Source organism: Bradyrhizobium sp. BR2003 (genome assembly GCF_009720285.1).
GTDB lineage: Bacteria > Pseudomonadota > Alphaproteobacteria > Rhizobiales > Xanthobacteraceae > Bradyrhizobium > Bradyrhizobium elkanii.
Genome location: NZ_SMYJ01000011.1, coordinates 55933 through 112039, shown reverse-complemented (window position 1 = coordinate 112039; position 56107 = coordinate 55933). Strand labels below are relative to the sequence as shown.

54 protein-coding genes, 1 tRNA gene and 1 pseudogene (1 of these 56 cut by a window edge) are annotated in these 56107 nt (G+C 64.3%); 31 read left to right on the top strand and 25 right to left on the bottom strand.

What is annotated here, in order from left to right:
- Positions 1-67 precede the first annotated feature (67 nt).
- Positions 68-2035 carry an oleate hydratase gene (locus E2I15_RS06850; protein WP_137480750.1) on the top strand — a complete coding sequence of 656 codons (1968 nt, stop codon included), beginning with the start codon at positions 68-70 and terminating at the stop codon, positions 2033-2035.
- A gap of 174 nt (positions 2036-2209) precedes the next feature.
- Here the strand turns inward: E2I15_RS06850 and E2I15_RS06845 are convergent, their stop codons facing one another.
- Positions 2210-3004, bottom strand: a complete 795-nt coding sequence (locus tag E2I15_RS06845; protein ID WP_137480958.1) for an adenylate/guanylate cyclase domain-containing protein — start codon at positions 3002-3004, stop codon at positions 2210-2212.
- A 175-nt stretch (positions 3005-3179) separates the two neighbouring features.
- Positions 3180-4250: a carbon-nitrogen hydrolase family protein gene (locus tag E2I15_RS06840; protein WP_137480752.1), complete on the bottom strand. Its 1071-nt coding sequence runs from the start codon at positions 4248-4250 to the stop codon at positions 3180-3182.
- Between the two features lie 175 nt (positions 4251-4425).
- Here E2I15_RS06840 and E2I15_RS06835 point away from each other — a divergent pair, with 175 nt between their 5' ends.
- The 3 genes from E2I15_RS06835 (at position 4426) to E2I15_RS06825 (ending at position 7376) form a co-directional block, all read left to right on the top strand.
- Entirely contained in the window at positions 4426-5376 is a 951-nt protein-coding gene (locus E2I15_RS06835; RefSeq protein WP_137480754.1) for a LysR family transcriptional regulator, read from the top strand.
- 77 nt (positions 5377-5453) lie between these two features.
- Entirely contained in the window at positions 5454-5780 is a 327-nt protein-coding gene (locus E2I15_RS06830; protein ID WP_137480757.1) for a DUF485 domain-containing protein, read from the top strand.
- A 12-nt stretch (positions 5781-5792) separates the two neighbouring features.
- The gene (locus E2I15_RS06825) at positions 5793-7376 is read left to right on the top strand and encodes a solute symporter family protein (RefSeq protein WP_137480759.1); all 1584 of its coding nucleotides are present in this window, start codon (positions 5793-5795) and stop codon (positions 7374-7376) included.
- 231 nt (positions 7377-7607) lie between these two features.
- Here the strand turns inward: E2I15_RS06825 and glmU are convergent, their stop codons facing one another.
- On the bottom strand, positions 7608-8966 hold the full coding sequence (glmU, locus tag E2I15_RS06820; RefSeq protein WP_137480761.1) for a bifunctional UDP-N-acetylglucosamine diphosphorylase/glucosamine-1-phosphate N-acetyltransferase GlmU: 1359 nt from the start codon (positions 8964-8966) through the stop codon (positions 7608-7610).
- Positions 8967-9149: 183 nt separating this feature from the next.
- Here glmU and E2I15_RS06815 point away from each other — a divergent pair, with 183 nt between their 5' ends.
- A complete protein-coding gene (locus E2I15_RS06815) occupies positions 9150-10487 on the top strand; it encodes a hypothetical protein (protein ID WP_137480763.1) in 1338 nt (445 codons plus the stop codon).
- Between the two features lie 94 nt (positions 10488-10581).
- On the top strand, positions 10582-10962 hold the full coding sequence (locus E2I15_RS06810; protein WP_018271584.1) for a hypothetical protein: 381 nt from the start codon (positions 10582-10584) through the stop codon (positions 10960-10962).
- Here E2I15_RS06810 and E2I15_RS06805 read toward each other — a convergent pair.
- Positions 10922-12550: a glycoside hydrolase family 17 protein gene (locus E2I15_RS06805; protein ID WP_137480765.1), complete on the bottom strand. Its 1629-nt coding sequence runs from the start codon at positions 12548-12550 to the stop codon at positions 10922-10924. The two genes, E2I15_RS06810 and E2I15_RS06805, sit on opposite strands and share 41 nt — an antisense overlap.
- A 245-nt stretch (positions 12551-12795) precedes the next feature.
- Here E2I15_RS06805 and E2I15_RS06800 point away from each other — a divergent pair, with 245 nt between their 5' ends.
- From E2I15_RS06800 to E2I15_RS06790, 3 genes are all read left to right on the top strand, one after another.
- A complete protein-coding gene (locus E2I15_RS06800; protein WP_137480767.1) occupies positions 12796-13407 on the top strand; it encodes a beta-1-3, beta-1-6-glucan biosynthesis protein in 612 nt (203 codons plus the stop codon).
- A 194-nt stretch (positions 13408-13601) separates the two neighbouring features.
- Positions 13602-16451: a glycosyltransferase gene (locus tag E2I15_RS06795; RefSeq protein WP_137480769.1), complete on the top strand. Its 2850-nt coding sequence runs from the start codon at positions 13602-13604 to the stop codon at positions 16449-16451.
- Positions 16452-16645: 194 nt separating this feature from the next.
- A tRNA-Lys gene (locus E2I15_RS06790) sits at positions 16646-16721 on the top strand.
- 24 nt (positions 16722-16745) lie between these two features.
- Here E2I15_RS06790 and E2I15_RS39805 read toward each other — a convergent pair.
- Positions 16746-16934: pseudogene (locus E2I15_RS39805) on the bottom strand (hypothetical protein); the annotation flags it as partial.
- A 474-nt stretch (positions 16935-17408) separates the two neighbouring features.
- Between E2I15_RS39805 and E2I15_RS06785 the strand changes: the two are divergent.
- A complete protein-coding gene (locus E2I15_RS06785; protein ID WP_137480770.1) occupies positions 17409-18782 on the top strand; it encodes a TubC N-terminal docking domain-related protein in 1374 nt (457 codons plus the stop codon).
- A 1250-nt stretch (positions 18783-20032) separates the two neighbouring features.
- Here the strand turns inward: E2I15_RS06785 and E2I15_RS06775 are convergent.
- The 3 genes from E2I15_RS06775 to E2I15_RS06765 all read right to left on the bottom strand — a co-directional run bounded on the left by E2I15_RS06775 (position 20033) and on the right by E2I15_RS06765 (position 21727).
- On the bottom strand, positions 20033-20269 hold the full coding sequence (locus E2I15_RS06775) for a hypothetical protein (protein WP_137480774.1): 237 nt from the start codon (positions 20267-20269) through the stop codon (positions 20033-20035).
- Positions 20270-20413: 144 nt separating this feature from the next.
- Positions 20414-21319 carry a ribonuclease Z gene (locus E2I15_RS06770; RefSeq protein WP_137480776.1) on the bottom strand — a complete coding sequence of 302 codons (906 nt, stop codon included), beginning with the start codon at positions 21317-21319 and terminating at the stop codon, positions 20414-20416.
- Positions 21320-21532: 213 nt separating this feature from the next.
- Complete coding sequence (locus E2I15_RS06765; protein WP_016846119.1) at positions 21533-21727, bottom strand: hypothetical protein; 195 nt, start codon at positions 21725-21727, stop codon at positions 21533-21535.
- 303 nt (positions 21728-22030) lie between these two features.
- Here E2I15_RS06765 and E2I15_RS06760 point away from each other — a divergent pair, with 303 nt between their 5' ends.
- Positions 22031-22213 carry a hypothetical protein gene (locus tag E2I15_RS06760; protein WP_137480778.1) on the top strand — a complete coding sequence of 61 codons (183 nt, stop codon included), beginning with the start codon at positions 22031-22033 and terminating at the stop codon, positions 22211-22213.
- 39 nt (positions 22214-22252) lie between these two features.
- On the opposite strand, the gene E2I15_RS06755 is transcribed toward E2I15_RS06760, so the two are convergent.
- The 3 genes from E2I15_RS06755 to E2I15_RS06750 form a co-directional block, all read right to left on the bottom strand.
- Positions 22253-22711, bottom strand: a complete 459-nt coding sequence (locus E2I15_RS06755; RefSeq protein ID WP_137480780.1) for a hypothetical protein — start codon at positions 22709-22711, stop codon at positions 22253-22255.
- Positions 22712-22748: 37 nt separating this feature from the next.
- Complete coding sequence (locus E2I15_RS38655) at positions 22749-22913, bottom strand: hypothetical protein (protein WP_170991638.1); 165 nt, start codon at positions 22911-22913, stop codon at positions 22749-22751.
- A gap of 88 nt (positions 22914-23001) precedes the next feature.
- Entirely contained in the window at positions 23002-23262 is a 261-nt protein-coding gene (locus tag E2I15_RS06750) for a DUF3551 domain-containing protein (protein ID WP_028340725.1), read from the bottom strand.
- A 339-nt stretch (positions 23263-23601) separates the two neighbouring features.
- On the opposite strand from E2I15_RS06750, the gene E2I15_RS06745 reads away from it, so the two are divergent.
- Positions 23602-24393 (top strand): anthrax toxin lethal factor-related metalloendopeptidase, encoded by a 792-nt coding sequence (locus tag E2I15_RS06745; RefSeq protein ID WP_170991639.1) that lies wholly within the window; start codon positions 23602-23604, stop codon positions 24391-24393.
- 156 nt (positions 24394-24549) lie between these two features.
- Here the strand turns inward: E2I15_RS06745 and E2I15_RS06740 are convergent, their stop codons facing one another.
- Positions 24550-25401, bottom strand: coding sequence for a 3-hydroxybutyryl-CoA dehydrogenase (locus E2I15_RS06740; RefSeq protein WP_137480782.1), 852 nt, complete (start codon positions 25399-25401; stop codon positions 24550-24552).
- A gap of 137 nt (positions 25402-25538) precedes the next feature.
- Complete coding sequence (locus tag E2I15_RS06735) at positions 25539-25730, bottom strand: hypothetical protein (protein ID WP_137480784.1); 192 nt, start codon at positions 25728-25730, stop codon at positions 25539-25541.
- Between the two features lie 604 nt (positions 25731-26334).
- Between E2I15_RS06735 and E2I15_RS06730 the strand changes: the two genes are divergently transcribed.
- The 6 genes from E2I15_RS06730 (at position 26335) to E2I15_RS06705 (ending at position 30302) form a co-directional block, all read left to right on the top strand.
- Positions 26335-26550, top strand: a complete 216-nt coding sequence (locus E2I15_RS06730; protein WP_137480786.1) for a hypothetical protein — start codon at positions 26335-26337, stop codon at positions 26548-26550.
- Positions 26551-26678: 128 nt separating this feature from the next.
- Positions 26679-26936, top strand: coding sequence for a hypothetical protein (locus E2I15_RS06725; RefSeq protein ID WP_137480788.1), 258 nt, complete (start codon positions 26679-26681; stop codon positions 26934-26936).
- 304 nt (positions 26937-27240) lie between these two features.
- Positions 27241-28530: a hemolysin family protein gene (locus tag E2I15_RS06720; protein WP_137480790.1), complete on the top strand. Its 1290-nt coding sequence runs from the start codon at positions 27241-27243 to the stop codon at positions 28528-28530.
- A 120-nt stretch (positions 28531-28650) separates the two neighbouring features.
- Positions 28651-29250 carry a formyltransferase family protein gene (locus E2I15_RS06715; protein WP_018271570.1) on the top strand — a complete coding sequence of 200 codons (600 nt, stop codon included), beginning with the start codon at positions 28651-28653 and terminating at the stop codon, positions 29248-29250.
- A gap of 193 nt (positions 29251-29443) precedes the next feature.
- Positions 29444-29803 (top strand): hypothetical protein, encoded by a 360-nt coding sequence (locus E2I15_RS06710; RefSeq protein WP_246668210.1) that lies wholly within the window; start codon positions 29444-29446, stop codon positions 29801-29803.
- The gene (locus tag E2I15_RS06705; protein ID WP_170991640.1) at positions 29748-30302 is read left to right on the top strand and encodes a hypothetical protein; all 555 of its coding nucleotides are present in this window, start codon (positions 29748-29750) and stop codon (positions 30300-30302) included. Before E2I15_RS06710 ends, E2I15_RS06705 begins: the two co-directional genes overlap by 56 nt.
- 91 nt (positions 30303-30393) lie before the next feature.
- On the opposite strand, the gene E2I15_RS06700 is transcribed toward E2I15_RS06705, so the two are convergent.
- Positions 30394-30792 carry a RidA family protein gene (locus tag E2I15_RS06700; RefSeq protein ID WP_137480792.1) on the bottom strand — a complete coding sequence of 133 codons (399 nt, stop codon included), beginning with the start codon at positions 30790-30792 and terminating at the stop codon, positions 30394-30396.
- A gap of 235 nt (positions 30793-31027) precedes the next feature.
- Here E2I15_RS06700 and E2I15_RS06695 point away from each other — a divergent pair, with 235 nt between their 5' ends.
- Positions 31028-31903 carry a DMT family transporter gene (locus tag E2I15_RS06695; protein ID WP_137480795.1) on the top strand — a complete coding sequence of 292 codons (876 nt, stop codon included), beginning with the start codon at positions 31028-31030 and terminating at the stop codon, positions 31901-31903.
- Positions 31904-31962: 59 nt separating this feature from the next.
- Here the strand turns inward: E2I15_RS06695 and E2I15_RS06690 are convergent, their stop codons facing one another.
- Both E2I15_RS06690 and cysK read right to left on the bottom strand, forming a co-directional pair.
- Complete coding sequence (locus tag E2I15_RS06690) at positions 31963-32202, bottom strand: BrnA antitoxin family protein (RefSeq protein ID WP_050400483.1); 240 nt, start codon at positions 32200-32202, stop codon at positions 31963-31965.
- 18 nt (positions 32203-32220) lie between these two features.
- Positions 32221-33195, bottom strand: a complete 975-nt coding sequence (gene cysK, locus E2I15_RS06685; RefSeq protein ID WP_137480797.1) for a cysteine synthase A — start codon at positions 33193-33195, stop codon at positions 32221-32223.
- A 224-nt stretch (positions 33196-33419) separates the two neighbouring features.
- Here cysK and E2I15_RS06680 point away from each other — a divergent pair, with 224 nt between their 5' ends.
- Positions 33420-33635, top strand: a complete 216-nt coding sequence (locus tag E2I15_RS06680; RefSeq protein WP_026192745.1) for a hypothetical protein — start codon at positions 33420-33422, stop codon at positions 33633-33635.
- Between the two features lie 9 nt (positions 33636-33644).
- Here the strand turns inward: E2I15_RS06680 and tgt are convergent, their stop codons facing one another.
- Complete coding sequence (gene tgt, locus E2I15_RS06675; protein WP_137480798.1) at positions 33645-34778, bottom strand: tRNA guanosine(34) transglycosylase Tgt; 1134 nt, start codon at positions 34776-34778, stop codon at positions 33645-33647.
- Positions 34779-35110: 332 nt separating this feature from the next.
- On the opposite strand from tgt, the gene E2I15_RS06670 reads away from it, so the two are divergent.
- From E2I15_RS06670 to E2I15_RS06655, 4 genes are all read left to right on the top strand, one after another.
- Complete coding sequence (locus E2I15_RS06670) at positions 35111-36160, top strand: patatin-like phospholipase family protein (RefSeq protein ID WP_246668214.1); 1050 nt, start codon at positions 35111-35113, stop codon at positions 36158-36160.
- 95 nt (positions 36161-36255) lie between these two features.
- Positions 36256-37005 (top strand): TetR/AcrR family transcriptional regulator, encoded by a 750-nt coding sequence (locus E2I15_RS06665; RefSeq protein WP_137480800.1) that lies wholly within the window; start codon positions 36256-36258, stop codon positions 37003-37005.
- A 262-nt stretch (positions 37006-37267) separates the two neighbouring features.
- Positions 37268-37885, top strand: a complete 618-nt coding sequence (locus E2I15_RS06660) for a PepSY domain-containing protein (protein ID WP_137480802.1) — start codon at positions 37268-37270, stop codon at positions 37883-37885.
- A 286-nt stretch (positions 37886-38171) separates the two neighbouring features.
- The gene (locus tag E2I15_RS06655) at positions 38172-39209 is read left to right on the top strand and encodes an aspartate-semialdehyde dehydrogenase (RefSeq protein ID WP_028340740.1); all 1038 of its coding nucleotides are present in this window, start codon (positions 38172-38174) and stop codon (positions 39207-39209) included.
- Between the two features lie 167 nt (positions 39210-39376).
- On the opposite strand, the gene queA is transcribed toward E2I15_RS06655, so the two are convergent.
- From queA to coaD, 5 genes are all read right to left on the bottom strand, one after another.
- On the bottom strand, positions 39377-40453 hold the full coding sequence (gene queA, locus E2I15_RS06650; protein ID WP_137480804.1) for a tRNA preQ1(34) S-adenosylmethionine ribosyltransferase-isomerase QueA: 1077 nt from the start codon (positions 40451-40453) through the stop codon (positions 39377-39379).
- A gap of 113 nt (positions 40454-40566) precedes the next feature.
- Positions 40567-41031 (bottom strand): peptidylprolyl isomerase, encoded by a 465-nt coding sequence (locus tag E2I15_RS06645; protein ID WP_028332094.1) that lies wholly within the window; start codon positions 41029-41031, stop codon positions 40567-40569.
- Entirely contained in the window at positions 41007-41447 is a 441-nt protein-coding gene (locus E2I15_RS06640) for a UCP034077 family protein (protein ID WP_137480806.1), read from the bottom strand. Before E2I15_RS06640 ends, E2I15_RS06645 begins: the two co-directional genes overlap by 25 nt.
- A gap of 6 nt (positions 41448-41453) precedes the next feature.
- Complete coding sequence (locus E2I15_RS06635; protein ID WP_028332096.1) at positions 41454-42017, bottom strand: peptidylprolyl isomerase; 564 nt, start codon at positions 42015-42017, stop codon at positions 41454-41456.
- 45 nt (positions 42018-42062) lie between these two features.
- Positions 42063-42560 carry a pantetheine-phosphate adenylyltransferase gene (gene coaD / locus E2I15_RS06630; RefSeq protein ID WP_137480809.1) on the bottom strand — a complete coding sequence of 166 codons (498 nt, stop codon included), beginning with the start codon at positions 42558-42560 and terminating at the stop codon, positions 42063-42065.
- 266 nt (positions 42561-42826) lie between these two features.
- Between coaD and E2I15_RS06625 the strand changes: the two genes are divergently transcribed.
- From E2I15_RS06625 to E2I15_RS06610, 4 genes are all read left to right on the top strand, one after another.
- On the top strand, positions 42827-43084 hold the full coding sequence (locus tag E2I15_RS06625; protein WP_137480811.1) for a hypothetical protein: 258 nt from the start codon (positions 42827-42829) through the stop codon (positions 43082-43084).
- 167 nt (positions 43085-43251) lie between these two features.
- A complete protein-coding gene (locus E2I15_RS06620; protein ID WP_170991650.1) occupies positions 43252-45150 on the top strand; it encodes a potassium transporter Kup in 1899 nt (632 codons plus the stop codon).
- Positions 45151-45269: 119 nt separating this feature from the next.
- A complete protein-coding gene (locus tag E2I15_RS06615) occupies positions 45270-46241 on the top strand; it encodes a phosphotransferase family protein (RefSeq protein ID WP_137480813.1) in 972 nt (323 codons plus the stop codon).
- Positions 46242-46385: 144 nt separating this feature from the next.
- Entirely contained in the window at positions 46386-46772 is a 387-nt protein-coding gene (locus E2I15_RS06610) for a hypothetical protein (protein WP_137480814.1), read from the top strand.
- 80 nt (positions 46773-46852) lie between these two features.
- Here the strand turns inward: E2I15_RS06610 and gyrA are convergent, their stop codons facing one another.
- From gyrA to E2I15_RS06595, 3 genes are all read right to left on the bottom strand, one after another.
- Positions 46853-49579: a DNA gyrase subunit A gene (gyrA, locus tag E2I15_RS06605; RefSeq protein WP_137480816.1), complete on the bottom strand. Its 2727-nt coding sequence runs from the start codon at positions 49577-49579 to the stop codon at positions 46853-46855.
- 225 nt (positions 49580-49804) lie between these two features.
- The gene (locus tag E2I15_RS06600; RefSeq protein ID WP_137480968.1) at positions 49805-50203 is read right to left on the bottom strand and encodes a DUF2306 domain-containing protein; all 399 of its coding nucleotides are present in this window, start codon (positions 50201-50203) and stop codon (positions 49805-49807) included.
- Positions 50204-50462: 259 nt separating this feature from the next.
- Positions 50463-50957 carry a single-stranded DNA-binding protein gene (locus E2I15_RS06595; protein WP_057018508.1) on the bottom strand — a complete coding sequence of 165 codons (495 nt, stop codon included), beginning with the start codon at positions 50955-50957 and terminating at the stop codon, positions 50463-50465.
- A gap of 448 nt (positions 50958-51405) precedes the next feature.
- Here E2I15_RS06595 and E2I15_RS06590 point away from each other — a divergent pair, with 448 nt between their 5' ends.
- The 3 genes from E2I15_RS06590 to uvrA form a co-directional block, all read left to right on the top strand.
- Positions 51406-52152: an outer membrane protein gene (locus E2I15_RS06590; protein ID WP_137480818.1), complete on the top strand. Its 747-nt coding sequence runs from the start codon at positions 51406-51408 to the stop codon at positions 52150-52152.
- A 245-nt stretch (positions 52153-52397) separates the two neighbouring features.
- Positions 52398-53057, top strand: coding sequence for an outer membrane protein (locus E2I15_RS06585; protein ID WP_137480820.1), 660 nt, complete (start codon positions 52398-52400; stop codon positions 53055-53057).
- Between the two features lie 350 nt (positions 53058-53407).
- On the top strand, positions 53408-56107 hold the 5' portion of the coding sequence (gene uvrA, locus E2I15_RS06580) for an excinuclease ABC subunit UvrA (RefSeq protein ID WP_137480822.1). Its footprint extends 288 nt past the window's final position; 2700 of the gene's 2988 nt are visible here — the first part of the coding sequence; its start codon is at positions 53408-53410; its stop codon lies beyond the right edge, outside the window.

The following is a 56107-nucleotide window of genomic DNA, read 5'->3' as shown; positions in this document are numbered from 1 at the left end:
GACATGGCGAACTGCCAACATCGGCCCCACGGAGATCGCGAAAGCCAATCACGCAGAAAGGTCGCCAATGACTGATGTTGCAGCTTCCGGCACGCCCACCTTCGAGGTCGAAACCGACGCGTCCAGGCGCTACTGGCACAACGGAAGCCACAACACGCTGCCGCCGCCGGACATGATGGGCGCCTACATGCGCAACCGTCCCGTATCGAATCAGCCGGTCGAAGCCAGTAAGGCCTGGATCATCGGCAGCGGCATCGCGGGACTGGCCGCGGCCTTCTACATGATCCGCGACGGCGGCATGAAGGGCGACGACATCACCATTCTCGACACCATGCACATCGAGGGCGGCTCGCTCGACGGCGCCGGTGATCCCGAGAACGGCTACATCATTCGCGGCGGTCGCGAGATGAACTGGAACTACGACAATCTCTGGGACATGTTCCAGGACGTCCAGGCGCTGGAATTGCCCGAGGGTTACAGCGTTCTCGACGAATACCGGCTCGTCAACGACAACGATCCGAACTTCTCCAAGGCGCGGCTGATGCACAAGCGCGGCCAGATCCGCGACTTCTCGACGCTCGGCCTGTCGAAGCCGCAGCAATGGGAATTGATCCGCCTGCTGCTGAAGCGCAAGGAAGATCTCGACGACATCACCATCGAGCAGTACTTCAGCCCGGGCTTCCTCGATACCAACTTCTGGTTCCTCTGGCGCTCGATGTTCGCCTTCGAGAACTGGCAGAGCCTGCTCGAAATGAAGCTCTATATGCATCGCTTCCTCGATGCGATCGACGGGCTGACCGACATGTCGGCGCTGGTATTTCCGAAATACAACCAGTTCGACAGCTTCGTCCGTCCGCTGGTGACGCATCTGCGCGAGCGTGGCGTCAAGGTGCAGTTCGATACCCGCGTCCACGATCTCGACATCAAGGTCGACGGCGATGCCCGCACGGTCACCGCGATCCACGCCAAGGTGGGCGGCGCCGACACCACCATTCCGGTCGGTCGGAAAGATCTGGTCTTCGCGCTCACGGGATCGATGACCGAGGGCACCGCTTATGGCGACATGGACCACGCTCCGGTTCTTCAGCGCGGCAAGCATGATCCGGGTCAAGCCAGCGACTGGACGCTGTGGACGAATCTGGCGAAGAAATCGCCGATCTTCGGCAAGCCCGAGAAGTTCTACGGCAATGTCGACAAGTCGATGTGGGAGTCGGTCACGCTCACCTGCAAGCCGTCACCCTTCGTCGACCGGCTGAAGGAGCTTTCGGTCAACGATCCCTATTCCGGCAAGACGGTCACCGGCGGGATCATCACCTTCACCGACTCCAATTGGGTGCTCAGCTTCACCTGCAACCGGCAGCCGCACTTTCCGACCCAGCCGAAGGACGTCCTGGTGGTCTGGGTCTATGCATTGCTGATGGACAAGGAGGGCAACTACATCAAGAAGCCGATGCCGGCCTGCACCGGCCGCGAGATTCTGGCGGAGCTCTGCTACCACCTCGGCATCGAGGACAAGCTGGATGCGGTAGTGGCGAACACCAAGGCCCGCCTCGCCTTGATGCCCTACATCACCGCGATGTTCATGCCCCGCGCGGCGGGCGACCGGCCGCATCCCGTCCCCGCGGGCTGCACCAATCTGGGCCTGATGGGCCAGTTCGTGGAAACATCGAATGACATCATCTTCACGATGGACAGCTCGGTCCGCACCGCGCGGGTCGCGGTGTACACGCTGCTCAAACTCGCCAAGCAGGTGCCGGACATCAGCCCCACGCAATATGATATCCGGACCATCCTGAAGGGCGCCCGTGCCTTGAACAACAACGAACCGTTCCCGGGCGAACGCCTGCTGCACCGGCTGCTCGACAAGACCTACTACGCCCACATTCTCCCGCCACTGCCCGAGCCCGACTCCACGCGGCGCGGCAGTGCCGAGCGCGAGCTGGCGGGACTTCTCGGCAAGGGCGATCAGGCGCTCGGTGCCATCATCGGCTGGCTTGAACGGATTCGAGAGAACATCTCGACCCGCAAGGGCTAGGCTAGGGTGCGATCCGGGAAAGTGCGATGCGGATTTCCGAAAAGATCATGCTTTGACGATGGTCCGAACGGCGACGACGGCTCAACCAGATCTCATCGCGCTGTAACGCGTCGAGCCATAAGCGTGTCGCGTCGGCGTTGATCGCAACGCCGACGTCGATCCTTGCCGGACGCCCTAATGCTCAACCCGGTAGAGCCGCCATCGCTCCGGCACGCCCTTCAGCTGGTGCGCGCCGCGGTCCTTGAAGCGGATTTCGGACTTTGACATCAGGTCCTTGACGGCGCTCGAGACCAGCACTTCGCCGGCCCGCGCTTTCGCGGCGACGCGCGCGCCGATGTGAAACGCAAGACCGATCACCTCCGCGCCACTCACCTGGTATTCGCCCGCGTGCAGTCCGACCCTGATCTCCAGCCCCAGCGTTCGCACGGACTCGCGTATTGCGGTCGCGCAACGGATCCCGGCTGCCGGCGCGCGGAACGTCGCCAGCACCCCGTCCCCCGTCGTCACGACTTCCTTCCCCCGCAAGGCCTTCAGCTCCCGGCGCACAGCGACATAGTAGTGATTCATCACCGTCGCCCAGCGCGTGTCGCCGAGCCGCGCGGCCTTTTCGGTGGATCGGACGATATCGACGTAGAGGATAGTGGCGAGCGCCTGCTTGAGCTGCGAGTCCCGATCCGCGGTTCGGCGCCGGTTCGCGATATTTCCAGCCAGCGGTTCATAGCGATGGCTGCGTCGCCGCGCGATGGCCGCCTTGGTGTAGTCCTGGGCGCGCTGCACCGTGCGGCAGCGAATGGTTTTTGCCTGCGGTGGAAACGTCCAGTAGACCTTTCGCCCGTCGCCCGCGCCATCAACCTGCACGGCGCCCCACTTCAGGAAAACCGTCGAGCCGGCCCGTCGAATGCACCATGCCTTCGACGTGTATCCGGAAACGTTCGACTGATGGACTCCGATGCGAAGGAATTTTGGCATGAGCGTCCGGCCGATCGAAGAAGCGTTTGGCAGCCTACCCAGGGTAAAGCGTAGCCATACATTCCCGCGTTGGCAACGGTGCAGGTTTGCGAACCATCCAGAACGCCGGACTGCGATGTCCGCATCGGGTCCCGCAAGCGGACGAAGGATTGTATGAGGCAGCACCAGCTCTTCGTCAGCTCCGATAGTCGCGGCCCTGACCGTTCGAACCGGCGTCGGCATCGGCATCGACAGCCAGAATTGCCGCGTCCTGCACTTGCGCTATCGGCTGATCTGCATCGCGGAATCGCGCGGGGGTCAACCGGCTGCGGTCGACCGTCACGCCAAAGATGTCGAAGCGGTTGTAGTAGCCGACCACGTCGTGAAACTGTTTCGGCTCGACGCAGCGATTGAGATCGATCTCCGCGTAGGCGATCCCCTCCTCGTCCTGCAATCCATCGCCGAAGACGCTGCCCGTCGGATCGACGAAGAAGCTCGCCGCACGTGGTGTCTGGTCGATCACGTCGGCGATCGTTCTGTCGCGTTCGATGAGGAAGGCACGCATCGCCTGGTCCATGTAGCCGGCGGTGACGATCCCGAATACCTTGGCTTCGAAGCAGTGGGCGCTGGCCCGGATGCGGTTGGCCGCCACGTTATCGAAATTGCCGCCGCCTGCCGGGCGCCGCGTGGGCCACATCGGCGGCCAGCTCGAAATGTGCACCTGCTCGCCCTGCGCCATCAGCGCGAAGCGGGCTAATGGATTGGTATTCTCGCCGCAAATCAACCCACCGATCCGGCCCTGCCGCGTCTCCGCGACCTTAAGGCCGGCACCATCCCCTGACGACCACACCAGCTTCTCATAGAAGGTCGGAACCAGCTTGCGGTGATGGATCAGAATTTCTCCGGTCTCGCCGATCAGCAGGTTCGAGTTCCACAGCCCCCCGACGCTGACGGCCGATCGCTCGCTGATGCCGATCGAGACCGTGACGCTGAGGGCGCGCGCCTCGGCGCAAAGCCGCGCCACTTCCGGTCCGTCCGCCAGCACGGATTGCTCGGCCATGCGCACGAACAGATCGTGGTTGTCGATCGGAGGCCACAGCGCGGCCCAGACCGGAAACGCGGGAATATAGGTCTCGGGAAACGCGATCAGCTCGGCGCCGGCCCTGGCCGCCTCGCGAATGATGGCGATCGCCTTCTCGGTGGTCGCCCAGCCGTCGAGGAAGACGGGCGCGGCGTGGACGGCAGCAGCCTTGAAACGAGCGAGCATGTCGAAAATCCCGGCTAGGACTAGGGGAGCGAAGCGGTATCATCCCTGCCTTGCCGGCGTGCATGGGAATTGTCGCAAGGTCGGTTGCGAAGGATCGGAGCCGCCACGCGCTGGAACGGGAATTGCTTTGCTGACAAGGGCCGCAATCTCAACGGCCGCAACCTGGAGGCAGGTCATGTTCGACACGATCAACTGGGACGATCTGCGGGTGTTTCTCTGTGCCGCCCGCGCCGGCAATCTCAGCCAGACCGCGAAACGGCTGCGGCTCGACCATTCCACCGTCAGCCGGCGCATCGCCCAGATGGAAGCTTCCCTCGGGGTGGCGGTGTTCGAACGCCACCGCACCGGGCTCAAGCTCAACGAAGTCGGCGAGCGGCTGTTGCGTCACGCCGAGCGGGTCGAGAGCGCGGTGATCGCCATCCGCGAGGAGGCCAGCGCCAGCGACACCCAGGAGCTCGTCGGGACCGTGCGGCTCGCCACCATGGAGGGGATCGCCTCGCTCTATTTGGCGCAACGCTTTGCCAAGCTGCGTCGCACCGCGCCACAGCTCACCGTCGAACTCGTCACGTCCGCCCAGACGGTCTACGTCCATAAGCGCGAGGCCGATCTGTTCGTGTCCTTCTTCCGGCCACCCGGTCCGGGCCTGATCTCGGAGCGCATCGGCAAGTTTCGGCTCGGGCTATTCGCGAGCCAGGACTATCTCGACAACCACGGGATGCCCGCAAGTCTGCGCGACCTGCAGGATCATTGGTTCGTGTCCTATATCGAGGACCTGATCCAGGTCGATTCGGTGCGCTGGCTCGCCGACGTCATCGAAGAGCCGAAAATCGCCTTCCACTCCAACAGCATGATCGCGCAGATGAACGCCGCGGCGGGCGGCCTCGGCATCGTGATGCTGCCGAGCTTTGCCACACGGGACCGGCCCGACCTGATACCCGTGCTGCCCGCTCTCGCCGGCACCGTTCGCGAGGTCTGGCTCAACGTCCATAGCGACCTGCAATTCGCCCCGCGCATCCGCGCCGTTCGCGCCTTCCTGAAAAACACCCTGAAGCAGGACCCCGACATGCAGGTCACGCTGGCCGATGCCGTGCCGCAGCCGCGCACAGCAGATTGCAAAAATCCATAATTCCCTTCCGTCAGACCCCGGCTGAAGCTCGTCCGATTGGCGCAAGCAGAGCGCGCTGAAGTTTTGAGGGGGCCGATATGAACGTGGTTATTCCCGGCAATGCCGATCGGGCACCGAGCGGCGGCGCAATGGCCAAGAAACCGGCCAAGAAACCGGCCGAGAAACTGGCCAGGAAGCGGCTGACAGTCGCGCTCGTTTTGAGCGTCGCGATGATCGCGATCTATTTCGGCTTCATGGGGCTTTTCGCGTTCGACAAGCCGCTGCTCGGCACCATCCTGATGCCCGGCCTGTCGCTTTGCATCGTGCTCGGCCCGCTCGTCATCATTTCCTCCTTCGTGCTCTGCCTGGTCTACGTGCTGTGGGCGAACCGGGTGTTCGACGCAGGCGTTCGCGAGCTTCGCTAAGGGGACAGGCAAATGGGCAGCAGCACGCTTTCGATCGGGTTCTTCTTCGCCTTCATGGCGTTGACGCTGGCGATCACCTATTGGGCTGCGCGGCGCACGCGCACCACCGAGCACTTCTTTGCCGCCGGCGGCCAGGTCACGCCGTGGCAGAACGGTTGGGCGCTCGCGGGAGACTTCCTGAGCGCGGCGGCCCTGCTCGGAATTGCCGGCATCGTCACCTCGAACGGCTTCGACGGCATGATCTATTCGATCGGATGGCTGGTCGGCTGGCCGATCATTCTGTTCCTGATCGTCGAACCATTGCGCAATGTCGGCCGCTTCACCTTCGCCGACGTCGTGGCCTATCGTCTGCGCCAGCGCCCGGTGCGCCTCGCCGGCGCCATCGGTACACTTGCCGTGATCCTGTTCTACCTGATCGCCCAGATGGTCGCGACAGGATCGCTGATCAAGCTGCTGTTCGGCCTGCCCTACACCTGGTCGGTCATCGTCGTCGGCAGCGTGATGCTGGTCTATGTGCTGTTCGGCGGCATGTTGGCGACGACCTGGGTGCAGGTGGTCAAGGCTGTGCTGCTGATGGGCGGCGGCATCCTGCTCGCCTTCCTCGTGTTGACCCATTTCGACATGAACCCGCTGAAGCTGTTCGCCGCGGCGTCCGAGAAATACGGCACCAAGGTGCTGCAGCCGGGATCGAAGGTGGTCTCGGGTCAATGGGATGCCATCTCGCTCGGGCTCGGCCTGATGTTCGGAACCGCTGCGATGCCGCATGTGCTGATGCGGGCCTATACGGTGAAGGATTCCAAAGCCGCACGGCTGTCGATCCTCTATGCCACTGGCCTGATCGGCGTGTTTCATCTCATGGTCTTCATCATCGGCTTCGGCGCCATGGTGCTGGTCGGCCCCGAGGCGGTGGCCAAGGCCGGAGGCGGCGGCAACATGGCAGCGCCCCTGCTCGCACTCGTCGTCGGCGGCAACGCGTTCTTCGGCTTCATCTGTGCGGTCGCGTTCGCGACCATGCTCGCCGTCGTCGCGGGGCTGACGCTGTCAGGCGTCGCCACGCTCTGTCACGACGTCTGGACCAATGTGATCCGGAACGGCACCGCTTCCGAGACCGAGCAGCTCAAGGTCGCGCGGGTCGCGACTGTTCTGATTTCCATCCTCGCCATCGGCCTGGGCATCGCGTTCGAGGGCCAGAATGTCGCCTTCATGGCGGGACTTGCGTTCTCGATCGCCTGCGCCGCCAACTTCCCGTCGCTCGTGCTCGCCATCACCTGGCGCCACTTCACGACGCCTGCTGCCGTGGCGAGCATCCTCGTCGGCACGCTGAGCTCGCTGGTGCTGATCTATCTGTCCCCGACCATCCAGGTCGACATTCTCGGCAAGCCGCTCGCCGCGGTCGAGCATCAATGGTGGTTCGTGTCGCTGCGCAATCCCGCGATCATCAGCATGCCGCTATCCTTTGCGGTCGCGATCCTGCTGTCGCTGGTCACACGCGAGAAGAACGCAAACCTCGCCTTTGACGAGATGCAGCGGCGCATCCTGCTCGGACCGATCCAGCCGAACACCAACGAGCAGGCGCAGGCAAAGAATGCGGCATGAACCGGGTCAACCGACCCGGTCACTTGATGCGGATGTGTGACTCACAGATCGCGCAACAGACGCAGTGTCGTCCCGGCGAAAAGCCGGGACCCATAACCACCGATGGTCATTGCTTCGCGACGCTGGAACGACGAGTGCTGTCCCCAACTTGCGCTGCGGAGTATGGGTCCCGGCTTTCGCCGAAACGACACCTTATCGTTGAGACAGGCGCGCGAATATGTCGAGAGAAGATCACTTCCCCTTCGCGGCCTTCTCCTTCAGCTTCGCCGTGCGGTAGCGCGCGGCGCCGCCTTCGCGGATGGACTGCTCGCTGCGCTCGAGCGCCATCGCATCGTCGGGAACATCCTTCGTAATCACCGAGCCCGAGCCGATATAGGCGCCCTTGCCGATCGTGACCGGCGCGACCAGCGAGGTATTGGTGCCGATGAAGGCGCCCTCGCCGATCAGCGTCTTGTGCTTGAGGAAGCCGTCATAGTTGCAGGTGATGGTGCCGGCACCGAGGTTGGAATTGGCACCGACATGGGCATCGCCGACATAGGAGAGATGGTTGACCTTGACGCCGGCCTCCAGCCTCGAACCCTTCGTCTCGACGAAATTGCCGATCTTCACGCCGTCGCCGAGCGAAGTGCCGGGCCGCAGCCGCGCGTAGGGTCCGAGCTCCACCTTCTTGCCGAGCGTAGCCTGGGTGATGTGCGAGAAGGAATGGATGACGGCACCGTCGTCGATCGACACGCCGGGACCGATCACCACGAATGGCTCGATCGTGACGTCCTTGCCGAATTTGGTGTCGGCGGCGAGATAGACGGTCTCCGGCGCGATCAGGGTCACGCCGGCCTCGAGCGCCTGCTTGCGCAGCCGCGCCTGCATCACGGCCTCCGCCTCGGCGAGCTGCGCCTTGGTGTTGATGCCGCGCACTTCGTCTTCGCTGGTCTCGATCACGACGGCCTCCAGTCCGAGTTCCCTGACAATGCCGACGGCATCGGTCAGATAATATTCGCCCTTGGCGTTGGCGTTGCCGATCTTCTCGACGATCGCGAGCGCCTTCTTGCCGTCGAACGCCATCACGCCGGCATTGCACAGCGTGATCTTGCGCTCTTCGGCGCTGGCATCGGCCTGCTCGCGGATCGCAACCAGCTTGCCGTTCTCGACCACCAGGCGGCCGTAGCCGGCCGGGTCGGCGGCATGGAAGCCGAGCACCGCAAGCGCCGCGCCGTCGCGCAGCGGCGCGCGCATACGGGCAAAGGTCTCGGCCGAGATCAGCGGCGTGTCGCCGAATGCGATCAAGAGGTCGTCGCCGCCGCGGGCGATCGCCTCACGCGCCGCCAGCACCGCATGCGCGGTGCCGAGCCGTTCGCGCTGCACGAAGGTCTGCGCGTCGGGCCGCACCCGGCGTGCCTCGGCGGCGACCGCCTCATGGTCCGGGCCGATCACGACCGCCAGCTGCGATCCCTCGCCGGTGGCCGCGGCGTTGAGCACATGCGCCAGCAGCGACTGCCCGGCCACGGGGTGCAGCACCTTCGGCAGCGACGAGCGCATCCGCGTGCCCTCACCGGCCGCAAGCACCACTGTCAGGCTCGTTCGCGCAGTCATTCGCAATCCTCGATGTCGCGCGCAGTTCGCTGCGCAAAGCTCTCTTCGAGGCCGTCTTTAATTGTTTTCCCCGGCAGAAGAAACCGATTCGCCTCCGTGGCGCTCCGGATTCAAGTTCCCGGTCCATTTCCTGTTAATCTTTGCCTCGTGATTCGGCGGGCCTTGAGGAGGGCCAAGCGGGCTTTGGCCAAAGATCGCGACAATCTGGCGGCGGAATTCGACACCGAGAGCACCACCGGCTTTTTGGCCGAGGAGGATGCTCTGGATCGCCGCATGCTGTGGCGACTCGGGTCGTGGGGCGTTGCCGCGGTCGGCGCCGTTACCGTCGCGGTGATGGCCAACCAGTCGGCGTTGACGCTGTGGCGCGACCAGGTCGCTGCAGCGGACCTCGCGCGACAGGCCCAGCAATTGCAGACGCTGGCGAAGGAGAGCCACAACGAGACGCGCCGGCTGGCGTCCGCGATCGATACGCTCAACGGCGACCGCGACCGGCTGTATTCGCGCGTCACCACGCTGGAGCAGGGTCTCGATTCCGTGACCGGCGCGATCGCCAAGCAACCGCCGGCACCATCGCCCTTGGCGTCGGCGCCTGGTACCTCCGCGCCAACCGTTGCCGCCGTCGCAACGACGCCGCCGGTCGCATTGGACAAGCCGGCGGCGATCGACAAGCTGCCCGTAGCCGGCGACAGCAGGGCGACTGGGCCGATCGAGAAGCCGGTTGCAGCGGCCGAAAAGCCGGTAACGGCCGACAAAAAACCGGCGCCCGCGGCCGCCAAGCCGCAGGCCGCCGCGGAGAAGCCGCCAGCCTCCGACAATTCGCCGCCAAATTCCGCCTCGGCCGCATCGATCGCCAGTCCGATGAGCGCCGCGGCGGCCAGCGCCGAGGATGCACCCGCTGCGCCGGCGCCGATCGCGGACAAGCCGCCCGCCGACAAGCCGGTGCTCGCATCGCTCGACCCTGCGGCGAACAAGGCAGCCGAAACGGTCAAGCCGCCGACCGCCAACGATGTCTCCGCCGCACCGATGCCGCCGCTGGTGATCACAGCGGATCCGGACGCCGAGGACGATGCGCCGCAGGCACAGATCCACCGCACCGAGTTCGGCGTCGATCTCGGCACGGCCAATTCGGTCAACGGATTGCGCGCGCTGTGGCGCGGCCTGTTGAAGTCGAAGGCCAACGCGCCGCTGGCGGCGCTGCGGCCGATCATCGTGATCAAGGAGAACAGCAACGGGCTCGGCATGCAGTTGCGCCTGGTGGCCGGACCGCTGAATGACGCCGGCACCGCCGCCAGGATCTGCGCGGGCCTCAGCCTGGTGCAGCGGATTTGCGAGACGGCGATCTATGACGGCCAGCGGCTGGCCCTCAACGAGCCGCCCGCCGGAGCCAAGCCGGCGGCATCGCATCGGCGGGCCGTGCCGAAACGCGCCGTCGCACCGCCGCCGCCGCAGCCGCCGGTCGCGGAGGACAAGAAACCGGAGCCGACCACGATCTCCTCGATGTTCCGGCGGAACAGCCAATAATCATGTCAGCCAAGGGATTGCGGCCGGATTTTCAACCGATTTCGATGCTCCGACCGAGCTTGTCCCGCAACCGGATCCCGACCATAGTGCCGCGATGACAAAACCTCCGTTCCGCCTCTCCCCCTATCAGGTCCAGTTCCTGATGGTCGTGGGCTTCGTCACCGTCGGCTACGCGCTCTACGTGCGCTATCTGGCAATCGAGTTCTCGCCCGTTGCGCTGGCCTGCGACGCCGGCACGCAGACCATGCTCTGCAAGGCGCGCGCGCTGTCGACCGTACTGTTCAAGAACTCGGTGTTCGGAATCACTGCGCTGGTAATCGCAGTGTTGAACCTGACGCGGCCGTCGATCGTGCTGCTCACTGTCGGCTTGATCGCCGCGGGGCTCGGGATCGTGCTCTACAACGTCGTGCTGTCGGGGCTCGCGATCGGGCTGTTCATCCTGGGCTTTGCGCGGCCCGCGCCCGCCACAGCGTAGCGGCAAGCAAGAGGTACATCGCGCAAGTCCAGTCCGACTGCCAGTTGATCGTGCCCTCGTTGTAGATCGTGTAGAGGGCGGCGATCGCCAGCAGGCCGGCGAACACAGATTCCGCGAGCGGCCGGATGCCTTCCTTCGGGCGATTGAGCATGGTCAGCAGCGCGAACGGCACCACGGCCATGGTCAGCGAGGCATACGGAAAGTCGCGGTAGCGCGGATCGAAGGTGAAGCCGAGCGCGGTTTCGGCAGCAATCACCGTGGTGATGATCAGCACAATCGCCAGCACCGCGCCGATCACGCCCTTGCCGCGATAGTCGCGCGGCCCGACCAGCTCCAGGAAGGTCGGCAGCGACCGCCCGGCGATCAGCGCATGCGCCGTCAGCAGTGGCGCCGCAATGCCCGCCGCGAGCAGCACGCCCCAATGCAGCCAGCCGCCGACGCCGTAGCTCTCGTAATACATCTTGTCGCCGGCAATCCCGAGCAGCGCCCCCGCCGTCGTCGCCGAAATGGCGACCGCGATCCAGGCCGACGGCCGCGGCGTCCAGGGCCGACGGCGCAGCGTCAGCCAGGCCGCGAGGAAGGTGGCGACGGACAGCGCCATGCCGCCCGCCATCTGCAGCTTCCAGTCCGGATAGTTCGTGATAGCAACGCCGGGCGGATACTTCACCTGCCGCTTGATCGAATCGAACAGGCCCCAATTGCCGCCGACGGTGCCCTCGAGCTTGCGCTTCCAGGGCTGGTCGTAGGCCTCGATCAGGTTGACGCGGAAACCCTCGCGCTTGGCGAGGTCGAGGATCTCGGACACCACCCGCGCCTGGTTGGTGCGCGACGGCAATGCGCCCTCCCGCATCCGCCCCTGGCTCGGCCAGCCGGTCTCGCCGATCAGGATTTCCTTGCCCGGGAATGTCACCGCCATCCGCTTGCGGATATCGTCGACATGGGCCGCGGCGTACTTCGCCTTGACCGGGATGTCCTCCCAATACGGCAGGATGTGAATGGTGACGAAATCGACCGCGTCATAAATCTCGCGGTTCTTCACCCAGTATTCCCAGACGTCGGCATAGGTGACGGGAAGATTGCCCGCCGCCGCCTTCACCGCGCGGATGTTGCCGGCAAGATCGGTGGCGGTCATCTCGCCGCGCAGCAGCACCTCGTTGCCGACGATCAGCGAGGTGACGACACCGGGATACTCCTTGGCGAGCCGGACCGCGATCGCGATCTGCTGCAAGTTCTTGAAGCGATTGCTGCTGAGCCAGATGCCCTGCATCACCTTCAGCCCGACCTTGGCCGCAACGCCGGGGACCTGGTCGAGGCCGTTCTCGATCGAATAGGTGCGCACGCAGTCGGTGACCTTGGCGAGATCGGTCAGATCCTGCTCGATCTGCTCGACTGGAATCTGCGTGGTGGGATCCAGCGGCGTCTGCGCGCCGCGGAACGGCGTGTAGGACACGCATTGCAGCTTTGCTGCGGGATCGATCGGCGCACGCACGAGCGTAATCGGCGTGGCGAGCCACCACCACACGGATGCAATCACGGCGAGCGAGATCAGGAGAAGCGCCAGCGGCGTACGAAGCGAAATCGGTTCCATCCTCCGGGGGACCGTCGAATTAGCCGGTCACAGCCCATCTGCCAAGAGCGGGATTAGGTCAATACCATGGTTGTCCTGCGACAGTTTTGCGCTGGGTCGATAAAGTTGTGAGTTTGCTGGACAAAATACCAAATTCCAGTCATGGGATTCCGCCAGAGTCTCCGCCGCACTGGAGACCTATTTGGACGGCATCACGCGAGCCGTTAGGATGATCCCGCGGGGGCAGGAACATTATCGGGGAATACATGCGTCGACGGCTGCTTGAGTTGAAGAACACTGCTTTGCGCCACCTTGCCGTAACCGGCCTTGTCACAGGCCTTGCGCTCCTGACCGGAGCCGGCGGCGCTTTTGCCCAGAGCGGCACGCCCAATCCGCCCGACCAGGCCAAGCAGCAGCCTGGGCAGGCCGACGCGAACGCCAATGCGGCGCGGGAGGCCAACCAGCGCAAGGTCGAGGAATTCGTCGAGGCCCAGCAGGCGATCAACGGCCCGGCCGGCAACCCGGAATGCGTCTGGCTCGGCCGCCGCGTCGTCCGCCTGATGTGGAACGACGACCTCGACACCGCGTTCCGCCATCTCGACCTCTACGACCGGTTCGGCTGCCCCGGCGGCCACGTCCAGGCGGCGTTCCGCTGCCTGACCCGGTTCGGCGCCCAGATCGACGACAAGGTCCGCGGCAGCCTCGACGGCCGTATCCACGCCTGCTGGATCAACCCGGGCGCGCAGCCCCAGGCCGCAGCGGCCGCCGCTGCGCCAACCCCGGCGCCGGCGACGGCCGGCACCGCCGCACCGGCACCGGCGGCGTCGCCCTCGCCTGCACCGACCCCGTCGGCGTCACCGGCACCGGCGTCGAAATAGCCGTATCTCGCGACCGGGTCCGGCCGCGATTTTTTTTCGCGGCTGGAACGGCTTGCGCCCTTAAAACGCCATCGCGGCACACCAGTTGTTAAATCGGATGGCGGAGATATCTTTCCCTCCGCCGTCGTATTGGTCGAACCCAGGGGACGGGTTCGCTTAGTCCTCAATCTCAGGCCCCGTATGGTTTAACCGCGATGCGCGCCGTCGTCGCCGTCCTGTTGCTTGTCACCGCCGCCCACGCCGCCCTGTGGGGTCTCTTCCAGGAGAAGCAGTCGGCGCCCGATTTCCGTGGCACGCTGCCGAGCCTGTCCTACGCCCCGTTCGAGTCAGGTCACACGGTCGCTGACGTTGCCGCCGACACCGAGAAGGTGCGCGCCGACCTGAAGAAACTCTCCACGCTCACCAAGGCGGTCCGCCTCTATTCGTCGACGGAAGGCAACGAGCTGGTGCCGCCGGTCGCCGCCGAGTTCGGCATGAAGGTCACGGTTGGCGCGTGGATCGACAAGGACGCCAACCGCAACAACCGCGAGATCGAAGCCGCGATCAACCTGGCCAAGCGCAACAGCAACGTCATCGGCATCGTGGTCGGCAACGAAACCGTGTTCCGCGGCGAACAGGTGCCGCTGGAAAACCTTGGGTCGGTTCCGGAGATCGGCGTGCCGCCCGAGGAGTCCGAGCGCATCCTTCGCGAGGAAGCGCAGCGCCTTCACGACGCGGAAATGCAGCCGGATGAAAGCGGCAGCAGCGGCTTGAGCAAGCGCGCTGAAGCGATCAAGTGGGCCACCGCCGAAAACAACGTGCACCGGCTGATCAAGTTGATCCAGCGGGTCAAGAAGTCGGTCAGCGTTCCCGTCACCACCGGTGAAATCTGGAACATCTGGCGCGACCATCCGCAGCTCGCCAACTCCGCCGACTTCATCGCCGCGCACGTGCTGCCCTATTGGGAAAACTTCACCGACAAGCAGGCGGTGGACCAGGCGGTCGACCGCTATAACCTGTTGCGCGACTCCTTCCCCGGCAAACGCATCCTTATCGCCGAATTCGGCTGGCCGAGCCAGGGCTATAATCTGCGCAGCGCCGTGCCCGGCCCGTTCCAGCAGGCCACGGTGCTGCGCAACTTCGTCACCCGCGCCGAAGCGATCGGCATGGACTACAACATCGTCGAGGCGATCGATCAGCCCTGGAAGTTCTTTGAAGGCGGCGTCGGACCCTACTGGGGCATCCTCAATGCCGACCGCGAGCCGAAATTCGCCTGGACCGGACCGGTCACCGATCCGAACTACTGGAAGATCGCGCTGGTCGCCGTGCTGGTCGGCCTGTTCATGTCGCTGCCGATCCTGCGGCTGGACCAGCCGACCGTGATGCAGGCGCTGCTGCTGTCGGCGGCCGCCAACGGCGTCGGCGCCTGGGTCGCGACCGTGTTCTCGTACTGGACCACACACTACTTCGTCTGGGGTTCGGCCTTCGCGCTCAGCCTCGGCCTGGTGCTGCTGGTTCCGCTGGTGCTGATCGCGATGGCGCGGATCGAGGAGATCGCGGCGGTGGCGTTCGGCCGCGGCCCGCGCCGGCTGATCGGCAAGAGCGCGCCGCTTGCGCCCGCCACGATCGGCGAGAACGTGAAGTTTCCGAAGGTCTCGATCCACATCCCGGCCTATTTCGAGCCTGTCGAGATGCTGAAGCAGACGCTCGATGCGGTGTCGCGGCTCGACTATCCGAACTTCGAGTGCGTCTGCATCATCAACAACACGCCCGATCCCGACTTCTGGCGGCCGATCCAGGATCACTGCCGGCTGCTCGGCGAGCGCTTCAAGTTCATCAATGCCGAGAAGGTGCAGGGCTTCAAGGCCGGCGCGCTGCGCATCGCGATGGACCGCACCGCGGCGGATGCCGAGATCATCGGCATCATCGACGCCGACTATGTCGTGCATCCGGACTGGCTGAAGGATCTCGTGCCGGCGTTCGCCGATCCGCGCGTCGGCCTCGTGCAGGCGCCACAGGAGCATCGCGACGGCGATCGCTCGCTGATGCACTACATCATGAACGGAGAATATGCCGGGTTCTTCGACATCGGCATGGTCCAGCGCAACGAGTTCAATGCCATCATCGTGCACGGCACGATGTGCCTGATCCGCCGCGCCGCGATGGACAAGGCCGGCGGCTGGTCCAGCGACACGATCTGCGAGGATACCGATCTCGGCCTCTCGATCCAGCAGCAGGGCTGGCTCACGCACTACACCAATGTGCGTTACGGCGAAGGCCTGCTGCCCGACACCTATGAGGCCTTCAAGAAGCAGCGCCATCGCTGGGCCTATGGCGGCTTCCAGATCGTCAAGAAGCACTGGCGGCGCTTCCTGCCCGGCGCCAGCCGACTGACGCCCGATCAGCGCCGCGAGTTCTCGCTGGGCTGGCTCAACTGGCTCGGGGCCGAGAGCCTCGGCGTCGTGGTGGCGATCCTCAATCTGATCTGGGTGCCGATCGTCGCCTTCGCCGATATCGCGATCCCCGACAAGATTTTGACGCTGCCGATCATCGCTTCCTTCATCGTCTCGCTGGTGCATTTCGTCGCGCTCTACCGGCTGCGCGTGAACATCAAGGCCGGGCAGATGTTAGGGGCCATGATCGCGGCGATGAGCGTGCAGTGGACGGTGTCGCGCGCGGTCGCGCAGGGCCTGATCACCGAACATCTCGCGTTCGCCCGCACCTCCAAGGGAGGCCTGTCGCGGATGTCGATCGAGTTCCAGGCGTTCTGGGAAGCCGTGATCGGCGTGTTACTGCTGATCGGCGCCGTCGTGCTTGTCGTCACCAACGGCTACAAGCAGGTGCGCGAGATCTACATCTTCGCCGGCGTCCTGGTGTTGCAGAGCCTGCCATTCCTGGCGGCGGTCTCGATCGCAATCCTGGAAAATTCGCGGATCAACGAGTTCGCATTCTGGCGCAACAGCGCGATCCGCACCGCGGAACTGATCGGATTGCGCCCGGTCAGCCTGCCCTCGGTCGCCGCCCCGTCGCAGCCGGTCGGCTCGGAAATCCGCCGCGACAACTAGCGGCGGATTTAGCCGACTTCAAGAAACGGCCCTAACCGCAGGCGCCGGAACGGCAAATCCGGCGCGCCGGTGCACAATTGAGCGCCCCTCGGCTATTGACCCGATGGGCCCTGCCCCCTACACAGCGCGGGCTGGAGCACGATCCCGAGATGCGGGTTAACCCGCTGACGTCCGGATCCGCTGTTCAGGTGAGTGAGCGCGTAGCTCAGGCGGTAGAGCACGTGACTTTTAATCATGGGGTCGAGGGTTCGAGTCCCTCCGCGCTCACCAAATAAATTCTGTCCAGCCCGGCGACTAAGACATGGGTGACAGCCTCGTGCCGAACGGGTTGTCGAGAGGTTGCAGGGTTTTCTGCTCCAGGTCGAAGTATCCAAGATCATCGTGCATGAAGCTTGCGAGCCAAATGCCGTCATCGACTTCCTTGCTGCCGAGTTGGCCGGCCAGCATGGTGGAGATGTTGATCCGCTTGCGGTGCAGGCAAAGCGCCCGACGCTTGATGGAGCACGCGAGAGCATTCGAGCCAATCCAGGACGGCCGAATCTACATCGAGAAGATCAACGCCCCATGCTCTACAGGACAAGGCAGCGCCGGCCGAGTGGACAGGGCTCCAGCATGCAATCGGAAAAGCTGGCTTGAATATCACGCGAGCGGGACGTTCGCGCGGATGCTCCCAGTCTGGGAAAGACCTGTTCGTCGGGGGCTGTCCCATACATTCGGAGTACCTCATCTAGTGGAGCTCAGGCCACGAGGCCTTGGCGTTTCGCACGTCCTAATATCCATCGGAATTTGCACCTCCTTCCTGGGGCTAGGCCAGCGCCGCCCTCAAGCGGACGGCGTTGGGCATTCTCGCCATGCGGATGATTGACCAGGTGCCGAAAGAAGCTTGGGATAGCATCTGCCCGGCTCCTCCAAGGTCGGGCGCCCATCCCAAGGCGAAGCCCCCGAGGACGATCTGAAATGGAAACGGCCACGCTTCTATCGGTTCTCCGCGATCGGAACGTCAGAGTATGGGTTGAAGGGGACCGCCTGAAGTGCAGCGCCCCCACTGGCGCGCTTGACGCAGAGTTACGCGCGACACTGGCTGACCGAAAGCAAGAACTGCTCGCCTGGTTTCGGCAGGCGGAGACGCTGAAGAGCAGTCCGGCCGACTCCCTGCCGATCGAGCGCGAGGACGGGACAGGAGCGCTCCTGCCGACAATTTCCAGGGAAGTTCCGTTGCCGATAATCCCGGCACGGCGGGAACGCATGAGCCGCTTCGTCAGGGAGCTACGGAGTTGCGGTTACGACCTCGCAAGCTGCGCCCAACGTCTTGAGGTCCTGCCTCGCCTCGGCGTCAATTTCTGGCAACGAATGCGAATGTCCTGGACTCCTCGAAAGAGCGATCCAATCGATAATCTCATTACGCTCTTCATCGATGGCCACCAGGTGAGCGCAGACGTTATCGCGAAGCAGATTTCGTCGTCCTTTGTCGATGCTGCGCTCGAAATGAGATTGGCTGAAAAAAACGGCGACTTGTTGCAATCGAACTTCTGTTTGTTCCCATGCTATGGGAAATACCTGGTCACCGATCAAGCCGAGAAGAACACCGCAATCAATCAAGTCATGTGGTTGTGGGGAGAGAGCTTTATGCTCGGAGGCTTTGTGAAGAGGATCCCCCGCAGGCGCGCCATTGATCTCGGAACCGGCTCTGGAGTGCACGCTATTCTGGCAAGCGACCATTCTGCGACCGTAGTGGGCGCAGACGTCAGTCCACGCGCCATCGCATTCTCCAACTTCAATGCAGCGCTAAACGAAAAGAGCAACATCGCTTTCGTTACAAGCGATCTCTTCGATTCGATCGATGGGACATGTGATCTGCTGGTATGTAATCCTCCTTACGCACCGGACACTGCCGCCAAGGCAAGCGATAATTTTTGGAGCGGTGGAATAGAAGGCACTGAGCTTCTGCGGAGGGTCGTCGAGGCTCTTCCCACGAGGTTGGATGCGGACGGAACAGCCTACATCAATGCTCTGTTTCCGAATCCTCCTGGAACGAAAATCAGGGATCATTTCGATGCTTGGCTTGAAGGCAATCTCACGGAGTGGGACGTGCTGGATCACACCTGGCCGGTGCCGGGATATCAAGATTTGTTCTCCGAGCAACCATTCCAAGGTGATATGAGCGCGTGGCGCTTTGGCGTGGTGAGTATGCGTCGATCTCGGACTGGCCGGGGTTGGTGGAAGGAAGTCGCGGGCAGTGGCCTGTTCTTCCGAGAGGACGGAAGTTGCAGCGTAATCGCTGATCACGATGCCTACGGGGCACCTGCTGGACCATCGCCGAACAACTCGTAGGACACGGAGGAGTACAGCATCATTCCCGGCAGACGTCCGTCATGGTCTCCCCGTCCCGCAGACGGACGACAAAGCGAGGACGCTCTTCCATCACCGAACCCGTTTTCCAAGGCGTCCACACCTCCCGCACAACAAAAGCGGAAAGTGTAACCCATGTCCGGTACGCTCTGTCACCTATGTCTCGGGCCGCTCAAACCCATTTGAGCCAAGTGGTCAGCCTTCAAAACACTCCGTGCGGCAGTGACATCGCTCGCGCGGTGTTCGGAAGCTGGCGCCCGGGCCCTGGCTCTTCTTAATTTTGTGTGAACCAAGCCACAGTTGTTCGGCGCGATCTTTAGTAGGTTTTCGGCGCTGGGGATTTCAGGGCCCAGAGGCTGGAAGAACAGGGCGCCGCCGGGACAAATCATTTCGGGCCCGGCGGCGTAATTTTTCGGAATGGTCAGAACGCAATCCCAATGCTCGGATCAGACGCATCCGGACGCCAACGGCTCGTTGCTCTCCCTGTCATCACGTTCGGCGTCGCCTGCGTCGAGCCCGCCTGCGGTTCTCCGGACCGGTCGGTGGCGCGCGTATTGCGGCATAAGCCTTGCTCTTTAGATGGCGCAGGCAATTTCAGTGTCCCGGTTCAGGAACAAGCTGTCCCCGGGTGTGTATTTTGGAGACGGGCTCGATTAATTGGGAGGCATCGTTGAGACACGCAGCGCCCCTACTGGCCAGGTTCGTCGTTCGGAGAGGAAGCACCGACTGGATGGTTTATGATCGAGAGCTCAAGGGGCCAGCGCAGTTGAAGAAAGACGGCCGCTTCGCCGAGAAGCTGACGAAGGAACAAGCCGAACACATCAAGCAGGCGTTGACGGACGCCCTCAAGCCCAAGCCGTGATTTAGGCAGAGCGAGCTCGAATACCCGATCGGTGGCGACACAAACCGCGAACAGATGACATCTGTGTTACCTCGTAAGGTATATGAACAGAGTTGGGCAAGGCGAACAAGGCGCGGCAAAACCGGGGCGCATCAGCGGAGCAAATTAGGCCGTTGCGGAATTCAGCTTTGGCCACTGGACGTTCTGATCGGGCCAGCGTCGCCGTTGGGAGGGAACGATCGGGGAACAGCTCAAGGCACATCGAAAACCGCCCGTGTCGGAAAGGTCACCCTCGCGGCCGAGGGGTGGAGCGCGACGCATGACGGCGCAAGCGCGCCGTTCAGCGCACAAATTCGGAACGAACATTCGGAGCGCTGCAACACTTCATCCGTCAAGCCAACGGCAGCTCGCCCTGACCGCCTGTCCAGTCGATGATGTCGACCTGGAGTCCTCGCTTCAGCATCTCGGCCTCGAGGCTGCCGGCATGCCGTTTCCACTCGGGCGTTGCGCGGACGCGGAATCTTGGATCTTCGCCGGCGGCCTCGAATTGGTCGTCGGCTTTCAGCGCGCCGCGGACGGCGTCGTACATCATCTTCAGGCTGGCGTCGGTGAAGGCGCCGTAGTCCATCGGTCGTCTCCCTTGGCACTGTGGACGCAAAAGGCCGCCACGTAGTCACTCGTGGCGGCCTTCTGCAAGCGGCCCATCCAGACGGCCTAGGCCGACGTTGCGCGAGTCGGGTTAACGAAACGTTGTTCGTGCGCCGGCGCGCACTCAGATCGCGACGCGATCGAAGTCGACGGCTATCCGGCTGTTCGGGAAAATCCTCGTCGCCTCCGCCAGAATGTCCTCGTCCGGGTAGCGGCCCGAGATGTGCGTGAGCACGAGCTGCTTGACCCCGCTCCGCGCCGCGAGCGCGGCGGCTTCGCTGGCCGTCAAATGCCCGTAGTCGCGCGCGATGGCCGCGTCACGCTCGAGAAATGTCGCTTCGATCACCAGCAGGTCGGCGTCCCCGACGTGTTCGGCCAGCCCCTCGGTGGTTTCGGCATCACCGACGATGACGAGCTTCCTTCGTCCCTGGGCGGGGCCAAGCACCTGCTCCGGATCGATGGTGCGACCATCGTCCAGCTTCACCTGCCGTCCCTCCGCCAGCTCCCGCCGAACGGGCCCGTCGGGCACGCGCAGCGCCAGGAGCCGGTCCGGGAGGAGATGCCGGCGCATCGCGCTCTGAAACGAGAAAGCAAAGCTGTCCGTATCCCGGTGGCGGACCGCAAAGCAATCGATGGTGAATTCGCCGGCGTCGAGCACTCGCCCCTCGCTCAACGGCACCAGATCGAGCGGGATCGGCGCCCTGCCCGCGCCCCAAAGGCCGGCCAGCATGCGGACGACGACATCGAGCGTGCCGGGTCCGGCATGAATCGTCATCGCATCCGAACTTTGCCGCAACCGGAGGGTCGAAAACAGCCCGGGAATGCCGAGCACATGATCGAAATGCCCGTGGGTCAGCAACAGGCGATCAAGCCGTCGAAAGCCGGCGCCACTCCGCAGCAGCTGGCGCTGCGTTCCCTCGCCGCAATCGACCAGAATACGACTGCCGGCTGCCTCGACGAGGATGCCCGGGTGATTGCGCTCGGGAGACGGCACGCTTGCCGACGTTCCCAGAAAAGTCAGCGAGAACATCGCAGCACCTCGCCTTCCGACTGCCGACGGCGCCATGCCGCCGAGATCGCGCAACCTGATGGCAGCGTCGCTCGGTGTGTTCAAGCACTTCGATGCCGACGACGGTCGAGCGAGGCGTCCTGAAGCCGACAGCTTTGAGGGCAGACCGCATCCGCGCCATCGGGATCGGTCGTCGTGACCGGCACGCGGCGCCCTTGTCACGCCCCCAACCGGTCACAGCCTCAAACATCGAAACAGCTGCGCGAGCGCGGTGTTGGCGGATTGCGCGCGCCGTTCGACGATTTCGGCCGCAGCGGCGTAGTTGCGCGCCAGGATCTGGAGCGCGCGGCGGGCATCCGGCAGCGTCGATTGCTCCGCCATCTCCAGGCACTGATGCTCGAAATATCTGAGCTCCTCAAGTTCGGTCATTCGCGAATCGTCCGATCGGGTCCTGTAGTTTCGAACTCAGTGCGCCAGCGACCTAGTGAAAGTTTGGCAAGTTTGTTGCGGGAGCCGAGCGATCTGGTCGGAGTGTTTCTGGATGCATGAATTGATAGTCACCGCTCCGTGACCGATGCGAGGGTGAGCCGCGCGGATCGACAAGCGCGAGCAATCGTTTCACAATGCGGCGGTCTCGCTTTGCGAGCTTTGGAACACACGCGGTCGATGCGGTATCGAATTGGCTTTGTTGGACCGATGAGGAAACGCGATTGGGCTTTCGTGGCGGCTTGTATGGCAGGCGCGCTGCTGTTCGGTGTCTGGAGTTTCCAGATGGGTATCGCGTTTCACCGATCCCGGCACGGCGCGACCGACCTCTCCAGTTCGCATCGGCGGAGCCAGGACGGCACCTCCGCGCGCAGCCCGGCCGGGCTCCAGGCGGATGACGGCGATCCGCAGGCCGGACCGCCGCGATAGGCGTCGCGATCGCGCTCGTCACCGCCACACCGCGTCGGACTAGGCCCAGGCCAGGCCTGCCATGCCGGCGGCGCCATCGTCATCCGTCTTGGCATGCGTGAGCCGCCTGCGGCGCGGACTGTCCTTGGCACGACGATGACGAGCGCCAAATCTGTGCAGCGCCATCGGCATATGCCGCATCGCGCCGCGGACGAAATCGATCGCCTGCCTGACGACGGCCACGACCGTCGCAAGGCGGGTAAAGAAGCCGATCAGGAAGATCATCGAGAAGATGTCGATATAGGCCAGCACATCGCCAACCAGCATCAGCTCGGGAGGAAGCGGAATCCGGTGCCAGTAGGCGCCGATCACGATGGCAACCGGGATCAGCGCGATCAGCTTCCGCAACGTCAGCCGGTCGAGCAAGGCGGCGAGCTCAACGACCAGGATCTGCCACAGCCAATCGCCAAGCACGGCCGGCTTGTCGATCGTCCAAGTTTGCCATAACCGCTGCCACATCGCCGCTCCGCCTCCCCTTGCGTGCAATACCGGCGCGCTACGGCTTCGACGTCGCCTCGCTGCCGCTGCCCTCGTCTGCAGCGCCCCGCGCATCGGCCGAATCGGCCGATGGAAAGATGCGCTCATAGTTCGCTCGCGCCTCGCGGATCAGGCGCGCGCGCTCGCGTTCGGACTTCGAGATGAACCTGATGATCTCGCCCATATTCGCTCCAAGGCAGAAATGATGATCCGGCCGTCAGCTATGCAACCATCGTGCCCGACGGCCGCATGGCCGGCCTCCTCGCGGGAGCTCAGCGGAATGCCCGCGGCGCCATCCGCTGCTGGCTGAACGCGACGCGCGGATTGATGCCGCAATAGGCGTCGCGGCCCGACGCGGATGCCTGACACTGCTGATAGGTCTGGTAGCCGCAATAGCCGGGATATCCCTCCTGCCGGCCCTGGATGCACCAGGGATACTCATAGGGATCGGCCGCCGCAGGCGACGCGGAACCGACAATCCAGCTCGTTCCGAGCGCCGCGAACGCCAGAATTGCCCAATTCGTCCTGCGCATGATCCTGTTTCCTTGCTCAAGCGGCATCCACCTGCTGATCTAGGTACGCCGGCAGGATCTGCGAGGTTTCCGGTGACTGCCTCAAGAAGCTGTGACGATGGTTGAAAGCCCGGTCGCGGCACGGTGAGGACCGGCTGACCGGTCATCGGCCCTCGCGGCCTCCAGACCCGCCGGCCTTCTGCCCGCCGGGCCGCCCAGCGCATGTAGTTAACCGACGCCTAATCGGGGATGCGCGGTTGAAATGTGCGACTTAAGCGCGCCGCAAGGCGGTTGCCCTAGTCTCCCGCGCGGCTCAATGGACGACGACACCCGGAGAGGCTCGTCGCACGGGGGATAATCATGCGCAGCGCGCTCATTGCTTCAATGATCCTGTCACTTGCGGCCGGGCCGGCCGTTGCCGGACCACGAATGTCGGGGCCGTCCGAGGCGGCACCGGGCAGCGTCGAGAAATATCGCGGCTACGTCTTCGATCTCTCCGAGAACGCCGACCGCAAGGACGTTACCAGCATCGGCGACATGGTCCGCCGCCAGCTCGACGTCGTGGAAACCGCAGGCTTCAGCCCGAAGGTGCTGCAGTTCTTCCATCGCGTGCCGATCGTTGCGAGCGAGATGGCGTGTCTCGACGAAGGCGCGGCGGCGGCCTGCTATGGCTTGACGCCGCCGGAATGGGACCGCGGTACGACGCGCGACGTCACCATCTGGGATCACGACAAGCAGCAATGGACCAATTCGGACCCGCTCGCGCTTGCGCTCGATTCCGGCATCGGCATCATCAGGATGCGTCCGAACATGATGCGTTACGCGAAGGAGCCGGTGCTGCTGCATGAATTCCTTCATGCCTATCACGCCCGGCTGATGCCGAACGGCTATGAGAACAAGGGGATCAAGGCTTTCCTCAGCCAGGCCAAATCGAAGGAGCTGTTCGCCAAGGAGGCCTATGCGTTGAAGAACCAGCAGGAGTTCTTCGCGGTGACGGCGAGCATCTTCCTGGCCGGCAAGGATTCCGAGCACGAACCCTATACGCGCGCCACGCTCAAGGAGAAGATGCCGGACTACTACAAGTATCTCGTCGGCCTGTTCGGCGCCGATCCCGAGGAAACCGGCGTCACGCCGGTCGCATCGGCGAACTGAGCCCGGTATTCCACAAAAAAACGAGGCCCGGTGTGCCTAGGAGACCGGGCCTCGTTTCTGATGTCCCCCGCCTCGTGGCGGATCAGGTGTTGTCGTTACGCGACCTTGTCCGCGCGATCCATCCCGGATGATTACGGGGTCAGGCGCGCGCTGGCCTCACTTGCTGTAGCTGTAGAACCCCTGCCCGGTCTTGCGGCCGAGATGTCCGGCATCGACCATCTCCTTCAGCAGCGGCGCCGGCCGGTATTTGGGGTCGTTGAAGCCGGTGTAGAACACCTCCATCACCGACAGCATGGTGTCGAGCCCGATCAGATCGGCAAGCGCGAGCGGGCCGATCGGATGATTGCAGCCGAGCTTCATGCCGGCATCGATCTCCTCGGCGGTGGCAATGCCTTCCTGCAGCGCGAAGATCGCCTCGTTGATCATCGGGCACAGAATGCGGTTCACCGCAAAGCCCGGGCTGTTCTTCGCCGTGATCGCCACCTTGCCGACCCGCTTGGCGAAGGCTTCGGCCTTGGCGACGGTGTCGTCCGAGGTCTGCAAGCCCCGGATCAATTCGAGCAGCGCCATCACCGGCACCGGATTGAAGAAATGCATCCCGATGAAGCGGTCGGGACGATCGGTCGAGGCCGCAAGGCGAGTGATCGAGATCGACGAGGTGTTGGTTGCGACCAGCGCGCTCGGCTTCAGCGCCGCACAGAGATCCTTCAGGATCTTGATCTTCAGCTCCTCGTTCTCGGTCGCGGCTTCGATCACGAGATCGCAGGCGGCGAGCTTGGCCTTGTCGGTGGTCGCATTGATGCGCCCGAGCGTCGCGTCGCGGTCGGCCGCGGTCATCTTCTCCTTGGCGACCAGCCGATCGAGGCTGCTCCCGACCGTCTTGAGGCCGCGCTGGACCGCCGCGTCGGAGATATCCACCATGGTCACGCCGAGGCCTGCCGCCGCGCAGATCTGCGCGATGCCGTTGCCCATGGTCCCGGCGCCGATAATGCCAACCGTCTCGATCATTGCGTTCGTCCCTCGTCGCTTGCGCGGCCGCGCGGCCGCATCGTCAAAAACGGCGGACCGGAAGGGTCCGCGGATGGCGCATGAATAGCAGTCCGGCCGCGCGGCCGATACAGCGGGAGCCGGTATTCCGGTGGGGTCTATTCGGGGCGCGGCGGGTGCGCCCGCCGTGACGGCACGGCTGGCCGCGGCGGCAATTGGGTGCGCGGTGGTTCGGCCGCGCGCGACGGTTCGAGCACGCGGTTCAGTCGTACGATCCACCAGGCCAGCCGCCCGTAGCTGCGGCGCAGCGCCGATCCGACTCCCTCGTCGATGTCCTGATCACGATCCATACCCCTATCATTAACGTGCATCCTTGAAGGAACGGTGAGCGCCATCACCTGCAGCGCCGGCAGTCGTTAGGAACCTCGCAACCATCCCCGCGCAGGCTGTGCGCGGGCGCTGGTAGTCTCCCGGATTGCACCGGGAAGTCCCCGCGCGGCAGCATCGCAGTGCCGGTCCGACTCGCATTTTGTTGATCGAATTTTCCGCCGAGCGCCGCGACATAAGGACATTAGACGACGAGGGCTACGCCCATGCTTGCCGAGAAATTCATTCTGTTGCTCGAGACATTGCTTAACGGCCAGACCCATTCCGACGGAAGTCCCCGCGTGGTGAGCACTTCGCCCCACATTCCGGTCAAGCTTTCCCGTGGAAGCCAACCGCAAGGCAGCCTGCCTCGCTAGCCCCTGCTGCTCGCAGGTTAGGTCGCTGCGAGAGTCTCAAGGGCGTCGCAGCCACGTCGCTGCGGAATGCTGGTCGCGACGTTTGCCTCCGCCAGTTGGCCCGTCGTGACGCACGAGCCATTTGGCCGGAGCGGCCTTTCACCCGTGATCCAGCTCATAGTTAGTGAAGCTGAACCACGCTACACCGCTCCGGCAACGACGTGGTGCCGCCATGGACGATAAGACCCACAGCAAGACCGATTTCGGAAGTATCGCAGTCGCAATCTGCGTCGCCGCCTATATCGCGATCATGCTGGCCTATCTCGCCCAATGCGATCTCGGCCTGACCGCAGCGCAGACGCGTCATCTCTCGATGCTGGCAGCGCTGTTTCTCGCGCTGCCGGTCGCGCTGGATTTGCTGCGCACCGGGCCAGGCGACGCTCCCTGACGCGGGCACGTGCGCGCCTGCCGCCGCCGATCTCCCCTGCAGCAAACGCGCCTGCGCAACATAGCGCTAGGTGAAGCGACGCGAATCAGCGTTACTTTGCAACTGATCGCTTCGTGGGATTTGGCGGCATGACCCAGCCCGACGTGTTTGATCAGAAGGTTCTGGATCAGAACATTCGCGACCTGCAGGAATGGCTGCGCAAGGCCTGGCAGCAACTCGCGGACCCTTCGCTCACCGCCTTCTCTCGCCGCGAATTGCGCAACCAGATGAAGCAATGCAACGCCGATTTGCGCGTGCAACTGCAAGCCGCCTCCAAACGAATGTTGGCGCAGCCCGCCGCATCGGGGAGGACGTTCGCCAAGCCGGCGCTGCGGATCCTCGCCTAGAGCATGATCCGGAAAAGTGCGAAGCGGCTTTCCCTCGCGACAAACGCAGGGCGTTTGCGCGGAGACCATGCCCAAACAATGGGCTGAAGCGCGATGACAATTCAACCCAATCTCATCGCGCCTCAGCACTTGTCCGGCTGTCGCACATGCCAGCGCGCCAAAATGCCGCGATCTCCTGCTGCATGCTGGCCATACGCACCCTCTGCTTGTGCAGGGACGCCCGACGAGGCACAGCAAAACAGCTCCGGTATGCCTATATTGGGCGTCGTGTAGCGGCCAATGCCGCCAATGTTTAGGGACTCCCGTGTTATATCTGGAACTTGCGATCGTGGCGGTCTTGATCGTCGTCAACGGTCTGTTGTCGATGTCGGAGCTCGCGATCGTCTCCTCGCGTCCGGCGCGCCTTGCGGCGCTGGTCGAACGAGGCGTCAGCGGTTCGCGCCGCGCACTTGCACTGGCCTCCGATCCCGGCAAGTTCCTCTCCACGGTGCAGATCGGCATCACGCTGATCGGCGTGCTGTCGGGCGCCTTCTCGGGCGCAACGCTTGGCCAGCGTCTGACCCAATGGCTGCTTGAGCTCGGCGTGTCCGCAGGCATCGCCGACGCGGTCGGCGTCGGCCTCGTCGTCGGCGTGATCACGTATGCCTCGCTGATCGTCGGCGAGCTGGTGCCGAAGCAGATCGCATTGCGCGATCCCGAGTCGATAGCGGTCAAGGTCGCGCCGGCCATGACCATGATGGCGCGGCTGTCGCTGCCGCTGGTGTGGCTGCTCGACCGTTCCGGCAAGCTGCTGCTGTGGGTGCTCGGCCATCGCGAGGATGCACAGGACCGCGTCAGCGAGGACGAGATCAAGACGCTGGTGGTGGAGGCCGAGAACGCCGGTGTGCTCGAGCCCGGCGAAAAGGAGATGATCGCCGGCGTGATGCGGCTTGGCGATCTTCCGGTCGGCGCCGTGATGACGCCGCGCCACGAGGTCAGCCTGATCGACCTCGCCGCCCCCGCAGCCGAGATCCTGGCGACGCTGCAGAAGAGCAGTCACTCGCGCTGCGTGGTGTTCGACGGCAACCGCGATCATGCGCTCGGCATCGTGCAGGCCAAGGACGTGCTCGACGTCTACCTCGCTGGCCAGACGCCCGACATCCGCGCGCTCACGCGCGATGCGCCGATCATTCCAGAGACCGTCGACGCCCGCGACGTGGTCGCGATCCTGCGCGACTCCAGAGTGCATATCGGCCTCGTCCACGACGAGTACGGCACCTTCCAGGGCGTCGTCACCAGCGCCGACATCCTCGAGGCCATCGTCGGCGCCTTCCACACCGAGGAAGGCCCGGCCGAGCCCGCCTATGTCCGGCGCGACGACGGCTCCTATCTGATCTCGGGCTGGATGCCGGCGCTGGAATTCAGCGAACTGCTCGGGATCGCGCTGCCATCGCCGCGGCCGTACCAGACCGCGGCCGGCTTCCTGCTGCATGAATTCGGCGCGATCCCCGATGTCGGCGCGAAAACCATCGCGCAGGGCTGGCAATTCGAGATCGTCGACCTCGACGGCCGGCGCATCGACAAGGTTTTGGCCAGCAAGCAGCCGGCGGCCTGACATTTGCCACCGGGCCGTCCTGTTGATAAGCGGCAAGACAGCAAAACAGGCGGCCGCGGTGTGCTATCGGCATAGCGGCGGCCCGAGTCCCCCCGAGTAAACCTCACGGAATAGATTCCCATGCGCATTACCCTTGTCGGTTCCCGCCATTTCGGCGTGACGACCCTGAACATGCTGCGCGAACACCATGTCACGCTGGTCAGGGTGGTGGTCCATGACGGCGAGGACCGGCTGGCGGCGGCGGCCAGGGCGGCCGGCATCGAGGTCGTTGTCCAGGCCGATCCCAAGCTGGTGACGGCCGCCGAGATCGCGCCGGACACCGACCTGATCGTGACCGCCCACAGCCACGCCCGGGTCAGCAGGGAGGCGCTTGCCGCGTCCAGGCTCGGCGGTATCGGCTACCACCCGTCGCTGCTGCCGCGCCACCGCGGCATCGCGGCGGTGGAATGGACCATCAAGGAAGGCGATCCGATCGCCGGCGGCAGCATCTATCACCTCGCTGATCGCATGGACGCCGGTGCGATCGCCGCGCAGGACTGGGTGTTCGTCAAGAAAGGCGAGACCGCCCGCGAGCTGTGGGAGCGCGCCCTGGCGCCGCTCGGTCTGCGTCTGCTTGCTCAGGTCATCGACTACGGCAAGGTCAACGGCTCGCTGCCGGCCAAGGTCCAGGATGAGCAGTTTGCGACCAAGGCGCCGAATCTGAGCCCTGGCAAACACTAACCCGAGCTAAAGTATATGAATACCTCGCTCGGAAAAGCCACGCTCGGATTTTCCGTTCCTGATCCGGAACCGAATTCACCATGATGTGTTTGAGTTCACAGGAACATTTGGGGACTCTCGCGACGCAGCAAATTTTGAACACATTGTGACAGGATAAGCCGCGTCATCACACGAAATTACAGGGATTTGATTCATGCGTTCGATCCGCATTCGCGACCTGATTTTGGTCACTACAGTCGCCTCGGCCGCCTCCCTCACCGCTGCTCCCGCGTCCGCTCAGCAGCCTTATGACGGCCTTTGGAACGTCACCGTCGTCACCAAGACCGGCAGCTGCGAACCGTCGCAGAGCTCGACCGTGACCGTCGCTGAAGGAAAGATCTCGGCACAGGGCGCAGCGATCTCCGGCACCGTCGGCAGCGGGGGACTTGTGCGAGTCTCGATCAATGGTGCATATGCGAACGGACAACTCAGTGGCAACTCCGGATCGGGGAAGTGGAATGGGGCATCAGCTGGCGTACCGTGCAGCGGCCGATGGGAAGCGTCCCGTCGGTAAGATCACCAGCCTATCAAGTTTCTTCGCCATCGCGCGGCGGCCAGCAATTGCAGCCGCCGCGTTTTTCGTGACCGCACTCGCAAGCACCGCGGGTCATGCCCAGTCCGGCCCGTTCGCCGGCATGGCGGGCACCTGGTCGGGCGCCGGCTCGGTCACACTGGACGACGGCTCCAGCGAGCGCATCCGCTGCCGTGCGACCTATCACGTCGGCGGCCCCAGGATGACCATGAACCTCACCTGCGCCAGCGATGCCTACAAGTTCAACCTGGCGGCCGACGTGCAGGCCGAAGGTAGTGCGGTCACCGGCTCCTGGAGCGAGTCCAGCCGCAACGTCAGCGGCGACCTGCGCGGTCGCGGCAGTGGCGGTAACTTCCAGGTCGTCGCCAGCGCGCCCGGTTTCAACGCCGACATCTCGATGCGCACCAGCGGCAACAAGCAGGCCGTTACCATCAGGGCTGACAGCCAGTTCCGCGGCGCCAGCATCACGCTGTCGAGGTAATCGATCCGCCCTCAGGCGAGAAAAGCCCTCGGTCATTCCCGAGGGCTTTTTGCTGGCTAGATGCCAATCGATCACACCCGTCGCAGCGGTGCTATGCCGCAGGCACGAATGCTGTGACCTCGATCTCGACCTTGGCGCGCTGGTCGACCAGCCCGTCGATATAGAGCAGCGTCGACGGCGGGAAATTGCGCCCGAGCGTCTCCTTCCACGCCGCGCCGATACCGGCGCCCGCGGCCTCATATTCGCTGCGACTGGTCAGGTACCAGGTCAGGCGGACGATGTGCTCGGGGCCGGCTCCGGCTTCGTTCAACAGCTTGACGATGCGCTTCAGCGCGGTACCGACTTGGGCGGCCATATCGGGGGAGTAATCGCCCTTCTCGTCGCCGCCGGTCTGCCCCGCCAGCACGATCCACCTGCCGGGCGCGTCGAACGCGACACCGTGCGAGAAGCCGCGGGGTTTCGACCATTCGGCCGGTTGCAAGACACGCATGAGCAGATCCTCCTTTATGGCGTTCGTCATTCCGGGATGGCTCGCAGAGCCAGACCCGGAATCTCGAGATCCCGCGTTCGCCCGCTTCACGTGCGCCCCGGGATGACAGCGTAGTCGATGCTGCTTAGCAGAGATCACGCGGGTGACGCATCACCGCGCAGGGAGAATTGCGCGTTGCAAATTCATGGCAGCTCGCCGATACCGGGCACCCCTCCTCATCCGCTCTTTCCCCGTCATGGATCGCACGCCCTCGAAGACCCGCGCAGCATTGTGGATGTCCGGCTGGCTCGCGCTGATGCTGATCGTGGCTGTGGCCGGCCGCGAGGCGACGCGCGAGGTCAACGTCTTCCAGCTGATGGCCGTTCGCGGCGTGCTCGGCTTCGCGATGCTCTATCCGCTGATCCACATGAATGGCGGGTTTGCGATCGTGAAGACGGCACGGGTGCACGTCCATATCGCGCGCAACCTGATCCATTTCTGCGCGCAGCTCGGCTGGTTCTTTGCGTTGACATTGATCCCGATCGGCCAGGTGGTCGCGATCGAGTTCACGATGCCGATCTGGACCGCGATCCTCGCGGCGAGCTTTCTCGGCGAGCGGATGACGCCGTGGAAGATCGTCGCGATCGTGCTTGGCCTGGTCGGCGTATTCGTGATCGTGCGGCCGGCGGCCGGTGCGATCAATCCGGGCCAGCTGATCGCGCTTGCCGCGGCTGTCGGCTTCGGCATCTCGGTCGCCGTGGTCAAGTCGCTGACGCGGACCGAGCAGACGCTGACGATCATGTTCTGGATGCTGGTGGTGCAATCGCTCGCGAGCATCGGGCCTGCCCTCTACGCCTGGACCTGGCCGCCGCTCTCGACCTGGGGCTGGCTCGCCGTGATCGCGTTCTGCGGCACGTTCTCGCACTATTGCATGGCGCGCGCCCTGCTCCATGCCGACGCGACTGTCGTGATCCCGATGGATTTCGTCCGCGTGCCGCTGACGGCGATCGCCGGCTGGCTGATCTATGCCGAAAGGCTCGATGTCTACACGGTGCTCGGCGCGGCCATGATCCTGGCCGGCAACCTCATGAACCTGAAACCGACCGCACGGAAGCCAGCGCGCGCGCGGTGACACCGGCGCCATACGCGCGCAGCGCCGCCGCGGCCTGCCAACCAAAGGCCGAAAGCGTGTTACTTTCCTGCGGCCTTGCGCAGCGCCGCGTTGATGCGGTCCTGCCAGCCGGGGCCGCCCTCCTGGAAATACTCCAGCACGTCCTGATCGATCCGCAGCGTGACCTGCTCGCGGACGCCGGGGACAGCGACGGTCTTTGGCACCGCGTCCGCGACCTTGGTGGTGGCGCGCTTGAACGCCGCCTCGGCTTCGCTGCGGGCATCGTTCAGGGTTCGCGGTCGCCTCGGCTGGTCGGCCATATGATGGATTCCTGTGTCTCAGATTCCTTCAAACAGTACCGTCGAGAGATAGCGCTCCGAGAATGACGGCACAATCGCCAGAATGGTTTTGCCGGCCGCTTCCGGCCGCTTGCCGATCTGCAGGGCGGCTGCGATCGCGGCACCCGACGATATACCGCCGGGGATGCCTTCGTTGCGCGCCAGCCCGCGCGCGGTCTCGATCGCGGTCGCGCTGTTGACCTTGACGATCTCGTCGATCACAGAGCGGTCGAGGATGTCCGGGATGAAGCCCGCGCCGATGCCCTGGATCTTGTGCGGCGTGTGCTGGCCGCCCGACAGCACCGGGCTCTCTTCCGGCTCGACCGCGACGACGCGCAGTGACGGCTTGCGCGGCTTCAGCACCTGGCCAACGCCCGTGATGGTGCCGCCGGTGCCGACGCCGGCGACGAAGTAATCGATGTTGCCGCCGGTGTCGTTCCAGATTTCCTCGGCGGTGGTGCGGCGATGGATCTCGGGATTGGCGAGGTTCTTGAACTGCTGCGGCATGACCGCGTTGGGCGTCGTGCGCACCAATTCTTCCGCGGTCGCGATCGAGCCCTTCATGCCCTGCGCGGCCGGGGTCAGCACAATCTCCGCGCCGAGAAAGGCCAGCATCCGCCGCCGCTCGATCGACATCGATTCCGGCATGACGAGCTTGAGCCGATAGCCGCGCGACGCCGCGACATAGGCAAGCGCAATCCCGGTGTTGCCCGAGGTCGGCTCGATCAGCACGGTGTCAGCGTTGATGATGCCGGCCTTCTCCATCGCCACGATCATCGCCGCGCCGATGCGGTCTTTCACGCTGGCCGCCGGATTGAAGTATTCCAGCTTGGCGAGGATCGTCGCGTTCACGCCAGACGCCTGCGGCAGTCTGCGCAGCCGCACGATCGGCGTAGAGCCGATCGCATCGACGATGGAGTCAAAGACGCGGCCGCGTCCGGGTTGCACTGCACTCGTTGTCGACGGCGCGTCCATCAAGCGGCTCCTGTAGCGGGATGTGCTGGGAATATGCGGTCTTCTCATTAGAAGCAGCGCATCATGACGCGCAAGTGAGAAACCGCCATGGCGCGAATTCGTTGCATTGCAAAATAAGAACCTACGCAAATAACGTAAAACCTACGCATTTGTGTTGCGACAAGGTCAAACAAATGCGTCTATATACTTTCGTCAGGTGCAGCTCAGAACGCAAAGGAGGTCACATGCCAGCTCTCGCTGAAGTTCTGTCGACCACAGCGTCCAGGCCCGATCCGCGCGGCAGCGATTTGCCGACCTGTCCGGTGTGTGCTGACTCCATGGTGGCGGCGGAAGCCTCCGCGTACCTGTTCGACAATCTGATCAGCTATCTCTGGACCTGCGACAACTGCGGTTACGGGTTCGTGACTAAACACGCGGTGAAACCGATCGTGTGCAATTGATCACACAGCTCATCTTGGAGCGATGTCACCGCGCGCCCAACCGGCGCGCGTTTTCGTTCTGAAGTCCTCGAACGTGCCGTTCTCCACCGCATCGCGGATGCCCTGCATCAGCTGCTGGTAATAGGCGACATTGATTTCGGACAGCAGCATTGCCCCAAGTGTTTCGCCCGATCGCACCAGATGATGCAGATAGGCGCGCGAATAGCCGTTGGCCGCCGGCCACGGGCTCTCTTCATCGAGCGGACGCGGATCGTCGACGTGCCGGGCGTTGCGCAAATTGATCTGCCCAAAGCGGGTGAACGCCATGCCGTGGCGTCCGTTCCGTGTGGGCATCACACAGTCGAACATATCGACCCCGCGCGCCACCGCCTCGACGATGTCTTCCGGCGTGCCGACGCCCATCAGATAACGCGGCCGATCGACCGGGAGCGCCGGCGCGGTCTCCTCGATCATCGCCAGCATCACCGCCTGCGGCTCGCCGACCGCGAGCCCTCCGATCGCGTAACCGTGAAAACCGATGTCGGTCAGCCCGCGCGCGCTGGCGTGCCGCAGATCCGGGACGTCGCCGCCCTGCACGATGCCGAACAGCATGTAGCCGTCCGGCGCCGCCTCGAACGCGCGCTTGGAGCGCTCGGCCCAGCGCAGCGACAGTTGCATCGCGCGCTCGATGTCGGCGCGCTCCGCCGGCAGCCGGACGCATTCGTCCATCTGCATGGCGATATCGGAGCCGAGCAGCCGCTGCACCTCGATCGAGCGCTCCGGCGACAGCTCGACCTTGGTGCCGTCGATATGCGAGCGGAAGGTCACGGCTTTCTCGGTCACCTTGCGCAGCTCCGACAGCGACATCACCTGGAAGCCGCCGGAATCCGTCAACATCGGGCCGCCCCAGCCGGTGAAGCGCTGCAGGCCGCCAAGCCCGGCAATGCGCTCAGCGCCGGGCCGCAGCATCAGGTGATAGGTGTTGCCGAGCACGATATCGGCGCCGGCATCGCGCACCTCGCGCCAATGCATGCCCTTCATCGCGCCCGCGGTGCCGACCGGCATGAAGGCGGGCGTCCGCACGAGGCCGTGCGGCGTGGTCAGGCGCCCGGTACGGGCGGCGCCGTCGGTTGCCAGCAGCTCGAAATGATTGGGAAGATTCATGCGGCTGCTTATTGCGTGTCGCCGGTGCCCGATCAACCCGTCGGATAACGGCCCTCGCGCGACTTCGTGAACACGGACAACCGGCCGGACGCTTGCCTTGCATTATCAGCCCCGTCAAACAAAACGAAACAGTGTCGTTTTATGACGACAATATGGCAACCGGCTTCCGCAGCGACGTCAATCCGCGAACGTGACTGGCAGAGATGGTCTCACCCCCTAGCGCCCGACCCGCCGGCGCCGGCCCTCGGACGACGGCCGCCCGCGCGATCCGGCACGCGGCCCTGCTGTGCGGCCTCGCCTTGGTGCTTTCGGCCTGCAGCTCGCTGCCGCGGATGCCCTACACGGCCGCCGATGCCGCCAATTCGCGGGTGCTCGACGTCGACGGGCTGCGCCGCTATGCCGACGAGCCGGCGTCAAAATTCAAGCTCGAGAAGAGCAACCTCGCCCCGATCAAGACCTACCTCGCCCTCTCCGGCGGAGGCGCCGACGGGGCCTATGGCGTGGGCGTCCTCAACGGCTGGACCGCGGCCGGCAACCGCCCGGCCTTTTCGGTCGTCTCCGGCGTCAGCACCGGCGGGCTGATTGCGCCCTTTGCGTTCCTTGGCCCGCGCTACGACGACACGCTGAAGGAGGTCTACACCTCGGGCATCGCGGAAAGCCTGCTGCAGGATCCGAGCCTGATGCGGGTGCTGTTCGGCTCCGGGCTGTTCGGCAACAAGCGGCTGCGCGAACTGGTGGCGCGTTATGTCGGTCCGGACATCCTGAGCGAGGTGGCGCGCGAAAACGTCAAGGGCCGAAAGCTCCTGATCGTCACCACCGATCTCGACACCCAGCGCACGGTGATCTGGGACATGGGACGGATCGCCGCGGTCGGAACGCCCGAAGCGCTGCAGCTGTTTCGCGACGTGATGGCCGCCTCCGCCAGCATCCCGCTGGTGTTTCCGCCGATCATGATCGACGCCGAGGGTCAGGGCCGGCGCTTCCAGGAGATGCATGTCGACGGCGGCGTCACCGCGCCGGTGCTGACGCTGCCGGACGCGCTGCTGTTCCGCGAGCGCAGTTGGCCCGCCAACGGCCGCATGAACATCTACATCCTCGTCAACAAGAAGCTCGAGGGCAACTTCGAGCTGGTGTCGAACTCGACGATCGACGTCGCCTCGCGCAGCATTTCCGCGATCACGCAGGCGCAGACGCGATCCGTCATCCTCTCGACCTATGATTTCGCCCGGCGCAACCGGCTGGGTTTCCATCTGTCCTACATCGAGCGCGACTATCCAGCGCCGGAAACGCAGGGCTTCGACACCGCCTATATGCGCGCGCTCTACCAGTACGGATACGACAAGGCCGCCGCCGGGCAGGCCTGGACCGCGACGCCCCCGTAAGCGGCCTGCTCCCGATACCGCCGAATGGACGAATCCGCACCGCGCGGGTTATAGACCGGACGAACCGTCCGACGCACAACGAGATGAATGGGCAAATGGGATTGACGGCAACCAAGGCCAAGGTGGCCAAGCGTGGCGTGATCAAGTCACGCGGCGGCCGGCCGACGCGGGACGCTGCGATCGAGCGCGACCAGCGGCTGATCGAGGTCGCCACCCGCCTGTTCCTCGATCGCGGCTTCGATGCGACGTCGATCGATGCGGTGGCCGAGGCCGCCCGCGTCAGCAAGCCCACCGTCTACGGGCAGTATGGCGACAAGCGCGGCCTGTTCGCCGCGGTGCTCCGCCGCGAGATCGCCCGCTGGCTTGCCCCGCTCGCCGCCGCGGCGGCCGAAGCGCAGACTGGCGGCAACTGCGACGGTTCGGTCGAGGAACGGCTGACCGAGCTCGGACGCCAGCTATTGGTGCTGAATTGCAGCGCCGACTCCATCGCCTTCAGCCGGATCCTGACCGCGCAGGCGATCAATTTCCCGGAGGTCGCCAAGCTTGCCGTCCACGAGGGCTGGTCGAAAGCGGTTTCGACCACGGCGGATTTCTTCGACCATCTGGTCGATAAAGGCGTTCTCGATCTTGAGGACACCACGATCGCGGCCGAGACATTCCTCAACATGGTGGTCGGCCACACCCACCGGATGGCGACATTCGGAATTCCGATCGACATGAAGACCGCCGAGACGCGGATGGAAGTCTCGATCCGGCTGTTTCTTGCCGGCGCCGTCGGGCCACAGGACCGGCTTCGCGATGCGGCCAAAGAAACGACGAAGGCGCGCCGCCGCCCGGCCCGCTGACAGTTTTAGGATCGTTGCATCGCCTCACACGTTGTCGTGATGAGCCTTGAACGAAACAGAACGAAACCGTATTGTTTAGTTGCAATGAGACGCGGAACCCAAGTTCAGCCCCCCAACGGTTTCGTGTCGCCTTGTAACTTCGACCGTCACGACGGAGCTGCCGCCATCGCTCCGTCTGAACGTTCGGCGGCCGACCTCTGACTAACAAAGGTCGGCCGCACTTTCTCTGCCCGGGCGGCGGTTCGACGTGACGGATGCGACCATGACGACGCGACGATTACACGCACTGCGGCATTGGGCATTCGGCTCGCTGCTGCTGGCAACCGCGCTCATTGCCTTGCCCTTCGCGACGCCGGCCTACGCGATCACGAGCTCAACTGCCGCGGCGCTCACCCCGCAAGACAACGACAGCGCGCTCGACGTGCACGCGGTTCGCCGCGAGCTCGACAGCTTCCAGGCGGCCCAGATCTCGCTGCGCAAGGCGATGGCGATTGCGGAGGCGCTGCACTCCGGCTCGATCACCGCCGACATCAGCTTCGACGGCGCGTCGGAGCCCGCGGTCTACCGGGTCAAGACCATGCAGCAGGACCGCATCTGGCGCCACGCCATTGACGCGGCGACCGGCGAAGTGGTGGGTGGCGAGGCCGCCGCACCGCTGAAATCACTCGGCGCCGAAGACCGTGACAACCTCGCCGTGCTCAGGGCGCTGCGGCATCGCCTCGCCGACGCTGTGCGGGTGGCCGAGCGCACGACCTCGGGAAAGGCGATCAGCGGTGGCCTGATGCGCGAACGCGGCAAGCTCAATTTCGTCATCGTCGTGCTCGCCGGCAGCGATCTGAAAGAGGTGATCCTCGAACCGCCCGGCGCGCGCAGGCGCTGAGGCCGGCGCGGGACTCGCCAAGTTTCCCTTGCCAAGTTTCCCTTGCCAAGTTTCCCTTGCCAAGTTTTCCCTCGCCAAGTTTTCGCCCAAAAGCCGTTGACGGACGCCGATCTGTCCCGCATAAGTCCGAGCCATGATCGCCGCGACCAAACGCACCAGCAAAACCACCAAGCCCTCCGGGGCCTCGGGAGGCGTGCGCGCGTAGTCGGTCGAATCGCATCATCTCTACCCGAAGCCCCGCCTGATGAAGGTCCGGGGCTTTTTTGTTGCCTGAAATACAACTCGAATGGAGGACAAAGTGAGTAACGATCCCGTCGTCGCGATTGTCGGCGTCACCGGCGCCGTCGGCGCCGAATTCATCGCCACCATGGACAAGCGCGGCTTCCGCGTCGGCAAGCTGAAGGCGCTGGCGAGCGCCCGCTCGGCCGGCAAGACCGTCAGCTTCCGCGGCAAGCCGGTCGTGATCGAGGAACTGACCGAGCGCGCCTTCGAGGGCGTCGACATCGCGCTGTTCTCGGCCGGCAGCGGCATCTCCAGGAAGTTCGCGCCGCTTGCGGTGAAGTCCGGCGCCGTCGTGGTCGACAATTCCTCGGCGTTCCGGATGGATCCGAACGTGCCTCTGGTGATCCCAGAGATCAACGCCAACCGCATCCGGGACCACAAGGGCATCATCGCCAACCCGAACTGCGCCGCCATCACCGCGCTGGTGCCGCTGTGGCCGATCCACCAGAAGAACCGCATCAAGCGCGTGATCATCTCGACCTACCAGGCCGCGAGCGGCGCCGGCGCAGCCGCGATGGAGGAGCTCGTCGAGTCCACCCGAGCCAATCTCAACGGTCAGGTCTACACCCCGAAGGTGATGCCGCACCCCTATGCCTTCAATCTGTTCAACCACAACACCGCTGTTGATCCGGAGACCGGCTACAACGACGAGGAGACCAAGGTCATCAAGGAGACCCACAAGATCTTCGAGGACGAGAAGATCGCGGTCGGCGTCACCTGCGTGCGGGTGCCGGTGCTGCGCGCGCATTGCGAAGCGATCACCTTCGAATGCGAGAAGCCGATCACCGAGGACCAGGTTCGCGCGATCATGGCGCGGGCGCCGGGCGTCAAGGTTGTCGACGATCGCGCCAAGAACTACTTCCCGATGCCGATCGACGCCTCCGGCCAGGACGACGTGCTGGTCGGCCGCATCCGCAAGGATCTCAGCGACCCCAGCGGGCACTCGATCTCGATGTTCGTCGCGGCCGATCAGCTGCTCAAGGGCGCCGCCCTCAACGCGGTGCAGATCGCCGAGCTGCTGCCCGAACGCGCGATGGCGTGAATGCGAGAACCGTCATCCTGAGGAGCCCGCGCAGCGGGCGTCTCGAAGGATGCATCGGCCCCAATCGGACCATCGCCCCTCGAGGGCCGCTGAAGAAGCGGCCGCCTCCAGCGACAACGGCAAAGCCGTTGCGCGGGGGTGACGGTGATAAAGTTGCGCTCGCTGAACTACCCGCCCGCGCGAAACAGCAGGCACGCATCACCGTAGGAGTAGAACCGGTAGCCGTCCCTGATCGCGTGGGCGTAGGCGCGTTGCATCGTCTCGAGGCCGGAGAAGGCCGAGACCAGCATGAACAGCGTCGAGCGCGGCAAATGGAAGTTGGTCAGCAAAATATCGACCGCGCGGAAGCGGTAGCCGGGCGTGATGAAGATCGAGGTTTCCGCCGCAAACGGCTCGATAGTCCCGTCGGCATTGGCGGCGCTTTCCAGCAGCCGCAGCGACGTGGTGCCGATCGCGACGATCCGGCCGCCTCTTGCGCGCGCGGCATTCAGGGCGGAAGCGGTCTCGGCGGAGATGCAGCCCCATTCGGCATGCATCTTGTGCTCCGAGGTCTCCTCGGTCTTCACCGGCAGGAACGTCCCTGCCCCGACATGCAACGTCAGGCGGTGCAGCTCGACGCCGCGGCTCTTCAGCGCGGCCTCCAGCGCGGGCGTGAAATGCAGCCCCGCCGTGGGCGCTGCGACCGCGCCTTCATTGGCGGCGAACATGGTCTGGTAGTCGCTGAGGTCCTGGTCGTCAGGTGTGCGCTTGGAGGCGATGTAGGGCGGCAGCGGCGTGGCCCCGACATCGGCGATCGCCTGGTCGAGCACCGGACCATGGAATGAGAACGACAGCGTCACCTCGCCCTCCTGCCCCTTGGTCTCGACCTCTGCATCGAGATTGCCGAGCAGGCAGACCTTGCCCTCATTGCCAAAGCGGATGGTATCGCCGTGGCTGAGCTTCTTCGCCGGCTTCACCAGCGCCTGCCAGCGCGAGCCGTCGAGCCGCTTGATCAAGGTCGCCTCGATCTTCGGCTCGGTGTCGCGCCCGATCCGGCGGCCCTTGAGTTGTGCCGCGATCACCTTGGTGTCGTTGACGACGACCTGATCGCCTGGCTCCAGCCACTGCGGCAGGTCGGCGATCGCGGCGTCACGCAGCACGCCGTCCGGATGCACCACCAGCATCCGCGCGGCATCGCGCGGGCTCGCGGGGCGAAGCGCGATGCTTTCCGGGGGGAGTTCGAAGTCGAAGAGATCAGTGCGCATGGTTCTACGTTGTCATTCCGGGGCACGCGCAGCGTGAACCCGGAATCTCGAGATTGCGGCGCGAGATTCCGGGTTCGTCGCTGGCGCGACGCCCCGGAATGACGGTCAAGTCCTTACGTCGCGTCGACGGCCATGCGCGCCTTGACGATCTTGTCCGGATCCTTCACCGGCTCGCCGCGCTTGATCTTGTCGACGTTCTCCATGCCCTCGGTGACCTTGCCCCAGACGGTGTACTGGCCGTTGAGGAACGAGGCGTCGTCGAAGCAGATGAAGAACTGGCTGTCGCCGGAATCCGGATTGGCCGCGCGGGCCATCGAGGCGGTGCCGCGGACATGCGGCTCCTTGTTGAATTCGGCCTTCAGCTTCTTGCCGGAGCCGCCCATGCCGGTGCCCTGCGGACAGCCGGTCTGCGCCATGAAGCCGTCGATCACGCGGTGGAACACGATGCCGTCGTAGAAGCCTTCGCGCACCAGCTCCTTGATCCGCGCGACGTGGCCGGGCGCGAGATCCGGGCGCATCTCGATCGTGACCGGGCCCTGGGTGGTTTCGAGGATCAGAGTATTTTCGGTAGCAGCCATGCTCGCTTCTCCTGGCTTCGGGGTGGATACTTCTTATTCCTGAACGGGATTGCGAATGGGCGGCCGGCCACCGCGCCGCCGAGACTCTCGGTAAATGGCAACGGCGTGCAGCGTTGCAACGTCTCCATCACCGCGACCCGGTATGCAATCCGGTCGTTGTCGGTCGCCTCCTGCGATTCATAGCTGATCCTGGGATGTCCGAGGATCGCGCCCTCGCGGTTGAAGCTGACAATGACGGTGATGTCGATCGGGCCGGCCTTGTCCGCCGGCGGCGGCCGCCAGCAGCGGTGGATGGCAAGAACGACGTCCTTGATCGTATTGAGTTGCTCCGGCTCAGCCGCCGCTGAGCCGGTCAGCGCGAGCCACACCAGCAGCGGCGCGGCGAACCAGGCACATGGTTTGCTGCGCGCCGCCATCGCGGATCACTTGATGTCGGATGCGACCTGCACCTTCACCATCTTGTCGGGATCGGTGACGGCGCCGCCAGGCGAGCCAGCAGACGCCTTCTTCAGCTTGTCGACCACGTCCATGCCCTGCACCACCTCGCCGATCACGGTGTACTGGCCATTCAGGCTCGGTCCATCGGCGAACATGATGAAGAACTGCGAATTGGCGCTGTCAACGCTGTCGCCGCGCCGGGCCATGCCGACGATGCCGCGCTTGAACGGGACCTGGGAGAATTCCTGCTTCAGGTTCGGATATTTCGAGCCGCCGGTGCCGTTGAAGTTCTGGCCGTCGCCGGTCTGCGCCATGAAGCCGTCCATCACGCGATGGAACGGCACGTTGTTGTAGAAGCCCTCGCGCGCCAGCTGCTTGATGCGCTCGGCATGCTTGGGCGCGATGTCGGTGCGCAGCTTGATGACGATGCGGCCCTTGGTGGTGTCGATCACGATCGCATCGGCCTTGTCGAGATTGGCCGGCAGCGGCTGCGCGACCGCGGGCACGACGCAGAGCAGCGCGGCAACGAATGCAAGAATGCGGATCATGGCAACTCCGGAGCTTTAACGTTGGGGTGTGGCAGGCCGCCGGGATCAGCCGGCGAACTTGGCCTTCAGGCTAGCGGCAACCGATGACGGCACGAATGCAGAGAAGTCGCCGCCCATCTGGGCGATTTGGCGCACCAGTGTGGCGGTGATCGGGCGAACCGCGACCGACGCCGGAACGAACACGGTATGCACCTCGGGCGCCATGGCCTCGTTCATGCCGGCAAGCTGCATCTCGTAATCGAGATCGGTACCGTCGCGCAGGCCGCGAATCATCAGCGTAGCCTTGGCCGCGCGCGCCGCCGCGACCGTGAGATTGTCATAGGTCGTGCTCTCGAAGGCGCAGCCCGCCTGCTGGGCGATGGGGCCGAACACCTCATGGACCATGGCCAGCCGTTCCTCGGTGGAAAACAGCGGCTTCTTGCCGGGATGGACGCCAATGGCGACGATCAGGCGGTCGCAGAGGAAGACGGCCTGTTTCACCACGTCCAGATGGCCGTTGGTGACGGGATCGAAGGAGCCGGGATAGATCGCGATACGGGACATGGTCCCTCCTAACCCGCCCGGCTCTCCCCGGCAAGCCGCCCGGGTTCCATCGCCTGCTCGAAACAAATTTCCAGTCGTCCAGTGAACGAGTCCTGGGATGCCAGCGTCTACGGGGTGAATGTTTCGTCGGCCGTTGGCGGACGAAACAAAACCGGCCCGCGACGAAACCATTTCCCAGGGTGGCGAAGACACCAGGAAACTTGCCGCCGGTAGACCTTGGACAACGAAACGACGGGCCCGGGCGGCCCGATCAACTAGGGACCGTCATGATCAAGGCACTTTCCGCCATCGCTGTTGCCGCGTTCATTGCCGCCGCGCTCACCGTGCTGCCGGGCTTTGCGCCGCAGGTCGAAGCCTCCACCCCGCAGCCGCTGGCCAAGAGCGACCGTCTCGACGTCCACCCGGTCGGCAAGGACTGCTCGCAGCAGGCCTGGCCGAATTTCGAGACCTCGTGCCTGCGCACCGCCGGCAACAAGACGGTGGTTCGCGAAGCCCGCTTGGTCACCGCCGACCGTACCCCGTAGCGCGTATTCGAGCGAAATCGGTCGTCAGCCTGGCGTAAGGTCGGGCCGTCACACAAAACCCAATGGTAATTTGCGACGTCCCGTCGCAGACTATCGTCTAAGGCGCCCGGCCGGATGACCTGGCGCGCGCAAGACATCGGGGGATTGCCGTGACGAGTACGCCCGCCATCGTTTCTTCTGGCCACCCCCCGTCCAGTCCGATCCCGGTTGCCGTCACGCTCGGTGCCCTCGGGGTCGTCTACGGCGACATCGGCACCAGCCCCCTCTACGCCCTGAAGGAAGCCGCCAAGGCCGCCACCCATGGCGGTCCGCTCACCGAGAGCGCGGTGCTCGGCGTGGTCTCGCTGATCCTGTGGGCGCTGATCCTCATCATCTCGATCAAATACGCGATGCTTATCCTGCGCGCCGACAACCGCGGCGAAGGCGGCATCGTCGCGCTCTTGGCGCTGCTCTCGGCGCGCAACGCGGCGCCCGGCACCTGGCGCGCCCACCTTCTTGTGGTCGGCCTGATCGGCGCCGCCCTGCTCTATGGCGACGGCGCGATCACGCCGGCCATCTCGGTGCTGTCGGCGATCGAGGGCCTCAAGGTCGACGCGCCCTCGCTGACGCCTGCGGTGGTGCCGATCACCGTCGTCATCCTGATCGGCCTGTTCATGATGCAGAAGCAGGGCACGGGCTTCATCGGGAGGATCTTCGGCCCGGTGATGCTGTTCTGGTTCGCCGTGCTGGCAGCGCTCGGCATTCACGGCATCGTCAAGGCGCCCGGCGTGCTGGTTGCGCTGAGCCCGCTCTATGCATTCGATTTCCTGATCCATCAGGATTTTCACGTCAGCTTCGCCATCCTCGGCGCCGCGTTCCTCGCGGTGACCGGCGGCGAGGCGATGTATGCCGACATGGGACATTTCGGCCGCTTTCCGATCCGGCTCGCCTGGTTCGCCGTCTGCCTGCCCGCCTTGGTGCTGAACTATTTCGGCCAGGCCGCGCTGTTGATCACCGATCCGACCGCGATCGAAAACCCGTTCTTCCAGCTCTCGCCGGACTGGTCGCATTACCCGCTCGTCCTGCTTGCGACCATTGCCACGGTGATCGCCTCGCAGGCCATCATCTCGGGTGTGTTCTCGCTGACCCAGCAATCGATCCAGCTCGGCTTCCTGCCGCGCATGCACATCGAGCACACCACGAGCGATGCGATCGGGCAGATCTACGTGCCGCTGGTAAACTGGCTGCTCGCCGCCGGGACACTCGGCGCCGTACTCGCCTTCGGCACCTCCGACGCACTCGCCGGCGCCTACGGCATCGCGGTGTCGCTGTTGATGGCGATCACCACGCTGCTTGCAGCGCTGGTCGCGATCCAGTGGGGCTATTCGCCGATCATCGTGATCGCAGTGAACGGGTTCTTCTTCGTGATCGACGCGATCTTCTTTGCGGCGAACTCGACCAAGCTGTTCGAAGGCGGCTGGTTCCCGCTGCTGCTCGCCGCAGCGGTGGCCTTCCTGATGCTGACCTGGCGCGGCGGCGTGAAACTGGTCGAGACGGCGCGCAGCAAGCTGCGTCAGCCGGAAGAAGATCTGATCGAGACCGCGGTCAACAAGTGCCACAGCCGGCTGCCGGGCACCGCCATATTCCTCGCCTCCGCCCCTAACGGCGTGCCGCTCGCCTTGACCCAGTTCGTCAAGCACAATCACGTGCTGCACCAGCGCGTGCTGCTGGTCACCGTCCAGATCGAGGAATCCCCGCGCATCTCGGACGAGGATCGCGTTGTGGTTCACGACGTCACCCCGGGCATCATCCGGGTTATCCTGCGTTACGGCTTCATGCAATATCCGACCATTTACGAAGGGCTGAAGCTCGCCTGCCGCCAAGGCAAACTGCCCGGTCTGCGTCTGACCGATGTGACCTACTACATCGGCCGCGAGACCATCATCCCGCGCGAAGACGTTCCGGGCATGTGGGTGTGGCGGGAATCGCTGTTCGCTTTCCTGCAGCGCAACGCCGAGCGGTCGGCGGCGTTCTTCGGCGTGCCGACCGGACAGGTCGTGGAGTTCGGGACCGAGATCGAGATTTGATCTCGCCGCCTGCGTAGGCTGCGTAGCCCGGATGGAGCGAAGCGCAATCCGGGACAATCGAAACCGCACCGCAAGCTCCCGGATTTCGCTACGCTTCATCCGGGCTACGGCATTTGCAAATGTCCGACGATCCGCCTCTTCAGCTTAAGCCGCGCCTGGCGATTTCGATCGACCAGGCGCAGGCGATCATCGATCGGGTAGCGCCAGGCTCGCGCGTGGCAGGCATCACCGAGCTGCGCGGCGGCGAGATCGGCACGATCCACGAGATCACGCGGGCGGGCGCGCCAAGCTGCATCCTCAAGGTCTACCCCGCCCAGCTGCAATGGAAGATGGCGAAGGAGGTCTATGTCCTCGGTCTTCTGCGCGACGCCGGCATTGCCATTCCGCGCATCCTCATAGCCGACGACAGCCGCGCGCTGATCGACTTCAATTTTGTGCTGATGAGCAAGCTCGACGGCGTCGTGCTCGGCAACCGCGAGCCGGCGCTGACGGATCAGGAGCTGTTTTCGATCTACGCCGCCATGGGCACGGCGCTCCGCCATATCAATGGCATCACGCTCGACAGCTTCGGCTATATCGGTCCGCACGGCGTCTGGACGTCGCACCCGACCAACCGCGCCTACATGTCCGCGCAGTTCGAGCGCAAGCTGGCCGAGTTTTGCACGCGCGGCGGGGATGAAGCGCTGGCCGCGCGGCTGCGGGCCAGCATCCTGGCGCGCAGCGTCCTGCTCAACGCAGCCGACACGCCCCGCCTCTGCCACTATGACTTCCACGCCGGCAACGTGCTGGTGACGCCGGAGGGGCAGCCGCGTCTGACCGGCATCGTCGATTTCGAGAATGCTACCGCCGGCGATCCGCTGATGGACATCGCGAAGGCGCTCTATTACTTCACGCCGAAGGACGCGCCGAAGCGCGACGGATTGCTCGCGGGCCACGGCACAAGCGACCGGCCGGACTGGGAGGCCACGATCACTCTCTACCGGCTGGCCTCGACGCTCGAGCTCTGGTGCTGGTTCGCACAGATCGGGAAAGCGGATGCGCTCCCTAACGTCACGAGGGAGCTGGAGAGCGCCGCGCAGTCCCTTGCGTAGCCCGGATGGAGCGGAGCGCAATCCGGGACAAGTGACGCCGCGTTGACCGCCTCTGGATTTCGCTTCGCTTCATCCGGATAGGAAGCTAGACCTTGTTTACCACTTAGGCGTGGTTTAGGCTTTTCGCTCACGCTGGGGTTTACTATGGTTTGGAAGATCGTCGCGCTTGTTTACGCGTTTTTCTGCTTCTACGCTGTTTTTGATGCCACATCCTACGCGACCACATTTCGCATTATCGGCCTGGCGTTCTACCTGGGTGGGTTGATCGGCCTCTTCGTGTTTGCCTTCAAGAAGCGCTTCCTTTCGGAACGATTTTGGAGGTCCTTCATGGTTCTTTATGTCGGCTACACGGCGATCGGCCTACTGCTGGGTGTCGGGACAGTGATCGCCGCGCATGGCGTTCGGACCTATCTCGTCGCCATCGCGATGAGCCTCGCATTCCAATTCCCGATCATGCTGAGCCTGTGGCGACTTTCCTTTCCAACCAGTCAACCGGGGCTGCCACGCTTCGGTGAAGCGGCCGCTCCCTGAAACCGTTGTCGCGTCGCAAGCCTCCCCGGATTTCGCTTCGCTTCATCCGGGCTACAGGGAATTAAATCGAAACGGCGGCGCTAGCCGCCGTTGCCGTTCTCGCCGTTTTCCTCTTCTGGAATGTGCTCGACCGAGACCACGTGCTCGTCCTCGGCGGTGTCGAACACGATCACGCCCTGGGTCGAGCGGCCGGCGACGCGGATGTCGGCGACCGGGCAGCGGATCAGCTGGCCCTTGTCGGTGACCAGCATGATCTGGTCGGCGTCCTCGACCGGGAACGACGCCACCAGGTTGCCGTTGCGGTTGTTGACGCTCATCGCGACGATGCCTTTGCCGCCGCGGCCGGTGGTGCGGTACTCGTAGGACGAGGTCCGCTTGCCGTAGCCGTTGACGGATACGGTCAGCACCACCTGCTCGGCCGCCGACAGCTCGGCATAGCGCTCCTGCGACAGCTGGATCGCATTCGCGGTCTCCTCGCCCTCGGCCTCGACCGGCTCCTCGGCCGCGGCTTCGCCGGCCACGGCGCGGCGCATCTTCAGGTACGCCGAGCGCTCGTCCGAGGTGGTCTCGACATGGCGCAGGATCGCCAGCGAGATCAGCTTGTCGGCCTCGGCGAGCGCGATGCCGCGCACGCCCATCGAGGTGCGGCCGGTGAAGACGCGCACATCGGTGACGGGGAAACGGATGCACTGGCCGCCGGCGGCGGTCAGCAGCACGTCGTCATGCTCAGTGCAGATCTGCACGTCGACGATCGCCTCGCCTTCCCCGAGCTTCATCGCGATGATGCCGGAGCGGCGGACGTCGACGAAATCAGACAGCTTGTTGCGGCGAACCGTGCCGCCGGTCGTCGCGAACATCACGTCGAGATTGGCCCAGGAGGATTCATCCTCCGGCAGCGGCATGATCGTCGTGATGCGCTCGCCCTGCTCCAGCGGCAGGATGTTGATCAGCGCCTTGCCGCGCGCGTTCGGCGCAGCCATCGGCAGCCGCCAGACCTTTTCCTTGTAGACCTGGCCGCGCGACGAGAAGAACAGCACCGGCGTGTGCGTGGAGGCCACGAACAGCCGCGAGACGAAATCCTCGTCGCGGGTCTGCATGCCGGCGCGGCCCTTACCGCCGCGGCGCTGCGCCCGGTAGGTCGACAGCGGCACGCGCTTGACATAGCCCGCATGCGACACGGTGACGACCATGTCCTCGCGCTGGATCAGGTCCTCGTCCTCGACCTCGCCTTCCTGCTCGATGATCTCGGTCTTGCGCGGCGTGGCGAACTGCTGCTTCACCTCGGCGAGTTCGGTCTTGACGATGCCCTGCACGCGCGCACGCGAGCGCAGGATGTCGAGATAGTCGGCGATCTCAGCGGCGAGCTTGTCGAGCTCTTCGGAAATCTCGTCGCGCCCCAGCGCGGTCAAGCGCTGCAGCCGAAGGTCGAGGATGGCCCTGGCCTGCTCCATCGACAGCCGCAGCGTGCCGTCCTCGTTGATGCGATGCCGGGGATCGTCGATCAGCGTGATCATCGCCTCGACGTCGCGCGCCGGCCAGTCGCGCGACATCAGGGCCTCGCGCGCGGTGTTCGGATCGGGCGAGGTCCGGATGACGCGGATGATCTCATCGATGTTGGCGACCGCGATCGCAAGGCCGACCAGGATGTGGGCGCGGTCGCGCGCCTTGCCGAGCAGGAACTTGGTCCGCCGGGTCACCACCTGCTCGCGGAACGCGACGAAGATGGTGAGCAGGTCCTTCAGATTCATCGTCTGCGGACGGCCGGAATCCAGCGCCAGCATGTTGGCCGGGAAATTGGTCTGCAGCGGTGTGAACCGGTAGAGCTGGTTCAGCACCACGTCGGGCACCGCTTCGCGCTTCAGTTCGATGACGACGCGATAGCCGTCGCGATCGGACTCGTCGCGCAGGTCCCCGATGCCCTCGATCTTCTTCTCTTTGACGAGATCGGCGATGCGCTCGACCATCGTCGCCTTGTTCACCTGATAGGGAATCTCGGTGATGACGATCGCTTCACGGTCCTTGCGGATGGTATCGATCGTCACCTTGCCGCGCATCACGATCGAGCCGCGGCCGAGATGGTAGGCGCTGCGAATGCCCTGGCGGCCCAGGATGACGCCGCCGGTCGGGAAGTCCGGTCCGGGAATGATGTCGATCAGTTCGTCGATCGTGAGCGCCGGATTGTCGATCAGCGCCACGCAGGCGTCGACGACCTCGCCGAGATTGTGCGGCGGGATGTTGGTCGCCATGCCGACGGCGATGCCGCCGGCGCCATTGACCAGCAGGTTCGGGAACCGGGCCGGCAGAACTGACGGCTCCTTCTCGGAGTTGTCGTAGTTCGGCTGGAAATCGACGGTTTCCATGTCGATGTCGGCCAGAACGGCAAGCGCCGCCCGGGTCAGCCGCGCTTCGGTATATCGATAGGCGGCCGGCGGATCGCCGTCGACCGAACCGAAATTGCCCTGGCCGTCGATCAACGGCACGCGCAGCGAGAAATCCTGCGCCATGCGGACCATCGCGTCGTAAATCGACTGGTCGCCATGCGGGTGATATTTACCGATCACGTCGCCGACGACGCGCGCGGATTTCACGTATTTCTTGTCCGGCGTATGTCCCTGCTCATGCATCGAATAGAGGATGCGCCGGTGCACCGGCTTGAGCCCGTCGCGCGCATCGGGCAGCGCACGCGACACGATCACGCTCATCGCGTAATCGAGGTAGGACTTCTTCATCTCGTCGAGAATGGAAACGGGACGAATATCTGAGGGTCCCGGCGGCTCGCCGGGCTTTTGGTCGTCGTTATCGGACAAAGGGGAAATCCGGTCAGTTCTACTGAGGAATCATATAGCCCATCGGAGGCCTGATAACCACCCTTGCGCGGCTCCGGCAAGCCGTTTTTCCGTTCGTTTTTTCATGCACTTACGGGTGGAGCGCCGAGGTTCCGGCTGCCTGGTCGGGAAGCGCGTGGCGAATGGCGAATAGCGGATGGAATAATCCCCTATTCGCCACCCGCCATTCGCTACTTGTCTCTCCCGTCAGTGGCCGAAGACCACCGCGTGCATGATCCGCCCGGGGATGAAGGTGAACAGTCCGGCGATGAGCAGTGCGCCAAAGAAGATGCCGATCATCGTGAACCTGTGGCGGCGGACATTGTGGCTCCGTGCGGCCGTGACGCCGAGCGCCAGCATGGCGAGCGAGAAGATCGACAGCAGGTGGATTGGGCTCCAGGGACCGACCAGCTGGATCTGATGGATCCAGAACGAGCTTCCGGCGACCGCCAGCATCAGGATCACCCAGATCCAGCCCAGGGTCCGGTGCGGCAGTATGCCCTTGGGGGCGGCGAGCTGGATGGAGCCGAGCACGAAGGCGGCCATCGCGGCAAAGGCGTGGAGCGGGATCGCAGGCGCGGCGTCGAGCGATGGCGCGAGGCTCATGATGGCCGGCCCTCGGGTGAAGCTCGCGGCCAAGCGTCAAATGCCGCATGCCAATGTAAATATCATTTACATCAGGCTGTGTCAAAGTCCAGGGAACCCGCATCCCTTTACGTCGAACCACCGACGTTCTGACAGAGACTTACCGAGTTATCCTCATATTCCACACGAGGAAATTGCTGCTCCGGATCGCAACAACCGTTCCGGGAAATGATCTTCACGGAACGGCGCCTGACGGAATCGACGGAAGCGCGACCGTTGCTCAGAACGGGATGTCGTCGTCCATGTCGCTGTTGCGGCTGCTGCCACCACCCGCGGCGACGGCGCGGCGCGGCGCCGAGCTGACCGGTCCGGCCGAACCGAAATCGCTGCCGCCATCATCGGAAAAGCTGCTGCCCCCACCGCCACGCCCGTCGAGCATGGTGAGGTTGGAGTTGAAGCCCTGCAGCACGACTTCGGTCGAGTACTTCTCGACGCCGCTCTGGTCGGTCCATTTGCGGGTCTGCAACTGACCCTCAATGTACACCTTGGCGCCCTTCTTCAGATACTGCTCGGCGACCTTGCAGAGGCCCTCGTTGAAGATCACGACGCGGTGCCACTCGGTCTTTTCCTTACGCTCGCCGGTGCCCTTGTCGCGCCACGTTTCCGAGGTGGCGATGGAAAGGTTTGCGATCGGACGGCCGTCCTGCGTCCGCCGGATTTCCGGATCCTTGCCGAGGTTTCCCACCAGGATCACCTTGTTCACGCTTCCTGCCATCGCATCATCTCCACTCAAAAACCGGGCGTCCGGACATTCGGCCGCCACTCTCAACCTTCGCCACTTACGTCGCAGGCGTCGTGGATGACCCTATACGCCGGTGCCGGCTCGTCGCCTTTGCCGTCGCGCGGTTATCCACGGATATCGGGATATAGCACCGGATCCGGCATCGTTCCAGTTTTGTTCGCCACAACCATCCGTAGAAGCGGCCAGTGCCGTCAGAGCGGCAGCCGACCTCGGCGCAGGCCGACGCCCGGCAGCAAGATTTAGAAAAACAACAAACAAATCAGCGGCTTGCTTTATCGATACTTCTCCCGCGAGTGTTGCATTTGGGAGACTGCGTTTGCGGTTGAATCAGCGTATAGCTCCAACCATGGCGCGGGCGCTCGCGTCTGGGATCGTGCTTCGGGACCGTTTGGAAGCCGATCGGGGTGCTGGGGGATTGATAATGAAGAAGTTTTTGCTCGGTACGGTTGCTCTGATTGCGTTTGCTGCGCCTGCCGCGGCTGCCGATCTCGCTGCGCGCCCCTACACCAAGGCGCCGCCGCCAGTGGTTGCCCCGATCTATGACTGGACCGGCTTCTACATCGGCGCCAACGGCGGCTGGGGCTCGAGCCACAATTGCTGGGACCAGCTCCCGGCCGGCATCTTCCTCGCATCAGATGGTTGCCATGATGCAACCGGCGGCGTCGCCGGTGGCCAGATCGGCTATCGCTGGCAGGCCGGCACCTGGGTGTTCGGCCTTGAAGCGCAGGGCGACTGGGCTGACCTGAAGGGCAGCAACAACAGCGCGATCTTCCCGGGCCTGTTCACCAACCAGTCCAAGATCGACGCGTTCGGCCTGTTCACCGGCCAGATCGGTTACGCCGTCAACAACGTGCTGCTCTACGCCAAGGGCGGCGCGGCGCTGACCGACAACCGCTTCAACACCTACTTCACCCCGACCGGCGTGCTGGTCGGCAGCGCCAGCGACACCCGCTGGGGCGGCACCGTCGGCGCCGGCATCGAAGTCGGCTTCGCGCCGAACTGGACCGCAGGCATCGAATACGACCACCTGTTCATGCAGGACAAGACCTACAACCTGATCGCTCCCAACGGCACGCTGAACAGCACCATCCGTGATCGCCAGGACGTCGACCTCGTCACCGTCCGCGTGAACTACAAGTGGGGTGGCCCGGTCGTCGCGCGCTACTGATCGCGCAGACCGATTGATCCAGACGAAAGGCCGGCCTCGCGCCGGCCTTTTTGTTTGTGCGCCGGCTTTTTCGTTGCGTGTGCACGTGCACCTCACCGAGGCCGTTTTCAGTGCATTGTGGTTTCCCGGATACACAACTTCCGGCATTTCTCTGTAGAAGCACCAGCACGTCACGCGACACTGCTGTGACGCTCTCTTCAAAATCTTTGAAGGGACAACAAGAAAATGGGACTGGGACTTTGAAAATGAGGACTGTTTTGCTGGCGTCGGCCGGCATGCTTGTACTGAGCGCTTTTGCACCGGCGATGGCCGCCGACATGGCGGCGCGCGCCCCCTACGTGAAGGCTCCGCCGCCGGCCGCGATCTACAACTGGACCGGTTTCTACGTCGGCGGCTTCGGCGGCTACGCCAGCGAGAACTCCGGCACCCCGAGCATGGAAGGCGGCTTCGGCGGCGGCACCGTCGGCTACAACTGGCAGGCCGGCAACATCGTGTACGGCCTCGAGGTCGACGCTGCAGGTGCTGACATCGACGCGTCGGTCTCCGCGCTCGGCGTCACCGCCCGCAGCAAGATCAACTCGCTCGGCACCGTGCGCGGCCGCCTCGGCTTCGCCGTCGACAAGGTGCTGTTCTATGGCACCGGCGGCTACGCCTGGGCCAACAACGAGGTCAGCGTCACCGCCCTCGGCGTGACCGCCTCGCAGAGCAACTTCCACTCCGGCTGGACCGTCGGCGCCGGCGTCGAAGCGTTCATCGCGCCGCAGTGGTCGATCAAAGGCGAATACCTGTATCGCAGCCTCGACAGCGAGAACTATTTCGGCGTGCCGTCCGGTACGCTCGAGCTGCACAGCGCCCAGTTCGGCGTGAACTATCACTTCGGCGGCCCGATCGTCGCCAAGTACTAAGATCGATCTGCGATCAGATCACGCGGAAAGGCCGGCTTCGCGCCGGCCTTTTTGCGTAAGAGCGTTTTTGAGCGAAGTGGATTCCGGTTCGCGTCAAGAAAACACGCCACAGCAGGAATCTGGAGCCCCCGTTCCGATTCCATCGGAACGGCAAAAGGCTCTGGCGGAACCGGCGCTGCTGACGGCTGCTGCCATCAGGCAAACTATCCGTTGATGGACGCGACTCAGCACTGGAAATTGTTGGCCGTTCTTCCTACGTTCCAGTCTTCACACCCCATCGGCGCAAGGTCCCGGCATCACCGGCGATGCGCGCCCAAAAGGCGCCCAAGCATGCGCCCGGAACTGTCGCTATGGATGAAGTGCTCAAGGCGAAGCGCCAACAGAACGCCGGCTCCTCATCGCGCGCCATCACGATCCGTGGCGCGCGCGAACACAATCTGAAGAACATCGACGTCGAGATTCCCCGCGACAAGCTCGTGGTGTTCACCGGCCTGTCCGGCTCCGGCAAGTCGTCGCTCGCGTTCGACACCATCTATGCCGAGGGCCAGCGCCGCTACGTCGAGTCGCTGTCGGCCTATGCGCGCCAGTTCCTCGAGATGATGCAGAAGCCGGATGTCGACCAGATCGACGGCCTGTCGCCGGCGATCTCGATCGAGCAGAAGACCACATCGAAGAACCCGCGCTCCACCGTCGGCACCGTCACCGAGATCTACGACTACATGCGCCTGCTCTGGGCGCGCGTCGGCGTGCCCTATTCGCCGGCCACCGGCCTGCCGATCGAGAGCCAGATCGTCTCGCAGATGGTCGATCGCGTGCTGGCGCTGCCGGAAGGCACTCGCCTCTACCTGCTGGCGCCGGTCGTGCGCGGCCGCAAGGGCGAGTACAAGAAGGAACTCGCCGAGTATCTCAAGAAGGGCTTTCAGCGCGTCAAGATCGACGGCACCTTCTACGAACTGTCCGAGGCGCCCGCGCTCGACAAGAAATTCCCGCACGACATCGACGTCGTGGTCGACCGCATCGTGGTGCGTCCCGACCTCGCCCAGCGCCTCGCGGAAAGCTTTGAGACCGCACTGAAGCTCGCCGAGGGCCTCGCCGTGATCGAGTACGCCGACGCCCCGGCAGCGGCCGCGCAGGACGACAAGAAAGAGGACAAGAAGAAGACCGCGAAGATCCACGACAAGAGCGGTCCCGAGCGCATCCTGTTCTCGGAGAAATTCGCCTGTCCGGTCTCCGGCTTCACGATCCCCGAGATCGAGCCGCGCCTGTTCTCGTTCAACAACCCCTATGGCGCCTGCCCGGCCTGCGGCGGCCTCGGCGTCGAGCAGCATATCGACGAGGACCTGGTCATCCCCGACAAGGAGCTGACCTTGCGCAAGGGCGCGATCGCGCCCTGGGCGAAATCGTCTTCGCCCTATTACATCCAGACCCTGACCGCGCTCGGCAAGCACTACAAGTTCACGCTCGACACCAAGTGGAAGGACCTTACCAAGAAGGTCCAGAACGCGCTGCTGCACGGCTCCGGCGACGACGAGATCAAGTTCTCCTATGAGGACGGTGTCCGCTCCTACGACACCAAGAAGCCGTTCGAGGGCGTCATCACCAACATCAACCGCCGCTACCGCGAGACCGAGAGCGAGTGGGCGCGCGAGGAGCTCGGCAAGTATTTCTCCGACGTCCCCTGCGAAGCCTGCAACGGCCACCGGCTGAAGCCCGAGGCGCTGTGCGTCAAGATCGGCGGCAAGCACATCGGCGAGATCTCCGAGCTCTCGGTGAAGCGCGCCGGCGAATGGTTCGAGACGGTGCCGGAGGCGCTGAACGCGCAGCAGAACGAGATCGCGACGCGGATCCTGAAGGAGATTCGCGAACGCCTGACCTTCCTGCTCGACGTCGGCCTGAACTATCTGACGCTGTCGCGCTCGTCCGGCACGCTGTCGGGCGGCGAGAGCCAGCGCATCCGCCTCGCCTCGCAGATCGGCTCCGGCCTCACCGGCGTGCTCTACGTACTGGACGAGCCGTCGATCGGCCTGCACCAGCGCGACAATGCCCGCCTGCTCGACACGCTGAAGCGGCTGCGCGACCTCGGCAACACCGTGGTCGTGGTCGAGCATGACGAGGACGCCATCCGCCTCGCCGATTACGTGCTCGACATCGGGCCCGGCGCCGGCATGCATGGCGGCCACATCGTCGCCGAGGGCACGCCCGACCAGATCATGCGCAACCCGAAATCGCTGACCGGCAAGTATCTCACCGGTGAACTTTCGGTGCCCGTGCCCGACCGGCGGCCGCCGAACCACCGGCGCACCATCAAGGTCGTCAACGCCCGCGGCAATAACCTCAAGAACGTCTCGGCCGAGATCCCGCTCGGCCTGTTCACCTGCGTCACCGGCGTGTCCGGCGGCGGCAAGTCGACGCTGCTGATCGACACGCTGTACCGCGCCATCGCCCGCAAGCTGAACAATGCCAGCGAGGGCGCCGCGCCGCACGACCGCATCGAGGGCCTCGAGCACATCGACAAGATCATCGACATCGACCAGTCGCCGATCGGCCGCACGCCGCGCTCCAACCCCGCGACCTATACCGGCGCCTTCACGCCGATCCGCGAATGGTTTGCCGGCCTGCCCGAGGCGAAGGCGCGCGGCTACGAGCCCGGGCGCTTCTCCTTCAACGTCAAGGGCGGCCGCTGCGAGGCCTGCCAGGGCGACGGCGTCATCAAGATCGAGATGCACTTCCTGCCCGACGTCTACGTCACCTGCGACACCTGCAAGGGCAAGCGCTACAACCGCGAGACGCTGGAGGTGCTGTTCAAGGGCAAGAGCATCGCCGACGTGCTCGACATGACCGTCGAGGAAGCCGCCGAGTTCTTCAAGGCTGTGCCGCGCGTGCGCGAGACCTTCCAGACCCTGCACCGCGTCGGCCTCGACTACATCCATGTCGGCCAGCAGGCGACGACGCTGTCCGGCGGCGAAGCCCAGCGCGTCAAGCTGGCCAAGGAGCTGTCAAAGCGCGCCACCGGGCGCACGCTCTACATCCTGGACGAGCCGACCACCGGC

Bases quoted from the DNA above. Each gene is read 5' to 3' on its own strand.
- E2I15_RS06850 (WP_137480750.1), top strand. From the start codon at position 68: ATGACTGATGTTGCAGCTTCCGGCACGCCCACCTTCGAGGTCGAAACC.
- E2I15_RS06845 (WP_137480958.1), bottom strand. From the start codon at position 3,004: ATGCCAAAATTCCTTCGCATCGGAGTCCATCAGTCGAACGTTTCCGGA.
- E2I15_RS06840 (WP_137480752.1), bottom strand. From the start codon at position 4,250: ATGCTCGCTCGTTTCAAGGCTGCTGCCGTCCACGCCGCGCCCGTCTTC.
- E2I15_RS06835 (WP_137480754.1), top strand. From the start codon at position 4,426: ATGTTCGACACGATCAACTGGGACGATCTGCGGGTGTTTCTCTGTGCC.
- E2I15_RS06830 (WP_137480757.1), top strand. From the start codon at position 5,454: ATGAACGTGGTTATTCCCGGCAATGCCGATCGGGCACCGAGCGGCGGC.
- E2I15_RS06825 (WP_137480759.1), top strand. From the start codon at position 5,793: ATGGGCAGCAGCACGCTTTCGATCGGGTTCTTCTTCGCCTTCATGGCG.
- glmU (WP_137480761.1), bottom strand. From the start codon at position 8,966: ATGACTGCGCGAACGAGCCTGACAGTGGTGCTTGCGGCCGGTGAGGGC.
- E2I15_RS06810 (WP_018271584.1), top strand. From the start codon at position 10,582: ATGACAAAACCTCCGTTCCGCCTCTCCCCCTATCAGGTCCAGTTCCTG.
- E2I15_RS06805 (WP_137480765.1), bottom strand. From the start codon at position 12,550: ATGGAACCGATTTCGCTTCGTACGCCGCTGGCGCTTCTCCTGATCTCG.
- E2I15_RS06800 (WP_137480767.1), top strand. From the start codon at position 12,796: ATGCGTCGACGGCTGCTTGAGTTGAAGAACACTGCTTTGCGCCACCTT.
- E2I15_RS06795 (WP_137480769.1), top strand. From the start codon at position 13,602: ATGCGCGCCGTCGTCGCCGTCCTGTTGCTTGTCACCGCCGCCCACGCC.
- E2I15_RS06785 (WP_137480770.1), top strand. From the start codon at position 17,409: ATGGAAACGGCCACGCTTCTATCGGTTCTCCGCGATCGGAACGTCAGA.
- E2I15_RS06775 (WP_137480774.1), bottom strand. From the start codon at position 20,269: ATGGACTACGGCGCCTTCACCGACGCCAGCCTGAAGATGATGTACGAC.
- E2I15_RS06770 (WP_137480776.1), bottom strand. From the start codon at position 21,319: ATGTTCTCGCTGACTTTTCTGGGAACGTCGGCAAGCGTGCCGTCTCCC.
- E2I15_RS06765 (WP_016846119.1), bottom strand. From the start codon at position 21,727: ATGACCGAACTTGAGGAGCTCAGATATTTCGAGCATCAGTGCCTGGAG.
- E2I15_RS06760 (WP_137480778.1), top strand. From the start codon at position 22,031: ATGGCAGGCGCGCTGCTGTTCGGTGTCTGGAGTTTCCAGATGGGTATC.
- E2I15_RS06755 (WP_137480780.1), bottom strand. From the start codon at position 22,711: ATGTGGCAGCGGTTATGGCAAACTTGGACGATCGACAAGCCGGCCGTG.
- E2I15_RS38655 (WP_170991638.1), bottom strand. From the start codon at position 22,913: ATGGGCGAGATCATCAGGTTCATCTCGAAGTCCGAACGCGAGCGCGCG.
- E2I15_RS06750 (WP_028340725.1), bottom strand. From the start codon at position 23,262: ATGCGCAGGACGAATTGGGCAATTCTGGCGTTCGCGGCGCTCGGAACG.
- E2I15_RS06745 (WP_170991639.1), top strand. From the start codon at position 23,602: ATGCGCAGCGCGCTCATTGCTTCAATGATCCTGTCACTTGCGGCCGGG.
- E2I15_RS06740 (WP_137480782.1), bottom strand. From the start codon at position 25,401: ATGATCGAGACGGTTGGCATTATCGGCGCCGGGACCATGGGCAACGGC.
- E2I15_RS06735 (WP_137480784.1), bottom strand. From the start codon at position 25,730: ATGGATCGTGATCAGGACATCGACGAGGGAGTCGGATCGGCGCTGCGC.
- E2I15_RS06730 (WP_137480786.1), top strand. From the start codon at position 26,335: ATGGACGATAAGACCCACAGCAAGACCGATTTCGGAAGTATCGCAGTC.
- E2I15_RS06725 (WP_137480788.1), top strand. From the start codon at position 26,679: ATGACCCAGCCCGACGTGTTTGATCAGAAGGTTCTGGATCAGAACATT.
- E2I15_RS06715 (WP_018271570.1), top strand. From the start codon at position 28,651: ATGCGCATTACCCTTGTCGGTTCCCGCCATTTCGGCGTGACGACCCTG.
- E2I15_RS06710 (WP_246668210.1), top strand. From the start codon at position 29,444: ATGCGTTCGATCCGCATTCGCGACCTGATTTTGGTCACTACAGTCGCC.
- E2I15_RS06705 (WP_170991640.1), top strand. From the start codon at position 29,748: ATGGGGCATCAGCTGGCGTACCGTGCAGCGGCCGATGGGAAGCGTCCC.
- E2I15_RS06700 (WP_137480792.1), bottom strand. From the start codon at position 30,792: ATGCGTGTCTTGCAACCGGCCGAATGGTCGAAACCCCGCGGCTTCTCG.
- E2I15_RS06695 (WP_137480795.1), top strand. From the start codon at position 31,028: ATGGATCGCACGCCCTCGAAGACCCGCGCAGCATTGTGGATGTCCGGC.
- E2I15_RS06690 (WP_050400483.1), bottom strand. From the start codon at position 32,202: ATGGCCGACCAGCCGAGGCGACCGCGAACCCTGAACGATGCCCGCAGC.
- cysK (WP_137480797.1), bottom strand. From the start codon at position 33,195: ATGGACGCGCCGTCGACAACGAGTGCAGTGCAACCCGGACGCGGCCGC.
- E2I15_RS06680 (WP_026192745.1), top strand. From the start codon at position 33,420: ATGCCAGCTCTCGCTGAAGTTCTGTCGACCACAGCGTCCAGGCCCGAT.
- tgt (WP_137480798.1), bottom strand. From the start codon at position 34,778: ATGAATCTTCCCAATCATTTCGAGCTGCTGGCAACCGACGGCGCCGCC.
- E2I15_RS06670 (WP_246668214.1), top strand. From the start codon at position 35,111: ATGCCCTACACGGCCGCCGATGCCGCCAATTCGCGGGTGCTCGACGTC.
- E2I15_RS06665 (WP_137480800.1), top strand. From the start codon at position 36,256: ATGGGATTGACGGCAACCAAGGCCAAGGTGGCCAAGCGTGGCGTGATC.
- E2I15_RS06660 (WP_137480802.1), top strand. From the start codon at position 37,268: ATGACGACGCGACGATTACACGCACTGCGGCATTGGGCATTCGGCTCG.
- E2I15_RS06655 (WP_028340740.1), top strand. From the start codon at position 38,172: ATGGAGGACAAAGTGAGTAACGATCCCGTCGTCGCGATTGTCGGCGTC.
- queA (WP_137480804.1), bottom strand. From the start codon at position 40,453: ATGCGCACTGATCTCTTCGACTTCGAACTCCCCCCGGAAAGCATCGCG.
- E2I15_RS06645 (WP_028332094.1), bottom strand. From the start codon at position 41,031: ATGGCTGCTACCGAAAATACTCTGATCCTCGAAACCACCCAGGGCCCG.
- E2I15_RS06640 (WP_137480806.1), bottom strand. From the start codon at position 41,447: ATGGCGGCGCGCAGCAAACCATGTGCCTGGTTCGCCGCGCCGCTGCTG.
- E2I15_RS06635 (WP_028332096.1), bottom strand. From the start codon at position 42,017: ATGATCCGCATTCTTGCATTCGTTGCCGCGCTGCTCTGCGTCGTGCCC.
- coaD (WP_137480809.1), bottom strand. From the start codon at position 42,560: ATGTCCCGTATCGCGATCTATCCCGGCTCCTTCGATCCCGTCACCAAC.
- E2I15_RS06625 (WP_137480811.1), top strand. From the start codon at position 42,827: ATGATCAAGGCACTTTCCGCCATCGCTGTTGCCGCGTTCATTGCCGCC.
- E2I15_RS06615 (WP_137480813.1), top strand. From the start codon at position 45,270: ATGTCCGACGATCCGCCTCTTCAGCTTAAGCCGCGCCTGGCGATTTCG.
- E2I15_RS06610 (WP_137480814.1), top strand. From the start codon at position 46,386: ATGGTTTGGAAGATCGTCGCGCTTGTTTACGCGTTTTTCTGCTTCTAC.
- E2I15_RS06600 (WP_137480968.1), bottom strand. From the start codon at position 50,203: ATGAGCCTCGCGCCATCGCTCGACGCCGCGCCTGCGATCCCGCTCCAC.
- E2I15_RS06595 (WP_057018508.1), bottom strand. From the start codon at position 50,957: ATGGCAGGAAGCGTGAACAAGGTGATCCTGGTGGGAAACCTCGGCAAG.
- E2I15_RS06590 (WP_137480818.1), top strand. From the start codon at position 51,406: ATGAAGAAGTTTTTGCTCGGTACGGTTGCTCTGATTGCGTTTGCTGCG.
- E2I15_RS06585 (WP_137480820.1), top strand. From the start codon at position 52,398: ATGAGGACTGTTTTGCTGGCGTCGGCCGGCATGCTTGTACTGAGCGCT.